The sequence below is a fragment of the Aliiglaciecola sp. 2_MG-2023 genome (assembly GCF_030548145.1).
Classification (GTDB): Bacteria; Pseudomonadota; Gammaproteobacteria; order Enterobacterales; family Alteromonadaceae; genus Aliiglaciecola; species Aliiglaciecola lipolytica_A.
This window is the reverse complement of record NZ_JAUORY010000029.1, coordinates 1-57,671: the sequence shown is the minus strand read 5'-3', so window position 1 is coordinate 57,671 and position 57,671 is coordinate 1. Positions and strand designations below refer to the sequence as shown.

The following is a 57,671-nucleotide window of genomic DNA, read 5'->3' as shown; positions in this document are numbered from 1 at the left end:
ACGTTTTTATTTAGTTTTTTTGAATTTATTTCAAATCGCTAAATCGTCTCCATCCCGCTTCACACTTGCCTTGCGGCTTGCTCTTAATATTCATATAAAGGCTATTAAGAAGAGACATTCTTTAAAGTTTGTCCCGAAGCGAGGCGCGCATTCTACAGACCATAATCCGAAGATCAAGGGCTATTTTAAAATAAATTGAAAAATCCGTTTGTTTGCTTATTTTTGCGTCAATTATTGCTTATTTGCTGATTATTTGAGCTGACTTTTGTAGTGTTTCGCTTAGCGGTTAGAGAAGCTTTTTAAAACTAATGCTTGGTTATTCGTATCTTTAGGCTTTTTAGACGATGCGTTTCTAGTTATTGAAGCGTAAACAGAGAACAGTGGTACAGAGTTGAATAAGCTTCCTATTACTTAGTTTTACAAAGCTTCTAAAATCTTTATAAAGCACAACTCCAAATAATACTGGCTCAAAACAGCTACATCATTGCTAAATAAATAAGTTTAGTTTTATAACACTTATATAAGAAGACTTTAATACTGCCTACTATTAACCGGTAAAGGACGATTTTTAAAAACAATGTTAGTATTGCCCTAATAAACAAAGGTCGCTTCATATAGGTAACAACGACATGCAAAAACCAATTTCATCGTTTAAAGGAATGACTCCAGTGTTTGGAGCTAAGTGTTATATTGATAATTCCAGTGTCATAGTTGGCGATGTAGTTTGTGGGGACGAAGTGAGTATCTGGCCATTAGTCGCCGCCAGAGGTGATGTGAATAGTATACGAATTGGTCATAGAACTAACATTCAGGATGGTACAGTGCTACACGTTACCCGCTCCAGCGTTAATAACCCAGACGGATATCCATTAATTGTTGGTGACGACGTAACCATAGGCCACAAATGTATGCTGCATGGTTGTACATTGGGAAATCGTATATTGGTCGGTATGGGTGCAATTATAATGGACGGCGCGATAGTCGAAGATGATGTGTTTGTTGGTGCAGGTTGTTTAGTGCCACCAAATAAAACTTTAAAAAGTGGTTTCTTATATGTTGGCAGCCCGGCGAAACAAGCTCGAAAACTATCTGAAGCTGAAATAGCATTCTTAAAAGTTTCCGCAGACAATTACTTAGTGACTAAAGATGAATATTTAGCTGAAGTTTAAGCGCGACTTTAGAATTAACTAAGAACTGATACTTAGTTAAGTGGCAGTTCAGATTTAGAAAACGATATATCACCGTTTTGATTAAACTCTTCTTGTTCAATTAGCAAACTTATATGCTCTTCGAAATCAAATTGATGAAGAGCATAAAATGCTTCCGCTTCTTGTTGTGTCACTTCGGTAATATAACAGTTTACTAATGCACCGTTATTTATAGCGATAATTTTGAGTCCTTTATATCGCTCATCATATTCAAAGCCATCCACTATTTGAATAGCCTGATTCATAACATACGTCTTATCTGTTGCATTACCGGTTCAATGTCTGGCATGTAACCGCGCCACAATTTAAAACTATGGGCGGCCTGTCCGACCAACATACCTAAGCCATCACTCGTATGGGTAACTCCTAGTGTTTTGGCTCGTTCTACAAAAACAGTTGGAGTTGAAAGGTAAACCATGTCGTAAACCATAGTTGCTTGCGACAGCACATTGTCAGATAGATCAGGCAATTGACCACTTAAGCTCGCAGAAGTGCAGTTCACTATTAAATCAAAAGATTGTGATAATTTAGTATTTAGTTCAGAAAAATCTGCAGCACAAACCTGTTCATTAGCAAACCAGTTAGCAAGTTCTGCGGCTTTTTCTTTTGTACGATTCACAATCGTAATATTTTTAACGCCTTGCTCTAAGATAGGAAGAATCACTCCCCTCGCCGCACCACCAGCACCAATTAATAAAATCCGCGTGTCAGTAAAGTCAAAGTGCTGATGTTTCAAGTCCAAGACTAAGCCAGGGCCATCAGTGGTTTCACCTCTGAAACGATTTTCATCTAAGCGAATAATCGTATTGATTGCGCCAGCTTTTACCGCTGCAGGAGAAAGCTCTGTAACCCATTCCACTGCGTCTTGCTTAAAAGGACTGGTTATGTTGCAACCTTTAGCATTAGGATCGGCGAAAAATTCATCTAAATTGGCTGAGAAATTTCCCTTTTGACCTAAAATCTTTTGATAATCAATAATTTCATTGCGTTGCTTAGCAAACGTTTGGTGAATAAGTGGCGAACGACTTTGTGCTATTGGATTACCAAACACAGCATATTTGTCTATTTCCAAAATCTATTACTTCCCTTTGTCTTGTTCGTTTAACCAGTCGCGTGGTTTAAGGAATTCTTCAGTGAGTCTAGCTTCTGGTGTATTTGATTGAGGTTGGAAATTATATTCCCAACGAGCTAACGGGGGCATAGACATTAAAATAGACTCTGTTCTTCCACCGGTTTGCAAACCAAATAATGTTCCTCGGTCATATACCAAGTTAAATTCAACGTAACGACCTCGTCGATATAATTGAAATTGTCTTTCTCGTTCCGAATAAGAGGTTTCTTTACGCTTTTCAACAATAGGTATATAAGCATCAAGAAAGCCATTACCGATAGACTTCATAAATTCAAATGATTGTTCGAAACCTAACTCATTGAGATCATCAAAAAACAATCCCCCAACCCCTCTGGTTTCGTTTCGGTGTTTGATATAAAAATATCTGTCGCACCATTCCTTATACTTTTCATACACCCCTTCCCCAAATGGCAAACAAGCCTGTTTCGCCACACCATGCCAATGCTGTACATCCTCCATAAACGGGTAAAAAGGGGTTAAATCGAAACCACCACCAAACCACCAAACGGGTTCATCTCCTTCTTTCTCAGCCATAAAGAATCGAACATTGGCATGAGATGTTGGCACATAAGGATTTTTTGGATGGATAACTAAGGATACACCCATTGCTTGAAAACTGCGGCCAATTAGTTCAGGTCGAGCGGCAGTAGCAGAATCAGGTAACTGGGTTCCAAACACATGAGAAAAGTTAACTCCACCTTGTTCAATTACTTGGCCATTGGTCAGAACTCGAGTGCGGCCACCGCCACCTTCTTCACGCTGCCAATTATCTTGTTTAAACTGTTTTTTTCCATCAACTAATTCTAGGGTATGACAAATATCATCTTGTAGTTTCAGTAAAAAGCGCTTTACTGCATCTATATCGGGAGTACTTTTTGAGTTCATATTTAACTTGCTCTTACTGTTTCACCGGTTATGCCATTACGGATTTGACTTGGATTTTTTTGATTACCTAAAGCCCCATGCACGCACAGTAGGGAGGGACCAAATTGCGCATAGACTTGTTCGCATGTTTTAGCCGGTGGTTCACCGTTTAAATTCGCACTTGTCGATACAATTGCACTGTTAACTTGTTCACACATTTGGTTAACCACAGGATGATCACTCACCCGAACAGCTACCAAATCAGAGCCTCCGGTAATAAAGTCCGGTGTGCCTTGTTGTTTAGGTAGTAACCAGGTGTTTGGCCCAGGCCAAGAGTTTTTAACCTCAGCAAGTATCTCTGGGTTGATGGCGGAAAAGTTCACATATTGGGTTAGTTGCTGTTTACTGCTGGCAATCAATATCAAGCCTTTTTCCAGGCTTCTATTTTTTAACGCCAACAATTTCATTACTGCCGCTTCATTAGTTGGATCGCAGCCCAGACCGAAAACTGCTTCGGTGGGATACGCAAAAACTTCGCCAGCAAAAAACTGCTGCTTAAAATTTTGTGGATTTTGACTTATGTCCATTTGACTAGGGATACTTAAAAATCAGACGTGGAGTGTAATGCAAATGAGATAATGTGGAAAGACGTCAGAACGAAATGAGCTTATTTGCTATCAATAGGAACCTTGATACCGCAATCTTTTTGTGGACACTGATAATAAACCTGACCGTCCGCTTTCTTCTCTATTAAAACTGACCAATGACATTTAGGACAGGCTTTGTCTACCGGCTGCGAATTTAAAACATATTTACACTTTGGGTAGCCATCACAGGCGTAAAAACTTTTACCGAATTTATTTGTGCGTTTAATTAGTTTGCCTGTTTTACATGACGGACAGGCAATGTGGATGTCCTTTTGTTGCTTAACAGCTTCGATATGGTGGCAATCTGGATAACCAGTACAACCAATAAATAAACCAAATCGTCCTTTCTTAATCGCTAAGGTCATACCGCAGTCAGGACATTTAGAGCCGTCAATTTGTTTTAGCTCTACAGTTGCGTTGTCATGCAAGGGCTTAGCAAAATCACATGTTGGATATTGACTGCAGCCTAGGAAAGCACCATTTTTGCCACGTTTAATTTGGAGTTTTGCGCCGCAGTCAGGACACACACCAAAATCTCCATCGAGTGCGTGTTCATGAGCGGCAAAAAGAGTGTGATCGATCTTAGACATAATCGATCATGCCATTTGCTTCAATTTGCAGTGGCTTATTGCCACAGATTTTACTACCTGAGATTTAATGCAAGGGGCCTTCTGGCTCTTCAAATAAAAGATCTTCCATTTGAGCATAGGCGTTTTCTTTACCAGGAACGTTAAAGAGTACCATCAGCACAACCCACTTTAAGTCTTCGAGACAGAATTCTTTAGAGTCTATCTCCATTACTCTATCAACCACCATTTCTCTTGTTACTGAGTCTAAAACATTAATCTGCTCTAAAAACATCAAGAAACCACGGCATTGCACATCCAATCGCATTTCTTCTTCTTGGGTATAAATACGATTGACTAAAGCACCACCGGATTTAACAAAATACGGGTTGATATCCGTTTCTTGTAAAGCGGCTAACTTTTCTAACCACGATAACGCTTTGTAGATTTCATCATGATGGAATCCAGCGCGCACGAGTTCGTCGGTCAATTCATCTTGATCAACACGAATTTCAGTTTCACTGTGAATGAAATTTTCAAACAGATACATGAGGATATCGAACATATTATTTACCCCTCAATTTGATGTAGCCTCCAGATACTGAGGCTACTAAACCACGCAACTCATATTCTAATAATTGCGCCAATACGACTTTAATCGGCATCTCGCTACGTTGTATAACGACGTCTAACGCAGTAACGTCATGATCTACACTATCTAACAATTTGTCGGTTGCCAAGCTTTCAATCGGACTTTTTTCACTGTTTTTAGAATATTCCGTTAGAACACAAGAATTAACGTTCTGAAATTCTTCAATTATGTCCTGCAGACTTGATACGAGTTTGGCGCCTTGTTTGATCAATAAATGCGCACCTTCACTAAGTGGGTTATTTATATTACCCGGAATAGCAAATACTTCGCGATTTTGCTCTATCGCATATTTTGCAGTGATCAATGAGCCACTTTTAATCGCGGCCTCTATCACCAATACACCAAGGGATAATCCGCTAACAATTCTATTTCTGCGAGGAAAGTTGTGAGGTGTGGGTTTAGTACTCGCCCTAAATTCAGACAAAATCACCCCCTCATTCTGAATAATGTCATGGGCTAGCTTAACGTTTCTTTTAGGGTAAAGATTATCTAATCCGCTACCTAATACAGCCAAAGTGTTTCCACCAGCGCTCAAGGCTCCTTGGTGGGCGCAAGCATCAATTCCCATTGCTAAACCACTGGTTATAGTAATTCCATGCGAAGCAAGCCCAGAAGCAATGTCAAATCCGCAGTTTCTACCGTAATGACTTGGATTACGGCTACCAACCATGGCAATTTGATTGGAGGCAAGTAAATTTTTATTGCCCCATCCGAAGAGAATCAGTGGTGGTCTAGCGATTTCAGATAATAAAAAGGGAAAGTCAGGGTGTTCAGGGTAAACAGCAAATCGCGAGCGCTCTGCAGCTAACCAATTAAGCTCCTTATCAACTAATCGTAAGTCAGGGGCAGTTATAGCCTGCACTTGAGCAGAATCAAAGCCCAAATCAGCCAACTGTGACTTCGAATAAGTTAATAGAGAATCAGCAGATAGGTTATAAACATGCTGAAATTTTTTGAGTTTGCCCATACCGAAGTTAGGAATTTGGTCAAGAATCAACCAACTCCGCAATGCTTCCTCGGTGTCCTTAGGGCGCTTTATATCAGCCTGTAGGTTTTGTTCACAGTGACGCACTTCCTGTGCCATGATCTGTCCTTAAATTTATTGCATTATATTTTACGGTTTAGCGACTATAGCTCCTTCGCGGATAGTTTTTGTCGAACGGGTAATCAATCCGTAACTGGCTTTTTTAAACACTTTGAACACTACAACCTCGCCAACTTTAATCGCAGGTTGTTGCAATTCATCACTGCCGACAAAAAGATTATCAATAAAGCTATTTTCACCATCGTACTTTGGATCGTTACTAACTTGGATATTCGGGCCTTGTACGTAAATACCTAAAACAGTACCTGGCTTCACTTTCCGGCTGCCTAAATCAAGTATTACAACATCATACTTACCAAGAAGTTGATGCTGTTCTAAGCTACTAATAATTTTGCCTTTTTGACGGGTTGCAGCTTTTAATCGCATACTCCCCATTTGCATAGCTTCACTTGGAAGCAGTTTGTCGCCTCGCCTTGCTTCAAAATTGGCATCTTCCACTTTTACTAGATGTTGACCTTCGACATCACTTTCCAATGGCGTCGCATCAGCGACATGACGAATTTGAAAACCAAGCAGGTTGTCATATTGGTCACGAAGCTCATTTTGTTTTCTGACCACGTTATATTGCTCAGGCGTATCCGAATCAGCTTTCGTTAAGACTAAGTCACCTGAAGCAAATGCTGTATTTCCATCTTGATTTCCCAATAAGTAGGGAAGCTGCTCGTACTCCTCTTCATCCATAATGGTACTACTTTCAATGTATGGTCGGATAATACTCCAGGGCAACGTATTAATCGGTTGCACTGTTTTCAACTCTTTACGCCCTTCTGGAGAAAGTTTGATTTGCGGCTTAGGGTCATCACGGACAATATCGAGAATAGGTTCGCCTTGTTCGTTATACCTTAAACGTAATTCGTCACCAGGATAAATTAAATGGGGATTGTTGATGTGTACGTTATTGCGCCATAACTCAGGCCATAACCAGGGCTTGCTTAGATACATATTCGATATATCCCACAACGTATCGCCCTTTTTCACCACATAAACTTGCGGTGCAGTCTGCTTAATATTAATTACGTCTGCAATTGTTGCCAATGGTAAAAACAATAGCATTACCAGAAGTTTACTCAATCTTTTGCCCATACCAACCTCATCATGCAGCGAACCTTGTTGTTAAGTATCGACCTAAACACTGATTTGCTTGATCGAACTTTAATTCTATTTAGGCTAGAATAGCGCCTTAAATGATTCAATAGCGTATTTTATTGAACCGTATAGTAATTAATACTGACCCTAGGTACAGTTTTTCTAAAAATGTACCTTATATTCACCAAAGTATAGTGTAGCTGAAGATCAAGATGGCCATTTTAAACGTATTAAAATTTCCCGACGAACGACTTCGAACAGTCGCTAAGCCTGTAGATAAAGTCGACGGAGAAATAACCAAGTTAATTGAAGACATGTTCGAAACCATGCGAGAAGAAAACGGTATCGGACTTGCCGCCACGCAAGTAGACGTGCATAAACGTGTAGTTGTTATGGATATTTCTGAAGACCAAAATACTCCGCGAGTATTTATTAATCCTGAAATCATTGAAATGGATGGAGAAGCCATCAGTGAAGAAGGTTGTCTATCAGTACCTAATAATTATGCAAAAGTAGAACGTGCAGAACACGTAATCGTAAAAGCGTTAGATGCAGAAGGTAAAGAATTCACCTTGGAGGCGGATGGCTTGTTAGCAATATGCATTCAACATGAACTTGATCACCTCAAGGGTAAGTTATTTGTAGATTACCTGTCGCCATTAAAACGCAAGCGTATCCGCAGTAAGTTAGAAAAAGAAGCGCGTCTTGCCGCTCGCGCATCTTGATGTTTGGAGTGCTACATTGAGCAAAAAATTGAACATAGTGTTTGCCGGTACTCCGGACTTTGCAGCACAACATTTACAAGCATTAATTGATTCAGAACATAATATTCTAGCCGTATACAGTCAACCTGATCGTCCGGCGGGGAGAGGTAAAAAACTGCAAACAAGTGCGGTTAAACAATTGGCTCTAGAACACAACATTAATGTTCAACAACCATTGTCTTTAAAAGCGCCCGAAGCGCAAAAAATATTAGCTGAATTAAAACCAGATATTATGATTGTTGTGGCGTACGGATTGATTTTGCCGCAAATCGTTTTAGATACGCCTAGATTAGGCTGCTTAAATGTACACGGTTCTTTATTACCTCGCTGGCGCGGCGCTGCACCTATTCAACGCTCGATTTGGGCGGGTGACGAGCAAACAGGTGTGACTATTATGCAAATGGATAAGGGCTTAGATACCGGTGCGATGTTGCTTAAAAAAGCAATACCAATAGCCCCTTCGGATACCAGCGCTAGCTTATACGATAAATTGGCAAAAATTGGCCCAGATGCATTGCTAGAATGTTTAACTAAAATTGAAAACATTGAGCCAGAAATACAAGATAATGCACTTGCCAATTACGCTGAAAAACTCAGCAAACAAGAAGCATTAATTGATTGGCAAATGACGGCAGAGCAAATAGAACGCAATGTCCGAGCATTTAATCCTTGGCCCGTGGCCTACTTCGAACTAACCCCTGAGGAAAGTGAACAGCCAATTGCCATCAAACTTTGGGAAGCAAGCTTAGTCAATACAGGTAATGTGAATAGTGAACAACCAGGGAAAATTGTTTCGGTCACCAAAAAAGGTATTGAAATAACCACAGGTGAAAACAATTTATTACTAGCTAAATTGCAAATCCCCGGAAAAAAACCGATGACAGTAGCAGACATAATAAATGCTAGGAAAAATTGGTTTGTAACAGGCCAATCCCTCTCGTGAGTACCCCATCCAATGAGAAAAGAGTGACCAAGACAAATAAAACATTGCGAGCTGATGCGGCAAAAGTACTTTATCAAATTTTAGAAAATGGTCAGTCTTCTCGGGAATCCCTGCCCAAAGTCCAAGAGTTATATTCAGATAAAGACAAAGCCTGGTTGCAAGAGATGGTATACGGCGTACTGCGCCAACTACCGGTATTGCAAAGCTGGTTAAGGCTGTTATTAGATAAACCGTTAAAAAATAAATACAAAGTTGCTGAGCATTTGATCATGCTGGGGTTTTATCAACTAGCATTTACCCGAGTATCCACCCATGCTGCGGTTTCTGAAACGGTAGCGGCAGCAAGACAACTAAAAGTTGAACCGCTAAAAGGTTTAGTAAACGCATTGTTGCGAAACTTTATTCGACAGGAGTTAGCGCAGCAAGTTATCCAAGATCCGCAGATACGCTCTGGCCTGCCTAAGTGGTTATTCAAGCGGCTACAAGTAGCTTACCCCGAACAATTGGAAGAGCTTTGCAGTGCAATGCAGCAAAGACCGCCAATCTGGTTACGAGTCAATAACCGTCAAACCGATATCAACACATTCAAGGGTCTATTAGAAGAACAAGAAGTTGGTTACGAGCTAAGTGAAGAGCATACCGATGGATTGATACTTTCAAAGAGCCAAGACATCACTCAATTACCTGGTTATCAACAAGGTCTATTTGCAGTGCAAGATGGTGCAGCTCAATTAGCAGCGAGTTACTTAGATGCTCAAGAAGGCGACCTAGTATTAGATTGCTGTGCAGCCCCAGGAGGGAAAACCTGCCATATATTGGAACGCCAAGCAAACTTGCAGAAATGTGTAGCCTTAGATATTGATGACTCGCGCTTAGATAGAGTACGAGAAAATTTAACACGCCTAAAATTAGATGCAGAATTAGTCGCTGCCGATGCGCTTGATACCAGTAGTTGGTGGGATGGCCAGTTATTTGACCGAATTCTACTCGATGCCCCTTGCTCAGCAACAGGTGTTATAAGACGTCATCCAGATATTAAGTGGCTGCGTAAAAATGCGGATATTGAAGCATTGGTTGGTTTACAACAGCAGATACTCACAGCCATGTGGCAAATATTAAAGCCAGGCGGTACGTTATTGTACGCAACTTGTTCTATTTTACCTGAAGAGAATCACCTACAAATCAGTGAATTCTTAGAAAACAATGCAGATGCTACACTCAGTGAATTGAGCAATCCGTCTAAAACACCTTTCCCAGGAAGACAAATTCTACCCGGAGAAAAACAAATGGATGGTTTCTATTATGCGAGACTGCTAAAGTCTTCTAATGCAAAGTAAATTGTTTCGAAATTAACACATCATGAAAATTATAATTCTAGGTGCTGGTCAAGTAGGCGGTACATTAGCCGAAAACTTGGTAGGTGAAAAAAACGAAATTACCGTCATTGATTCAGATCTAGATACCTTGCGGTCGTTGCAAGACCGACTGGATTTGCGCGTAGTACACGGTGTTGGCTCTCACCCTGATATTTTAGCAAAAGCCGGTGCCGAAGATGCAGACATGTTGATCGCTGTTACCAACAGTGATGAAAGTAACATGATGGCCTGTCAGGTTGCCCACTCTCTTTTCAATACACCCACAAAAATTGCTCGAGTTCGCTCCGAACAATATATTATTCATCAAGACAAATTGTTTCACCATCAAGATATTCCTGTAGACCACCTAATCGCTCCAGAACAATTAGTCACCAAAGCGATTAAGCGCTTGATTGATTATCCAGGTGCGTTACAAGTCGTGGAATTTGCCGATGGTAAAGCAAGCTTAGTCGCCGTTAAGGCGTATTACGGTGGCCTGTTAGTAGGTCACGCGTTATCTACGCTGCGGGAACACATGCCCAATGTTGAAACTCGGGTGGCTGCCATTTATCGTCGTGGAAAACCAATAAGACCGTTGGCATCAACCGTCATTGAGGCCGATGATGAAGTGTTTTTTATCGCTGCAACTAAACACATTAGAGCAGTGATGAGCGAACTGCAGAAATTAGAGTCAAGTTATAAACGAATTATGATAGCTGGCGGAGGTTTAATTGGCGCCGGACTGGCTAAACGATTAGAGCACAATCATAACGTCAAATTGATCGAATACTCCCAAGAGCGAGCCAAATACTTATCAGCACATTTGGATAAAACCATCGTCTTTTGTGGGGATGCTTCCGACCATGAATTATTGACAGAAGAGAATGTGCAACAAGTTGACGCTTTTATAGCGGTAACGAATGACGACGAAGCAAATATTATGTCGGCCATGTTAGCCAAGAGACTGGGTGCACAAAAAGCCATGGTATTGATCCAAAGAAGTGCTTATGTTGACTTGGTTCAAGGCGGCGAAATTGATATTGCATTTTCACCACAACAAGCGACGATATCTGCTCTGCTTACCCATATCCGACGTGGTGACATAGTCAATGTTTACTCATTACGTAGAGGTGCAGCCGAAGCCATTGAAGCAATTGCCCATGGTGATGAAAACACCTCGAAAGTTATCGGCAAAAAAATAAGCGATATTAAGTTACCACCAGGAACAACCATAGGCGCTATCGTTCGCCAAGATGAAGTTATTATCGCCCATAGCACCACATCAATTGAAGCGAACGACCACGTTATCTTGTTTTTAGTCGATAAAAAATTCATCTCAGATGTGGAAAAATTATTCCAGCCCAGCGCATTCTTTTTTGGTTAGTTAAACAATAGTTGTATATCCTTATTAATATAAGTTGTGCTACTTTGCACTATTATTGCAGTTAAACCTGTTGAGACACCCTCAACTTTTATACAGAGACAAAAAAATGAAACATATTGCCATTTTACTTACTGTTGCTACATTAACTTTTTCAGCTCAATCTCATGCCGAAGGCTGGTTTGATTCATTAAAAAGTATGTTTGGAATGAGTGAAGAAGCGGAAGAAACAGTGCCAACTACGAGTGCGATGGTAGGCAGCCTAATTGAAAATTTGAACGTCGATTCATCACAAGCAGAAGGTGGCTTAGGTTCATTGTTTAATTATGTAAAAGGTAATTTGACCGCTGACAAATTTAGTCAGTTATCTGAAACTTTGCCAGGCATTAACGAACTTATCAGCGCCGCTCCTGACGTAAGTGAGTTAAAAAGTACTGATGGGCTAGGTTCATTATTAGACAAAGCTGCAGAGTACAACGACTCAGTTAAAGCCATTAATGAAGTGAAAAAACAATTCGAAGCACTAGGTCTTAAACCTGAAATGATTATGCAGTATGTAGAACAAGCTAAAGCATATCTAGATACAGAAGAAGGCAAGCAAGCTAAAGACTTATTAATGCAAGGTATCGGCAATTTAATGGGCCAAACTGGCAACTAAAATAAATCTATTTCCATTCTATCTTTTAATAATACTGCTTTTAACTGGCGATTATTGAAAGATAGAAGCTTGTTAGGTGAGGGATATTCACCGGCATGACAAAAATCATTTTAACATTAAGTTCATCAAAAACTGGTGTTAAAATGAACAATGTTGAACTATAGTATTGTTAATACGTTGTATTTAATTTTGTATTTTAACTTTTAAGGAGGAAAGTTATGAATATTCAAACTTTCTCAAACAAAGTCACTTTCCCACGTTTTTGTATATTTGTAATGTTATTCACACCTCTATTCAGTTGGTCTGATCCGCAATCAGACGCAGACGAATTAGCCAAGATGCAAGCCCAATTAAATAAAGAAGTAATGGCTAAACCATTTTTGGCAGAAAAGCCGGAAGAAGTTGATGCTTATATAAAAAGCATGCTAGAAAAAAATGTAAAACCAGCGGAATATTCAGGACAAAATTGGCGCCCAGGATATACCTGCCGAGATTTACTTAGATATAATTGGAGAGAATATCGAAACTGTCGTTATTATTACCGATATTATGGACGTTATTACTAATAATAGTTTTTTTATTTAACCTCACCACACAATACTAATAAACATTAAAAAGGTAATTATAAAAATGAAAAGGAATCAACACTTCAATTTTTTGATATTCGCAATGCTCACGCTCATGTTGTCTGGGTGTGCGGCTGTGCATACGTCAATAGCCAAAAAAGATTTAGATGTTCAAACTAAATTAAGTACCTCAATCTTTGTTGATGCTGTGGCACCTGAAAAACGCAAAATATATCTTGAAGTTCGTTCTGCAGTGATGGAATTTGACCGAAATGCGTTTCGTGAAGCATTAGTATCGCAAATTTCAGGCAGTGGAAATGGTTACTCATTTGTAGACAGTCCAGAAGATGCACAATTTTCAATGAGTGTGTTTGTACGGAACCTCGAAAAGGCTTCACCCACAGCAGCAGCGAACTACCTAAGAACTGGTTTTGAAGGTGTAGCCGCAGGGTCTGCGTTAGGTTATGCCGCTGGAGGTGGTTATCGTGATGCAGCAGCAGGTGGTCTTGTTGGTGGGTTAGTGTCTACCGCAGCAAACGCATTTGTTAAAGATGTGACTTTTTTATTAGTCGCTGATATTCAAATAAAGGAACGTGCACGTTCTGGCGTTTTGGTCCGCAGAGATTCAAAAATTAACACCAAAATTTCTGATGATGGTGCTACCACGCAAACCTATTCAGAAGCAACGAATCAAAAAGAATATCGCACCAGAGTAGTCACTACAGCGAATAAAGCCAATTTAGAGTTAGAAGAAGCACAACCTACTATGTTTGATAAAACAGCATATGCAATGGCGTCATTTTTCTAAATTTTACTGCTAGGCATACGCTTCTAGTGTATGCCTAAACCATACTTTTCAAATCAGCGATGTTTTGTATACCCAATAACGTATTCAAACATCGCTTCTTATCTCACTCAGACTCACACTGCATCATCCCAAGTTGACATAGCATCTACCCATAGGTCCGGTTTTACGCTAGAAAGAAGATAACTTGAGACTGCTAGTATCAGTCTCCGCGCAGCTATCAAAGTTTATGTGTCTTTTTAGATTAGCTACGCCAGAATGTTGGAGAAAATAAGACTAATAGAGAAAACACTTCAAGTCGTCCAAATAACATCGCAATAATTAACAACCACTTCCCTGAATCAGAAACATCAGCAAAAGTACCGGCCACTGTACCCAATCCTGGACCTAAATTGTTTAGTGTTGCAGCGGTAGCAGAAAACGCCGTTAAATTATCCATACCTGTGGCTATCAAGCCGATCATAATGACCACAAATATCATCGCATAAGCAGAAAAGAACCCCCACACAGCTTCTACAACTCGCTCAGGCATAAGTCTATCCCCTAACTTTACAGAATATACCGCTTTGGGATGTATCAACCTTTCAACTTCTCGTTTACCTTGCAGGTATAAAAGGAAAACGCGAATGACTTTTAATCCTCCACCCGTTGAGCCAGCACAGCCACCGATGAAACTGGAAAAAATTAATAATATAGGTAGGAATACCGGCCAGCTGGTAAAATCAGTGGTCACAAACCCAGCCGTGGTACTAATAGATACGGCTTGGAATATTGCCTGATTAAAAGCGGTTTCAGCGGTGCCAAATATCTGGTGGTTTACCAAAACCAAAAAACACACCAGAATCAATACGAACTGAATAAAAAAGAAGGCCTTAAATTCTGGATCATAAATATATCCTCGCAACGAACGTCCGCTGGCAGCAGCGTAGTGCAAGGCGAAATTTAATGCGGCTATCCATAAAAAAACCACACAGATAAGATTAATTACAGGACTGTTAAAATGGCCTAAACTTGCGTCGTAAGTAGAGAATCCGCCGATGGCGATAGTCGAAAATGAGTGACAAATGGCGTCAAACCAATCCATACCAGCAACCCAATAGGCGATTGAACAAGCTACGGTAAGAGCAAGGTAGATGTACCACAAGTGTTTTGCAGTATCTGCAATCCGAGGTGTCATTTTAGAATCTTTAACTGGGCCAGGAGTCTCAGCACGATAAAGCTGCATGCCCCCTACCCCTAGAATGGGCAGGATAGCTACGGCAAGTACAATAATTCCCATACCGCCTAACCATTGTAGTTGTTGACGATAAAACTGAACAGATTTTGGTAGGTATTCGATCCCTTCAATTACGGTAGCGCCCGTTGTCGTTAAAGCCGAAAAAGACTCGAAAAACGCATCTGTAACCGTCATTCTGGGTTGATCGAGCAACAGAAATGGAAAGGCACCAAAACTGGCCAACACCACCCAAAACAAAACGACAATTAAAAACCCTTCTTTTGCACGTAAGTCATTTCGGTGACGTCTATTGGGATACCAAATTGCTAAGCCAGTGAATAAGATTAAAAAGAATGCAAGTATGAATGGCAGCCCACTGCCATCTTCAAAAATCAATGAGATTGTTGCAGGAAACAACATTGTTGAGCTGAACAATGCGACCAATAACCCCAGAATACGAATGATAGTGCGGTATTGCATCATTGCGTATTCGGCCTATTTTGAGGCCACTGGTCGCACCGGTAATTTGGATTCATATTTGTTGTATCTCTAACAAGACCGAGCCTTGTATATTTAATGTTTGGTTATTTATGCAATTATCATCTGCAAGCTTACAAATCTAAAGTACTAATTGTAATTAATCTAGGTTTAAAATGTTGTTTTTGTTGAGCTTGCGACCTTGGGCTGAGGTAAAACTGCCCTTTTGAGAGCATTTTAACTAATAGTTAAAATCTGACGACCAACATTTTTGATAGATCTCCGCCCCTACCAAGCATGCAAAATGTAGATTCATTGACAGGTAAGCAGCGCTAAAACCGAAAGTTTGTAAGCGCTAACATACGAGTTATGTTTTTTAATTATTTTTACTGTACAAGGAACTTGAAATTGATAAATCGCTAGACGCTAGCCCTTTGTTTTTGTGGCTTATGCAAATGTGTATTTTAACCCTCAAGTTTTGATTCAAAAATAGTTTAAGCCAGAACCTTCCCTATTGTTTTTTATGTGGTACATTACCGCCCTGCTCGATTTTCAGCTAATCAGAATCTGTCGATTTGCCGCGATAAATGGAACTTATTAGAGCAGTCCAGTTTTACAATCTTAATTGTTTTTAAGCTGTAAGAACTGCTAGATCAAGTTGGGACGACAAACCAGCCCATGCTAGAAACAACAATCTAGAATAAGCTATTTACAATAAAGCTCTCTAGAATAAAAAAGTTATCCACAAGATAATAAAAAAAATATGTTAAAGGATATTCTTTCTCCTTAATAACGAAAAGTACAGCCGATAAGGCTTTGAACACATTGAAAAGATTTATTTTTGATGCATTTAACCGTGCTTGATACTTTTTATCTACAAAGTTATCCACAACTTTGGTGGTAGATGCTAAAGCCTTTATGTGGCATTCTGACGCCTTTTCCAGCTTAATCAATATGGATCTCTTCTATGGCATCGGTTCCAAACAATCCTTTTATCCTTGTAGATGGCTCATCTTATCTTTTTAGAGCGTTCCACGGCATGCCGCCGTTAACCAATTCGAAGGGTCAAGATACGGGTGCAATCTACGGCGTAGTTAATATGTTACGCAGCCTTATACAGCAATATTCACCTACGCATATGGCTGTCATTTTTGATGCTAAAGGGAAAACCTTTAGAGATGATATTTATCCTGAATATAAAGCCAACCGCCCGCCCATGCCTGATGAATTGAGAAGTCAGATTGCACCTTTACATGCCATCATTAAAGCAATGGGGTTACCTTTGATTGTTGAAGATGGGGTTGAAGCCGACGATGTAATTGGCACCTTAGCGCAACAAGCCACTGAACAAGGCATCCCTACCCTGATCAGCACCGGCGATAAAGATATGGCTCAACTGGTTAATGAACACGTTATGTTAATTAACACCATGAACAACCACATCATGGATAAAGACGGTGTAATCGAAAAATTTGGCATACCTGCCAATTTAATAATCGACTTTTTGGCGCTCAAAGGCGACAAAGTGGATAATATTCCAGGTGTTCCAGGGGTTGGCGATAAAAGCGCTTTAGGCTTGCTACAAGGTATTGGCAGCATTGATGAAATCTATAAAAATTTAGATAAGATTGCAGAGCTTGAGTTTAGAGGCGCTAAGAAAATGGCCGACAAGATGCGTGAATTTGAAACTCAAGCACGACTTTCTTATGAACTTGCCACCATTAAACTTGATGTGAAGCTCGAATTTGGACCGACTGAACTCAGCCCCACACCACCGGCACATGAAGAGTTAGTGGAGCTGTTTAAGGAATACGAGTTTAAACGTTGGTTAGCCGAAGCAACTGACGGCCGCAGTATACTGAATTCAGCGAATAAATCTGCCAGTGCCACGGCGAAAGTAGATGAAACAGACGTTAATACTCCTCCAAAAGTTGAAGAAACAGCTTACACCACAATATTAACCGAAGCCGAATTAGAGGATTGGCTAAGCCGTTTAGAACAAGCTGAATTGTATGCCTTTGATACCGAAACAACGAGCCTAAATTATATGGAGGCAGAATTAGTTGGTATGTCATTTTCGGTAAAGGCAGGCGAAGCTGCATACCTGCCTTTAGCCCATGACTATTTGGATGCACCTGAACAACTAGACCGCGCAATGGTATTAGAAAAATTCAAACCTTTGCTGGAAAGTGAATCCCATAAAAAAGTCGGACAACACCTGAAGTACGACAAAAATGTATTAGCGAATTACAATATTGTACTTCGCGGAATTGAATTCGATACCATGCTTGAATCCTACGTCCTCAATAGCGTGGCCACACGCCACGACATGGATAGCCTATCGAAGTATTACTTACAACATAACGCAATTAGTTTCGAAGAAATTGCAGGTAAAGGCGCTAAACAATTAACCTTTAATCAAATACCGCTAGAAAAAGCTTCCCCTTATGCCGCTGAAGACGCAGATGTTACTTTACGCTTGCACCAAGAGTTGTGGCCAAAGCTGTGTGAACACGAATCACTAAAACACGTATTACTCGACATTGAAGTCCCGCTGGCATCGGTGTTAGCTAAAATGGAACAAAGAGGCGTGTTAATTGATAGTCAAACCTTATTGCAACAGAGTCAAAACTTAGCTTCTCGTATTATGCAATTGGAAAAAGAAGTTCATGAAATGGCTGGCGAAGAGTTTAATCTTGGTTCAACCAAACAATTGCAGGAAATTTTATTTAATAAGCTAGATTTGCCGGTCTTGAAAAAGACCCCAAAAGGCGCACCATCTACTGCTGAGGAAGTACTTCAAGAACTCGCTTTAAACTATCCTTTGCCGAAACTTTTGATGGAATTTAGAGGGCTAACCAAACTAAAGAATACCTATACAGATAAACTACCTAAGATGATAAACCCTAGAACAGGTAGAGTGCACACTAGTTATCATCAGGCGATTGCAGCCACAGGACGTTTATCATCCACCGAGCCAAATCTACAAAATATCCCAATCAGAACCGAAGAAGGCAGAAAAGTTAGGCAGGCCTTTGTCGCGCGAAAAGGTTATAAAATTGTCGCAGCCGATTATTCTCAAATTGAATTAAGAATAATGGCGCATCTGTCAGAAGATAAAGGGCTTTTGGACGCTTTTTCTTCCGGTAAAGATGTGCATAAGGCCACGGCTGCTGAGGTATTTGGAGTCGCTCTAGAAAATGTTACTACAGAGCAAAGACGCAGTGCTAAGGCGATTAACTTTGGGTTAATTTATGGGATGTCTGCGTTCGGTTTAGCCAGACAATTAAATATTCCAAGGCAAGATGCACAAAAGTACATGAATTTGTACTTTGAGCGATACCCTGGCGTATTAAAATATATGGAACAGACCCGAGTAGCTGCAAAAGAAGACGGTTTCGTTTCTACAGTGTTCGGTCGACGTTTATACCTTCCAGATATCAACGCAAGTAATGGCATGAGACGACAAGGCGCTGAACGAGCTGCGATTAATGCACCTATGCAAGGAACCGCGGCCGATATTATTAAAATGGCCATGTTGAAGGTAGATGATTGGATCGAGAGCCTGAAAAATGACGATGTGCAAATGATCATGCAGGTACACGATGAACTTGTTTTTGAAATAAAAGAACAAAACATAAAAGAAAACACACAATCCATAATAACCTTGATGGAGAACGCCTGTGACCTATCAGTACCTTTAATAGTAGAGGCTGGAGAGGGTGAGAATTGGGATGAAGCGCATTAATAAAGTGCTTAAATCTAATCTAAACCCGATTATTTCTGTAATAATATTACAAAAATATTTGATTTTTTCAATTCCATAGCTAGAATGAGCTTTGTAGGGTACAGAGGTTAACTTATTAAGTTAGATATACCTTTGCTTTCGACCCCAGCAATTTGCTGGGGTTTTTTTATGCCTTTTAGAACCTTCCCAGCCTAACACTATCAGCTATAACTAAGACCTTTTTAATTCGCTATTAAACGCCTGCACATCAAATGCTGAATAGATTCGCAGCCATCAAATAATCAAGATGAGAGTAGTTTGAATTTATTAGTTTTCGAAAACTCGAATTTGAAATTATCAATAAAACAGGAATTTTTTTACAAAGCGGTGAACTTTATTGAAATGAGCTACTCTGAATATACGGTTTTTATGTGTTTTCTCTCTATCCTGTGCCCCTTCTTTTGAAGGGGCTTTTTTTTATCTAAAAAGTAAATTAACCCTCGATAGGTTTTTCTTTATCAGCAAAACCCAGCCATTCATCTAACACTCTTTCAACGTTGTCCAGTCCTAGACCATTTAATGAAGAGAAAACATGAACTGTAACGTCACCACAAAACGCCATAGACGCTTCTCTTGCCATTAATAGTTGTGCTTTACGTTTTCCCGCCTTTAGCTTGTCAGCCTTTGTTAACAACGCTAATACAGGCAAGTTGCGCTCCACTGCCCAGTAAATCAATTGTTGATCTAAATCTTTGAAAGGATGACGGATGTCCATTAACACCACTAAGCCAGCAAGACTTTTGCGTACTTGTAAATATTCACCTAGGGCTTTTTGCCATTTAAGTTTCATATCCAAAGGTACTTTGGCATAACCATAACCAGGCAAATCTACTAATCTTCGCCCTTCTTCAATCTCAAATACATTGATTAACTGTGTTCGGCCTGGTGTTTTACTCGTTCTTGCTAAACTTTTTTGACGGGTAAGACGATTTAGGGCACTGGATTTTCCCGCGTTTGAACGACCGGCAAAAGCGACTTCGTTGCCCTCGTCTTGTTCAAGATGATTGATATCTGGGGCACTGGTAACAAACTTGGCGTGACTGTAATGACTCACTCGAACTCTCTTTAAAAACGGTAATTAGGGGTAAATTTCTGGCATAGTATACCATTTAACTGCATTTATTAGCGTAAAACACTGAAATATCCACACAATTGTTCGGGAAATGATTTTATCGCGCCATTAAATGTGTAAAATACTGATATTCTATTAACCAATGCATAAGATGTTTTGAGAGTCACTATGAAAAAATTGGGTTTGTTGGTGTGTTTGACCGTAGGTTTTTCTGCTTCAGTATTTGCCAAAGGCGACGCACAAGCGGGTGAAGGGTTAGTTACAAGCAAAGGCTGTGTTGCCTGTCATGGTGCAGATGGAAATAGCCCTCTGGATATTTATCCGTCCATAGCCGGCCAACACGCTGAATACATTGCAAAGCAGCTAAAAGAATTAAAGCTAGGTGGTGAAACAGCAGGTGCAGAGGGACGTTACGATCCGGTCATGAGTTCACAAGCAGCATTGTTGAACGAGCAAGAAATGCTAGATTTAGCAGCATACTTCGCTACCCAGGAAGCAAAACCTGGTACTACTCCAGAAGACGTAGTGGAAAAAGGCGGTGAATTGTATCGCGGTGGCGACCTAGAGCGAGGCATCACAGCTTGTATTGCCTGTCATGGACCTAGAGGTAATGGCTTAGGCTTAGCTGGATTCCCAGATATTAGCGGCCAAAAAGCAGCTTATTTGAAGTCTCAGTTAGAGAAGTTTAAAGCAGGCTCTCGTGCTAATGACTTAAATGGAATGATGCGAGATATTGCAGCCAAGCTAACTGATGAAGACATTGAAACTCTTTCTCAGTATTTAGGCGGACTACACTAAGTTTTTTACTTAGCAACAAATAATTTCGACAAAAAAGTGAACCTTTTTAGACTAAAAGGTTCACTTTTTTTGTTAATAGATGTAAATAAGTTGTAAATTTTATTTTTTGCTGTATTCTTTGCGCAAATAAAAAGAAGGATTAACAAACCTTATAAGGTTTGTCAGGGAAGTTAGAACAGCTAATAATAATAACAATCCGCTGTTCATTGAGGTTCCATTTTGGAAATTATGGATTAACTATAAAGCGTCAGGAAGACCCAAAACAATATAACAACTTCGTTAGCAATAATAAAAAGTGAAGTGCAAGACAAGGAAAGCAATACAGGTTTAGGATGAACACGTAACGGGAGAAGTGTCATAAGACACTCTATATTTAAAAGGTAACAGGTTCCTGTTACCTTTTTTCTTATCTGCGTCTTTATAACGTCAAATTAAGTCAATCGATTCAACCAATTCAGCAAGCATATTAAATCTGTATATGTAGGTTTAAAATGCGCTAAAATGAAGAATCGACTTAATATGGCAATCAATTATGGCTAGAGTAAAAAAATCACGTAAAGTTGGACGCATTGGTGTCCCTAAAGAAAGTTGGGCGCCAAGAAAGCCCAAAGATCCAACCAACACTAAACCTAAAAAGCATAAAGGCAATCCCTCGGGAAGTCGTCATAGCGCCGTGGAACTTAACCAGCAGGCGCCGAATCAATCGAAGCAAAACGATCCTCGCATCGGCAGTAAAAAGCCTATTCAACTAATTGTAGAGCCGAAGGAATTCAAATCTAAACCTAAACCAAGTAAACCGAAATATTTCTCCCCCGCTCAAGAGCTAGCAGAACTGGAAGATAATGAACGTTTGAATAATTTGCTAGACAACATGGATAGTGGAATAGCATTGAATGCTGACGATAAACGTTATGTCGAACGAAAACTCGCCAGACATAGAGAATTATGTGAACTGCTAGGTATAGATGTAGAACCTGAAGCAAAAGATAAGCAAGTTGAAGGTAAAGAAGACGATCCTTTTGCACGCTTTGAGTCTATTAACATAGATGAATTTAAATAGGAGATAAGGTTTTGTCGGTTTTAGAGTATACGCTGGTTGCGTTAGCACTTTTGATCATTGGGTCTCTCGCGTTTTATGCAGGCAAATTACTGTTTCAATTAAAACGACAGAAACAAGCCCAACAAAAAGCTAGACAAGATCGTGTCGTTAGAATTATGGAAAGTGTTCACACCATTGCCTTAGCAGTAGAACAGCAGCAATGTAACTTATCTGAAGGTGCGATTAGATTGGTCAACTTGTTAGACAGTGTACCTGTGGCGTCACCACCAAATTGCCAACGGGACTATCCCAATCTGTATAATTTGTTTTTGGCAGTTAGGGAGTTGCCTACGCACCAACAGCGCAAAGCTTTGGCACCTGAAGTAAGAGCGCAGCAAGACCAAAATAGAGAAGAACAAGAGGCCAAATTGGAGTCTGCTATTTTAAAAGAAATGGTGATGATAAGGTCACTTAGTTTTAATTAGTTTAGGCCTGTTTATAGCAGTGGCAATCTGTAGTGTGGTCATTGACTAGACCTACCGCCTGCATAAACGCATAACAAATCGTCGTACCAACAAAGCTAAAGCCCTTTTTCTTAAGGGCTTTAGACATTTCCTCAGATTCTGGTGTAGAGGTTGGCACTTCACTGGCGCTAACCCAATGATTTGTTATCACCTTATTGCCGACAAAACTCCAAATAAACTGATCGAATTCAATCCCCTCCTCTTGCATTTTTAAATATGCTTTTGCGTTGTTAATGATAGATTTAATTTTTAAACGATTTCTGACTATGCCTTTGTCTAACATTAAACGTTCGATATCTTGGTCATCAAATAGTACGATTTTTGTTGGTTCAAAATTGTGGAATGCAGCTTCATAGTTTTGTTGTTTTTTTAGAATCGTAATCCAGCTTAGTCCCGCTTGTTGACCATCTAGACACAATTTAGCAAACAAATCGATAGGGTCCCTGACCGGCCTACCCCAGACCTTGTCATGATATTCTTGATAAATTGGATCTTTGCCCACCCAACTACAGCGATTAGTATCCACATTCTTTCCTTATTTCACGCAAAATTCCCAACAACTTGGGCTTAACTTGCATGTTTATTACAAAATTCGATGAATTAGCCTACATTCAAAGCAAGACAAAAGGTATACTTGCGGGCATTTTTTTAGTAACCGATAATGTAGTGATTGTACATGCAAAAGTTTGATATTAAGACGTTTCAGGGCCTTATCCTCGCATTGCAGGATTTTTGGGCTCGTCAAGGCTGCGTAATTATCCAGCCATTAGATATGGAAGTGGGTGCAGGTACCTTCCATCCAATGACATTTTTAAGATCCTTAGGGCCCGAGCCGATAAGCAGCGCTTATGTGCAACCTTGTCGTCGTCCTACAGATGGACGCTACGGTGAAAACCCAAATCGTCTACAACATTATTACCAGTTCCAGGTAATGCTTAAACCTTCACCTGATAATATTCAAGAGCTTTACCTAGATTCACTTAGAGAGTTAGGTTTTGATCCATTAGTGCACGACATACGCTTTGTTGAAGACAACTGGGAGTCCCCCACTTTGGGCGCTTGGGGTCTTGGTTGGGAAATTTGGTTAAACGGAATGGAAGTCACTCAGTTTACTTACTTCCAGCAAGTAGGCGGATTGGAATGCGCCCCTGTCACTGGCGAGATTACCTACGGCTTAGAGCGTTTAGCAATGTACATCCAAGGTGTCGACAGTATCTATGATTTGACCTGGACTGACGGCCCAATGGGTAAAGTAACTTATGGCGACGTTTTTCATCAAAATGAAGTTGAACAGTCTGCTTATAATTTTGAACATGCAGATGTTAAAGCCTTGTTTGGAACCTTTGATCAATGCGAAAAAGATAGCCAACGACTAATTGAAGCAGGACTTCCACTTCCAGCTTACGAGCAAGTAATGAAAGCATCTCACGCATTTAATATGTTAGACGCACGTCACGCAATATCGGTAACAGAACGCCAACGTTACATACTAAGAGTGCGCACTCTGGCAAAAGCAGTAGCAGAAGCCTACTACCAAAGTCGTGAAAAACTCGGGTTTCCCATGTGTAAAGATGACGCAAAACAGGGAGGCAAAGGTGATGCGTAAAGAAAATTTGTTAGTTGAATTAGGAACAGAAGAACTTCCACCAAAAGCACTGAAGAACTTAGCGCAAGCGTTTGCAGATAATATTAAATTAGGTTTTGAAGCAACAGATTTAGAATTTGATGCTATCGAAAGCTTTGCCACGCCGCGACGCCTAGCGGTCAGAGTCATAGCATTGGCCGAGAAGCAACTTGACAAGCAAGTCGAAAAACGTGGTCCTGCAGTCACAGCCGCATTCGATGCACAAGGCAATCCTACAAAGGCAGCAGAAGGCTGGGCTCGTTCAAATGGTATTAGTGTTGACCAAGCACAGCGACTCAAGACCGATAAGGGTGAATGGCTCTTACATGTTGCCAATGTAGCCGGACAGACGTTAACGACCTTATTGGAAGAAATCGTTGAAAGCGCATTAAAGAAATTACCTATCCCTAAAGCAATGCGTTGGGGTAATAAAGGAATTCAATTTATACGCCCTGTACACACGCTCTGTATGCTTTACGGAGAAAGTATAGTTGCGGGCTCAGTATTAGGTTTAACGTCAACCAGAACGGTTAACGGCCACAGATTCCATGGTGAAACCAGCTTCGAGCTAGCCCATGCTGACGATTACCAAAGCCAGCTTAAAAATCATTATGTAATTGCTGACTATCAAGCCCGCCAAGATATCATCAAACAACAGCTTCAAGACGCTGCAGCTCAAGAAAACGGTGTAGTTGAACTTGAACAAGAGTTGTTGGATGAAGTAACGGCATTGGTTGAATGGCCCGTAGTATTAGTTGCTAATTTTGAGGACGAATTTTTACAAGTACCAAAAGAAGCCCTAATTTATACAATGAAAGGCGACCAAAAGTACTTCCCGATGTTAGATACTAATGGCGAGCTTAAATCTCGATTTTTATTCGTAACCAATATCGAAAGTAAAGATCCCGCTCAGGTTATTCACGGCAATGAAAAAGTAATTCGTCCCCGTTTAGCGGATGCCCGATTCTTCTTTGAAACTGATAAAAAGCGCACATTGGAAAGTCGTCTAGATAGTTTAGAAACAGTTTTGTTCCAAAAACAATTAGGTACCTTAGCGGATAAGTCTCGCAGAATTTCTAAATTAGCCGCAAAAATATCCAAACATATCGGTGCCGATGAAGCCCAGGCAGCTAGAGCTGGATTATTATCAAAAACTGATTTAATGACAGAAATGGTAATGGAATTTCCAGATGTTCAAGGCATCATGGGAATGCATTATGCGAATCACGATGGCGAAGATGCAGTTGTTGCAAATGCATTAAACGAACAATACATGCCTCGTTTCTCTGGTGATGCCCTACCCCAATCTAACGTGAGCTGTGCCGTTGCACTTGCCGATAAGCTAGATACTTTAGTAGGTATATTCGGTATTGGACAATTACCTAAAGGTGACAAAGACCCCTTTGCACTTAGACGCGCAGCAATAGGTATATTGAGAATAGCTGTTGAACTGAAACTACCAGTAGATTTGACCGTGTTAGTGAGCGATGCATACCAACTATTGCAAGACAAAATAAATAACAACGACACTGAAGAACAAGTTGTTGACTTTATTTTAGGTAGATTTAGAACCTGGTATCAGGAACAAGGCATTGAAGTTGATGTCATACAAGCAGTACTTTCTCGACGACCTACAGCACCTGCGGATTTCGATGCGCGTATCCATGGTGTTAAACAGTTTAAGTTACTACCCTCAGCTCAAGCCTTAGCTGCAGCAAACAAACGTGTAGCTAACATATTAGATAAGAATAATGTATCTGATGAATATAAGCTGGATGCTAGCCTATTGGTAGAGTCTGAAGAGAAACATTTAGCCGATGAGATATATCGCATTCAAGAAGAAGTAGCGCCATTGTTAGCAAAAGCCGATTATGAAGCTGTGTTGCAAGTTCTTTCGCAACTGGCAAGCAGTATCGATGCATTCTTTGATAATGTAATGGTAATGGCCGATGATCAGTCTGTTAAGAATAATCGCCTCGCACTTCTACTGCAATTACGTCAGTTGTTCCTTAAGTGTGCCGACATATCATTATTAAGATACGAATAAAACGAAGTTGAGGTTTAAATACAAGAATATGAAAAATAGAATCGCTTTGATTTTTCTAGTCAGCACCTTTGTTTCCGGCTGCTCAACGACCTTTGTTGAGCAGATAATGGAAAAAGACTACCAAAGCTTCTATCTACGAGGAGTCTTTACTTGGTGGGAAGCTGATGAGAATTATCGAATTAAGAAAGTAAACGGTAATCTGTATAAGGCAACCGTGAAGCTCATCGCAGATGGTCAGCCCTATGATTTTAAATTTGCAGACGAAAATTATACCCCTGGATATGACTGTGGCAGCCCTTCCGGCTCTGCTGGAAAAGTACTAACTGTGGGTAAAGCAGCAAAGTCGTCCTGTGAAAATCCTGGCGGTAATTTTCAATTTACTCCAGATGAAACAGGCGCATATGACTTTTTTATCGATTTTACCAGTGAACAATCACCGGTTGTTTATATTGAAAAATCCTAAATATTAGTTAACTCTTGCATACTCACCTCTTAGGGGAAACCTAGGAGGTGAGACGCTACAACCTCCATAGAAAGTCTTAATATCCCCTCTATCATCCCGTTAAATCAGAACAAAATAGATGTTCCATATCTATTCAGTAGTCGCTCTTTTACTCCATACATTAAAATCAACGCTAACGTCTGCTCTTTTTGATCTATTATTGCGCGGTTAAAATTGATATTTTTAAATTAAATCAATAATTTAGAGCCAAAAAAAACGCTGAAAACAGAAGTTCTCAGCGTTATTAATTTAACAAGTTGTCAGGTCCTACAAGTTAAAGCTTGCAGACTATTGGACTAAACGTCTAGGTTAGCCACTCTCAAGGCGTTTTCTTCGATGAAGTTACGTCTAGGTTCAACTTGGTCACCCATCAAGGTAGTGAACAATAGGTCAGCACCAATAGCGTCTTCTATGGTTACTTGAAGCATTCTACGATTAGCAGGGTCCATTGTAGTTTCCCACAACTGACTAGGGTTCATTTCGCCTAATCCTTTATATCGTTGGATATACTGACCACGTTTAGATTCGGCCATTAACCATTCCAATGCACTTACAAAATCGGTGACAGGTTTGGTTTTTTCGCCGCGTTTAACATAAGCGCCTTCTTCCATAATGCCATTGATTGCTGCATTTAGTTCTTTGATTTTGGTGTATTCAGTTGAATCAACAAAATCATGGTCAAATTTATATTCAGTATCAATACCGTGCTGACGCAAAATAATTGATATGTAATGACTGCTGCGCTCTACATCATCTTTAACTTCAAAACTGTAAGTTGCACCATCAGATTCATCATCAGTTAGTGAAGCAATATAAGTTTTACCAAAAGCTTCTAGCTTAGCTGGATCAGATAAATCAGAAACATTCAAAATATCACTGTAAATTAATTGGTTAACAAGAACCTTCGGATATAACCTACTAATTCGATTAATCATTTTCACAGCAAGGTGATACTGCTTAACCAAGTTTTCTAAGGCAACACCTGAAATGCCAGGTGCTTCAGAATTAACATGGATAGAAGCGTCATCTAATGCAATTGAAGTTAAGTAATTAGTTAATGCATCGTCATCTTTAAGGTATTGTTCTTGTTTACCCTTTTTAGCTTTGTAAAGCGGCGGTTGTGCAATATAGATATAACCACGCTCAAGAATTTCAGGCATTTGACGGTAGAAAAAGGTAAGAAGCAAAGTACGAATATGGCTTCCGTCGACGTCAGCATCTGTCATGATAATGATTTTATGATAACGCAACTTTTCAGGGTCGTACTCATCTCTACCAATACCACAGCCTAATGCAGTAATTAGCGTCGCTACCTCTTGAGAAGAAAGCATTTTATCAAAACGTGCCTTCTCAACATTAAGAATTTTACCTTTCAATGGAAGTATTGCTTGGTTCTTACGGTTACGCCCTTGCTTTGCAGAGCCTCCCGCAGAGTCCCCTTCCACTATATATAGTTCAGAGTTAGCAGGATCTTTTTCCTGACAATCCGCAAGCTTTCCAGGTAAACCTGCTAAGTCCAACGCACCTTTACGGCGAGTCATTTCTCTCGCTTTTCGAGCGGCTTCTCGAGCACGAGCTGCATCAATAATTTTACCAATGATGATTTTACTTTCAGTCGGATTCTCTAAAAGGAAATCAGTTAAGGCTTCACCCATTGCAGTTTCAACAGCAGGTTTTACTTCAGAAGAAACCAATTTATCTTTGGTCTGTGAAGAAAACTTAGGATCAGGTACTTTTACTGAAATAACAGCAGTTAGCCCTTCTCTTGCATCATCACCACTTGCGTTCGTTTTAGCCTTTTTATTCAGGCCTTCTTTTTCCATGTAGTTATTTAATGTACGCGTTAGCGCTGCACGGAATCCAGCGAGGTGACTACCACCATCACGTTGGGGAATATTATTGGTAAAGCAAAATACATTTTCGTTAAAGCTATCATTCCATTGCATCGCAACTTCTACTGATATGCCATCATCCCTTTCAGTTGTGAAATTGAAAATCTTTGAATGGACGGCTGTTTTAGCTCTATTAAGGTATTCAACAAATGCCAAAATACCACCTTCATATTTAAAGTGGTCTTTTTTACCATCTCTATCATCAGATAAAACAATGGAAACACCAGAGTTAAGGAAACTTAATTCTCTTAATCTTTTCGCCAAAATATCGTAGTGATATTCAACATTAGTAAAGGTATCTTCGCTAGGCCAGAAACGTATTGTGGTTCCAGTAGTGTCAGATTCACCAACCGCTTTTAGCGGTTCTTGAGGAACACCATGAACGTATTCTTGTTCGAATACTTTACCCATGCGACGGATTTTCATGGTCAGTCTTTTTGATAATGCATTTACAACAGAAATACCAACACCGTGCAATCCACCGGATACCTTATAGGAATTGTCATCGAACTTACCACCGGCGTGAAGTACTGTCATAATAACTTCAGCTGCAGAGACACCCTCTTCCTCATGTATCTCTGTAGGAATACCACGACCATCATCTGATACAGAAATAGAACCATCAGTGTGAATTTTTACGTTAATTTCCGAACAGTGACCAGCCAAAGCTTCATCGATGGAGTTATCAACCACCTCAAAAACCATGTGGTGAAGTCCGGTACCATCGTCTGTATCACCAATATACATACCCGGTCTTTTTCTTACTGCATCTAGTCCTTTAAGTACTTTAATACTCGAGGAATCGTAGTTATTCTCTTCTGCCATTTGATTAGTTCTCCTCTCTCATATGGCCATGTTCCACGTGAAACATTTTCTTGTTTTTGTATTTCTCTATAAACAGCAATTGAGATTTTTCGATTGCTGTAATAAAAAGCTGTGTTTCGTTTTCTAACAGTTTATCAATAAAAGATTCTCGTTTAGTCTCGTCCAGTTCAGCACCAACATCATCTAATAGAAATACACAGGACTTTTTCGTTTTACCGCTTAAGTGCTGTATTTGAGCAAGTTGTAATGCTGCCACCAACATTCGCAATTGACCACGAGATAAGGTCTCTGAAACTTCAACACCATTGCATTTAAGTTTCAGATCAGCCTTGTGTGGACCAACGCTTAAATAACCATTACGACAATCTTTTTCAAATTTTCTTTTAATAGACTCTTCAAGTGAAGCGTCTTTTTCCCAACCCCTATGATACGAGATTTCTACCGAAAACTCAGGTAGAAATTGCATTAAATTGCTATTTATATGCTCCAAAATGCTATCTAGGTAGCCTTTTCTCAATTCTGTAAGGTGGTTTCCTACCTTTATGATTTGTTTGTCCCAGAATTGCATCTGAGTGCTATTTTCGTTGTTACTATTTAAGCCGATTTTACGTAGTAGCGCGTTCTTCTGTTTTACTAGTTTTTGGTAGTCTTGAGAGGTCTGAATGAATGAAGGTTCCACGTGGAACAATCCCCAATCTAAAAACCGACGTCTTAGTGACGGACTACCTATTATTAAATCTGAACTTTGTGGTGTGAATATCTGAATAGGAACATGACTAACAAGCTCAGACATTTTATTCGACTTGTTACCATTTACACTGACCAACAGGGAGTCATCATTTTTACGAGACATACCGAGTTTTAGAGAATGATTAGAATCAGATACAACACAAAAAACACTGAATTCAGTCGAATCATATTGAATCACGTTTTTGTGTTTAAGGGTTCTGAATGACCGTCCAAAACCCAAGTAGTGGAGAGCCTCTAAAAAAGAAGACTTTCCACTACCGTTTTGACCAAATATAAAATTCAACGAAGAAGAAGGTGAAATGTCAACATTTTGCAGATTTCTAAAATGTTGGATCTGGACTTTGTCCAGCTTCATATGCCGATGTTTCCTAAACTACAATTACAGTCTCATCGGCATAATAACGTAAAGAGCTGAATCATCAGCAGCATCTTCAATCAGTGCACTACTATTAGAATCGGCTAGCGTTATCTTAACGTTTTCAGAACCCAACGAATTAAACACATCAATTAAATAAGCAACATTAAAACCTATTTCTAACTCCCCTTCACCTTCGTAAGAAACATCTACAATTTCTTCGGCTTCTTCTTGCTCTGGGTTGTTAGCTGTAATTTTAAGTTCGTTTTTAGAAAGGTTTAAGCGTACACCTCTGAACTTTTCATTAGATAGAATAGAAGCTCGAGAGAAAGCATTTTTAAGAATATCTTTGCTGGCCTCGATGATCTTATCACCATCTTTGGGAAGCACTCTGCGATAGTCTGGGAAACGACCATCTACCAACTTACTGGTAAAGATAAAGTCAGTAGAAAAAATTCGAATGTGATTTGAACCCAACTGTACTTTCACAAGGTTATCATCAGCTTCAATAAGTCGACTTATTTCCAATACACCTTTACGAGGAATAATAACTTGTCTACTTGGCAAAGGAGCTGCTGTATATTTCAATCGACATAACGCTAGTCTGTGACCGTCAGTTGCAACAGTTCGAATAATATCTTCTTCGGTTTCAAGGCTCATCCCGTTAAGGTAATAACGAACATCTTGCTGTGCCATTGAGAACTGAGTACTTTCAATCAAATGTTTAAGATTAGCTTGAGAAATTTCAAATTCAGTTTCCCCTTCCCAATCTTCTAGATTTGGATAGTCACTGGCCGACAAAGTAGATAACGAATATCGACTTCTACCTGAGCGTATCAGTGCTTTATTACCATCAACTTCGAATTTGATTTCGCTTTCATCGCCTAAACCTCGACATATGTCGAAAAGCTTTTTGGCAGGAACGGTAATTTCGCCCTCTTCAAATTCACCGGTTAAGGTTACGTTAGAGATCAATTCAACCTCTAGATCCGTCCCCGTTAGCCAAAGTGAACTATCACTGACTTTTATTAGTACATTAGATAATATCGGTAAAGTATGTCGTCTCTCTACAGCACCAGAGACTAATTGAAGAGGTTGGAGAAAGTTTTCCCGGCTGATGGTGAATTTCATTTATAAACTCATTTTTTATTTTAAGAAGATAGTGTTCGAATAAGATTCTGATAGTCTTCTTTTATATCATGACTTTCATCTCTTAGCTGTACTATTTTTCTGCATGCATGCAAAACCGTAGTATGGTCCCTTCCGCCAAATGCGTCACCAATTTCTGGAAGGCTATGATTGGTTAATTCCTTTGCCAAAGCCATCGCCACTTGGCGTGGTCTTGCTACACTGCGGCTACGTCTTTTTGACAAAATATCAGCAATTTTGATTTTGTAATATTCAGCCACAGTTTTTTGGATATTATCAATGGTAACTAACTTTTCTTGAAGCGCTAACAAATCACGAAGCGCTTCTCTAACAAAATCAATGGTAATTGCACGGCCAGTGAAATTTGCGTTGGCAATTACCCGATTAAGTGCCCCTTCCAATTCCCGTACGTTTGAGCGCAAACGTTTAGCAATGAAAAAAGCCACTTCATCAGGCAGATTAATTTTATTCTCAAGGGCTTTACGATTCAAAATCGCTACTCTTGTTTCAAGTTCTGGCGGTTCTATGGCAATAGTTAAACCCCAACCAAAACGAGATTTTAATCTATCTTCCACCCCATCGATTTCTTTTGGATATCGGTCAGAGGTCAGAATGATTTGTTGATTGCCTTCTAACAACGCATTAAAGGTATGAAAAAATTCTTCTTGTGAGCGTTCTTTATTAGCAAAAAACTGAATGTCATCTATTAACAAAGCATCCACAGATCGGTAGTAACGTTTGAACGATTCAATCGCATTATTCTGCAGCGCTTTTACCATATCCTGAACAAAACGTTCTGAATGCATATAAACCACAGTGGCATTTTTTTTCTTTGCAATAATTCCATTACCTACAGCGTGCAGTAAGTGAGTTTTACCCAACCCGGTCCCGCCATAAATAAATAGCGGGTTATATGCCCCGCCTGGATTATTAGCCACCTGAGTTGCCGCAGCTCTTGCTAACTGATTTGACTTACCTTCAACAAAATTATCGAATTTGTAGGTTACATTAATATTACTTTTATGAGCTTGACTGGAAACACTGGCTTTTTGATTAAAATCTTTATTATCCGGTTTTTGCGTTTCTGAATTTTGGACGTCTACTGGAGGTTGTTGCGCGCTATTGGGTTTCGCCGTATTACTCGCACCATTATTGTTAGGCGCAAAATTACCATTTGAATTGTTATTGTTAGAAGCAAAGTTTGACGTCTGTCTAGCTGTCACTTCCAATAATAGACTTGGCGCTTCTGGACCACAAAATTCTTCCAATAACTGGGTTATACGACTGTGGTACTTATCCCGAACCCAATCAAGCACGAATCGGTTAGGAGCAGACAAAGTTACATAAAGATTATCTTCTGAAACTTTTAGCGGTCTTATCCACATACTAAATTCTTGCGTAGAAAGATCGTGTTGAAGACGATCGAGGCATCTATTCCATAAAGACATTAAAAAAAGTCCGTCACGAGGCGGTTTAAGCCCGTTAAAAGTTAAAATAACTCGATAATTAAAAACACTCGCTGAAGTGAAAATTGTCCAATTATTGTTCTTGTTCATCCCCTTTAGCGTAGGGGGTTGTGAATTATCTCGCATTCCCACTACTAAGTGCAATACTGATTTAGATATAATTTACTAAACCTTAGTCTAATACCATATATCTGTTTGTTTTAGTTGATTATTTTATTATATTATGAAAAATTAAAAAGCTATAACCTTGTATTATTTTGAATTCGTGGTGGATAAAAATAATCTATAAAAATCACCATTTAGAAAAAATCAACTAGCTTTTTGTGGATAACCTCATTTAATTTTATACAGTTATCAACAGTTAATTAATTTATTATAAAAATAAAAGCAAATAATTTAACGATCTCTGCGATCAATGATTGACAACAGGTACAAATATCTCTAGTATTCCGCATCCTTTTTGAGCGCAATGGTTAAACGTCTATTGAAGTTCATTTTGTATTAACCTTTATGTATCGGGACTAGGTCATGAAAAGAACATTTCAACCAAGTAACTTAAAGCGTAAGCGTTCACACGGTTTTCGTGCCCGTATGGCGACAAAGAATGGACGTAAAGTCCTTGCTAATCGTCGTGCTAAAGGCCGTGCTCGTTTATCAGCCTAATTTCTCAAAGTGAGTGAAAATTCGTTTTCTCGGGAGCTAAGACTTTTAACTCCCACTCACTTTGAAAAAGTCTTTCAAAAAGCTATCCCCTCAGTTTCACCTCAACTCACTGTGTTAGGCCGTTTCAATCAGCTAGACCATCCTAGGCTGGGTATTACTATATCCAAAAAACGCGTCAAAAAAGCCCACGATAGAAATCGCATTAAACGTCTTATCAGAGAAAGTTTTCGCGTGCATCAACACCAACTTCCAAACACTGATATAGTTGTAGTTGGAAAAAGTGGCTTAGACACAATGACGAATCAACAAATAACATTGTTGTTAGGAAAATTATGGAAAAAGCTCTCAAACCGTTGCGCGCAATCCCAGTCTGGTTGATACGACAATATCAACTTTGGATTTCTCCTATGCTAGGGCAAAATTGTCGTTTTCACCCGACTTGTTCTCAGTACGGTATAGAAGCTATTTCCAAACATGGGTTTTGGGTAGGAAGTTGGTTGACGATTCGAAGAATTAGTAAATGTCACCCCTTACATCAGGGTGGTATTGACCATGTACCAGAAAATAAGGCGAAAAAACACGAATGAACTTATCATTTGCCTCATTTGCCTATACTATTTCGCCCTGTGAAAAATTAGAAGTAATAAATACGTTCACAAATAGACTACTCTATTTGTGAAAAGCTAAATGCGGTCTTAAAAAATCGCAAAATTGAACACGTAGTTAAAGAGTATTATATGGAATCCCAACGCAGTTTTTTGATAATTGGCCTAGCTTTGGTCAGTTTTCTATTATGGCAAGAATGGCAAAAAGACTATGGTCCTCAGCCCGTTCAACCTACTCAAATAGTTGAACAAGCACCTTTGTCCACACCTAGTTCTGATTTACCGCCCTCTACTATCTCAGACAATAGCGGTGATGTCCCTGAATCAACGATAGTTGAAGATGTAAATCCGGTAGTTACACAATCTAATTCTGTTGTTCATGTTATATCTGACACATTAGATGTATTGATAGATACCCGTGGTGGTGATGTGATTTCCGCTAATCTTCGTAAGTTTCCGGTTACTCAAGGATCTGACGACTCATACAGCTTATTACGCCCTGATGCAGTCACTTTATACATTGCACAAAGCGGATTAGTTGGCAGAGATGCGATTGACACCAAAAAAGGGCGTCCCGCTTATGTAGTTAGCCAACAAGAATTCGTCATGCAAGACAAAGAATTGGTGGTTCCTTTAAAGTGGACCTCTGCTGATGGTGTAGCAATTACAAAACGATTCATATTTACCCCTGGTCATCACGATGTAAAAGTGGAATACGAAGTTGTAAACGGAAGTTCTCAAGTTAAGCAGTACCAACAATACGGCCAATTAAAACAGGCTATTGAGGGCACAGAAAGTAGTATGTTTATGCCGACCTACCGTGGTGGTGCATTCTCTACTCAAGACGACCGTTATTCAAAATTCTCTTTTGATGACATGGAAGATGAAAAACTAAACAAAACAACCGTTGGTGGTTGGGCTGGCATGCTAGAACATTACTTTGTATCGGCTTGGGTTCCACCTCAAGAAGACACAAATCAGTTGTACAGTACTGTGGTTCAGTCTAGATATGCTGCAATTGGCTTTAAAGGCGCACCTGTAGATGTTGCACCAGGTGATTCAACCACCATTACAAGTACACTGTACATGGGTCCTAAAGACCAAGATTCACTTGCCCAAATAGCGCGCGGTTTAGACCTTACTGTTGATTACGGTGTGCTTTGGTGGATTTCACAGCCTTTGTTTGCATTACTGCAATTTATTCAAAGTATTGTTATTAACTGGGGACTAGCCATTGTCATCATTACGATTATTGTTAAAGGGGCTATGTATCCCCTGACTAAGAAACAATATGAGTCTATGGCCAAAATGCGTAACTTAGCGCCTAAGATGGCACAACTAAAAGAACGTTTTGGTGATGACAGACAAAAAATGTCTCAAGCCATGATGGAAATGTATAAGAAAGAGAAAGTGAACCCCATGGGTGGCTGTTTCCCTCTTCTTCTGCAAATGCCTATATTCTTAGCACTATATTGGGTTCTACTAGAGAGTGTTGAATTAAGACACGCTGATTTTATATTTTGGATCACTGACTTATCAGTCAAAGACCCGTATTTTGTATTACCAGTATTAACTGGCTTGAGTATGTACTTATTGCAGAAACTGCAACCTATGACGATTCAAGATCCAATGCAGCAGAAAATCATGCAATGGATGCCAGTAGCTATGAGTTTATTCTTCTTCATATTCCCAGCTGGTCTAGTTTTATATTGGTTAATAAGTAACGTTATTACCTTGGTTCAAGCTAAAATTATTTACTCGTCCATGGAAAAACGTGGATTAAAAGCTAAATAAAAAGTGATTGGCACCAAATAAAAGTGAAAGCCCGCCATTGCGGGCTTTTTTGTCTAAGTTTACAGGTTTACAATATACTCAAAATTAAAACAGGAGTAATAAATGCCCTCTTTTGACATTGTTTCAGAAATTGAAATGAACGAAGTTCGTAACGCAGTTGACAACGCTAATCGTGAACTCAGTACACGCTTTGATTTTCGAGGTGTTGAAGCCTCCATTGAATTCAAAGATGAATCAGTCGTGCTGACTGCTGAAGGCGACTTTCAAATTCAACAACTCACAGATATGCTGCGTAATGCGTGTTCTAAGCGTAACTTAGACACTAATGCCATGGATCCTCAAGATACGGTAAGAAGTGGTAAAACCCACCGTAGCACCATCAAATTCAAACAAGGCATTGAGCAACCCATTGCTAAAAAAATCGTGAAGTTAATTAAAGATAAAAAAATGAAAGTACAAGCCAGCATTCAAGGCGATCAACTTCGTGTAACCGGCAAAAAACGTGATGACTTGCAAGCGGTGATGGCGTTACTTAGGGGCGAAGATATGGGTCAACCGTTGCAATTTAACAACTTTCGCGATTAATCAGGCAATACTATTTTGGAATTACCAACTGACACTATTGTTGCTCAAGCCACAGCCCCAGGTCGTGGCGGCGTAGGCATAGTTAGAGTTTCTGGACCACTAGCGAAAACTGTTGCCTTAGCATTACTAGGTAAAACGTTAACGCCAAGGAAAGCAGAATACTTGGCGTTCTTAGACGAAGACAACCAGACTTTGGACCAAGGTATTGCGTTGTTCTTCGAAAACCCACATTCGTTTACTGGTGAAGACGTACTAGAGCTGCAAGGTCATGGTGGTCAAATCATTTTGGATTTGCTGATTAAGCGAATACTCAAAATACCCAAAATACGTATGGCTCGACCTGGCGAGTTTAGCGAACGCGCATTTTTGAATGATAAGCTCGACCTAGCCCAAGCTGAGGCCATAGCCGATCTAATTGATGCTAGTTCAGTCCAAGCGGCTAAAAGCGCTATGCGTTCGTTACAAGGCGAATTTTCAGCACATATCCACCAGCTGGTGGAAAAAGTGATACATCTAAGAATGTACGTAGAAGCAGCCATCGATTTTCCAGAAGAAGAAATCGATTTTTTAAGTGACGGAAAAGTAGCTAAAGATCTGAACGACATCATTACCCAAATGCAAAACGTCAAACAACAAGCCAAGCAAGGTAGCTTGTTACGTGAAGGTATGCAGGTGGTTATTGCCGGTAAACCTAATGCTGGGAAATCAAGTCTACTCAATGCTCTAGCTGGACGCGATGCCGCCATTGTAACCGATATCGCAGGCACCACTCGAGATGTACTCAAAGAACATATCCATTTAGATGGCATGCCACTGCATATCATTGATACTGCGGGGCTTAGAGAGAGCTCAGACAAAGTAGAGCAAATCGGCATCCAACGAGCTTGGCAGGAAATACAAAAAGCAGACAGAGTTTTATTCATGCTAGATAGCTGTGAAAGCACGGAAAATGATCCGTATAAAATCTGGCCTGAATTTATGCAAAAATTGCCCGCTAATATTGGCCTGACCTTGGTTCGAAATAAGGTCGATTTATCCGGTGAGTCAGTGGGATTTGAACAACACGGTGACACACCAGTCTACCGTCTATCAGCAAGTCTAAATCAAGGTGTTGAAGCCTTAGCTGAACACCTTAAAGAATGTATGGGTTTTGACCAAAGTTCTGAGGGCCAATTCATTGCCAGACGAAGACACTTAGATGCCATAGATCGAGCAGCAGAACACTTAGATATTGGACAACAACAACTGCATGAACATATTGCCGGAGAGATTTTGGCAGAAGAATTGCGTTTAACCCAGCAAGCATTAAATGAGATCACCGGTGAATTCAGTTCAGACGATTTACTCGGACGCATATTTTCTTCATTTTGTATCGGTAAATAAAGGTCAACGACATGGCAAATTATGAAATCATTGTAGGCACTATGTTAGGGGCAAGCGAATATGTTGCCGATGCCTTACAAGAAACATTGGAAGCCAATGGACACAGTGCAAACATTCACTTAGAACCTAATATTGAAGAGATACCCAACGAAGGCAAATGGTTGATTTGTACCAGTACCCATGGGGCTGGTGAATTACCCGATAATATCCAAGCATTCGCCAAGCAAATTAAAAATCACTCATTAGATAATGTACAATTTTTAGTCGTTGGTTTAGGTGATAGCAGTTACGACACCTATTGTTATGGTGCGAAAACAATGCAGGAGTTATTACACAATTCCGGGGCGACACTACTATCCCCCGCTTTTCATATTGATGTACTAAACCACCCAATTCCTGAAGAAGCCGCCGTTGAATGGCTAACGTCTTACTTACAACAAAACTAACTTACTGATTATGAATTCATCGGAACAAGCCGCTCTCACACAAGAACTTAGCAATGATGCTAGAGTGCTGTATTTGCTTGGTCTACGACCTATTGCTGATGAACAAACAGGACTAACCGCACCGTTAAATTACAAGCAGTTAATTGCGCTGTTAAATAGTAAAACCAAAGAATTTACCTTGGGAAGACAAATCAATGGGCTGATTAAAGAGCTCGTTAAACAACAACTGGTAGAAATAGAATCTGACGCCTCTTTAGACAAAAGCTTCAACCAACAACGGGTCCGTTTACCACTACTGAATATTAAACAAGACGACTACCCTAGCCTTCATTTACAATGGAGTGGGATGACGGCAACATGGAAACCACATCAAACTGCCTTTGAAGATTTAGCTTCTTTGGTAGGGATTATTGACAAAGACTACAGCCAACATGAACTGGGTGAATTTATTGCCTATTGGATGGGTCGACCTGAACTACAATTTAGTCAATACCAATGGACCCAGAAATTTGTCTTTCAAATTAAGCAAAGACGGTTAGCAAGTGGCGTTAAAAATGTTCAGAAAGTGGGAAATCAGTGGGTTACTCCTAAAGCAGGTGTTGAAGCTGATGATAACGCTAAACAACTTGTCGCTAAGTATAGTAAGAAATAGCACAGTAAAAAAACAACCATAAAAGAGCAAAAATACGTGGACAGTATCAAACAAAAATTAGATCAATTAGCTAAAGCTTTGGGTAAAACCAATGTTCCTGATACCTATACTGACTACAAAGAGGTGCGAGCGCAATACGAGCGTTTAGCCAACGAAGACGTCAAAAAAATGCAGCAAGAAGCCAAACTAAGACGTATTCAAGAAATCCACGGGCGCTCAGATCTCAATCCAAAATGGAACTTCCAAACACTGATAGAAGATAGCGATGACGTAATTGAAGCGGTGAGTATTGCTCAGTCATTTATTGCTGCCCACGATGATCCAATATGGCGTTCAAGCGGCTCACATATGATGATCTTTTATGGTGATTATGGCCGCGGAAAGTCGCATATTGCCGGTGCGATTGCCCACCAGCTAATCGACCAATATGAAATATCAGTATTGTATAGACAACTTTCAAGTCTGCTTGAGATGCGCTTCTTTTCATATGATTACAATGCTACAGATAACGTTGCCGAACAATTTAGAGAAATACAAAAAGAATTGTTGGATGTGGATTTATTAATCCTGGATGAAGTATGCGTTAACGAAACCATGCTTAAAAAGAATACTCAAAGCTGGCTAGGTAACTTGCTGCGACAACGATTGGTGAATAACAAAAATTGTATATTGATTACCAATCACAATTTAGCTGAATTAGAAAATGCGTTGGGTAAATACTGCTTTGAGTCAATTAAGGAATACGATACTTACAAAGTAAAATTTTCCGGTCCTAGCCGCCGCAAAGAAATTATTCCTCAAGCCCCAGAAGCGATGAACGTTAGCAGCGGTTATCAGCCTAATCAGGTAAAATAAACCGCTGTTGCATAGGCTCGGTCATCAACCTCCCCTTTACCAATACTGCGCTGAGGTTCAAATTTAGTCGAGGCTCAGCACTTTTTCAGCGGTGTACTCGTTGGTGATCAATCCGTTTATCATCTTAGACCTAAGCGCGCCCAAAATAGCATCTACCTTTTCTTGACCTGCCGCTATACCAATCACAGGTTTATCAGAACTTACAGCCAAAGGCGTACTGGCAACACGATCATTTACAGCACAGTCTAATAGTTTGCCATTACGGTCAAAGACCCAACTAATGATCTCTCCAACTGCACCGTTTTTTTGCAAATCTTTCAGCTCTTCTTTAGTAATAAATCCATCTAACATCAACGGGGAATGCAAACCAAGATTTCCAATTCCTACGAAGGTAACATCCGCATTAGCGGCTAACGCTAAATTACTGGCAATATTATATTGCGAATGCAATTGTTCTTTTTCTTCTTTGCTGCGAGGTAATACAGGCAAAGGCATTGGGTAATGCTTGGCTTTAATATGTTCTGCCATACGCACTACTACATCGTAAGGAGATGCGGAACCATCTAATGTCATGTTCCCCAACAAAGCGACTATTTTGTGTTGCTCACAGTCCAATGAGGAAAGCTCATCAACACAATCGCGTAAAACCCGACCTGTCCCCATGGCAAGCACTTTGGGTTCAGCCGATTTAAGGTGCTTTTCAATTTCATCTGCACCAGCTTGAGCGAGTCCCAAAGTTGATTCAGAATCATCGCTAGGCACCACTTCACAGGTGGTTAAACCAAAGCGATCTTTGAGTTTAACGCTCAAGTCCATGCACTTAGCAATGGGATGATCTAACCTAACCTTGATTAAGCCCTTACTGACCGACAAAGCAACCATACGTTGAGCTGATTGACGGGATACATTGAGTTTTTTAGCAATTTCGTCTTGGGTTTTACCGGCCACATAATACAACCAACCAGCTCTAGCTGCTTCATCTAGCTTACGCATTTCGGCATTCGTTAACTTAACCACTTTTACCTCGCTATTGGCTTGCTTGAATTGAGAGAGGGAACCAGTTCAAATAACTGCTGCCAATCAAATATTGTTGCCACATTGTTTGCTATATCCGTTTCTAATATGCCTTTATGCTTCAGATGACTTGCGCCAGCGTACTTAATGACTTGCATATTGGCTGCTAGGGCCCCTTGAATACCAGCTTGTGAATCTTCAATCACTAAACAATTTTCTGGCTCTACACCGACTCTAGAGGCAGCGTGCAGAAATATATCAGGGGCAGGTTTGCCATTTTTCACCTCTGAGGAGGTAAAAACCCTATCGCTAAAAAAATCGCTTAAACCGATAGTTTGCAGAGCAAATTTAACTCTTTGCGGGCTGCTACTAGTAGCAACACAACTGTTTGTTTGCAATGCTGCAAGCATATCCTTTAAACCATCGGTAGAAACCAATTCTTGTGCAAACACCTGCAACAATGCAGCTAAATAATTTTCTCGAAACTGCTCAGTTAACGTCACAGAGTAGTCTGTTAACACCCTAGCAGTAACAGATTTAAAGCTTTGTCCGAGAAAATAAGTGTCGAAGTAACTATCAGAGATACTGACACCCAGATCTTCAAGCATTGAAAGCAACACCCGCTTACTCAGAATTTCACTATCGATTAATACCCCATCACAATCGAAAATAACCAAATCAATTGAACAGGGTGAAAGCGAAGTTTGGGTTTGCGTCATGATAGTGTCACCAGTTAAGAAAATTACTACAAGTAGTGTTTTAAGGTATTAGAAGTACCGACATCCCAGAGCATGTTCAACCAATTTGAAAAATCTCGAATAAAGGTATCTTGGCTCCCAAGTGTCCCAAATATATCATGCATTTGCAAAAATATAGATGGATTATCCTTAGCTAATATTGCTTGGTTTATCAGTCTATTAGCTTGTTGATCCTGAATCGTTATAGGGCTATCTGGATCTCCTCCTTGTGCACATAAACGACACCATAATGCAATCACTAATGCTAACCCCTTACAGTCATTTCCTTGACTTAAGTTGGCTTGAATAATGGGTAAAATAAATTTTGGTAATCGATTGGAAGCGTCCTGACACAATCTAGGAACCGTATCCTTTACCTCTGGATTCGAAAAGCGCGATTCGATGAGTGAAAAATACTGATTAAAATCGACTCCAGGTACTGGGTTTAGCGTAGGAATGATTTCTTCACTCACTAATTTTTTAAGGTATTGTCCAATCAACGGGTTTGCCATCACTTGATGCACAAAATTAATACCTAAAAGAGCTGCAGGGTAAGCAATGGCGGCGTGACCACCATTGAGGATTCGCAATTTCATTAATTCGAAAGGTTCGACATTCTCAACAAACTCGACCCCTACCTTTTCCAATGGCGGACGACCATTCACAAAGTCATCTTCCATTACCCACTGACGGAAAGGTTCGCAAAATACCGGCGCATTATCAGTGATTCCAAACAAATCTGTCAGTCTTTCCCGTTCCAAATTAGACGTAGCCGGAGTAATGCAATCTACCATTGAGTTGGGAAATGAAACCTTATCAGCAATCCAATCTGCCAATCCTTGATCGATTTCACAGGCCATTTGCGAAATTACACGTTTAGTAACCAAACCATTGTGAGGAATGTTGTCACATGACATAACAGTAAATGGTGCAATATGATTATCACGGCGATGTTGTAGCGCCTTAATGATTATGCCAAACACCGTTTTGGGTTCACTGAAGTTGGTTATATCCTGCTGAATTTCAGGGTCACTGAGATTAAATCCACCAGTTTTGTCATCCATGAAATAACCGCCTTCAGTAATCGTTAACGACACTATGCGTATTTCACTGTGACTCAAGGCTTGGATTACGCTGTCGGCATCATTTTCAATAAAATCTATCATTGATGCACAAACTTGCGCAGTTAATCCTTTACTATCTAATTCAACAACGGTCGTTAACCAATCTTGCTGTTGAAGTTTATCGCGCATCACCGCATCGAAAGACTTAGTACCAGCACCTCGAATAGCCCAATCTAAGGCTTCGCCAGAATTGAACAGCTGGTGTAAATACATAGCTTGATGTGCACGATGAAAATTACCCACTCCGATATGTACAATCCCTGCTGACAACGAATCCCTGGAATAGTTGGGTTTACCTATATTATTTGGTAATGCTTCAAGTGATTGATAGCACAGTTGAATTGCCATAAAAATTTACTCATTAAAATGCGAGCTTAGGAGCGGACTTTGGCGCCTAAGCTCACTAAAGATTATTTAGCGATTACTGCATTATCGCCCCAAGACAAGGACGCTAAGGTCACACCGTCTTTATCAAAATGCATGATTTTATTTTGTGACGCGGTGAGATTGACAAGATCACCATATTTTAATGGACAATCTCCATCATCTTTAATGGTCAATGTACCAACGCCGTCAACGTGAACATGCAGGAAAGTCTCTGAACCGAGGTGTTCAATAACCCCTACTTTTCCGCTCCATAAACCTTGTTCTTGAGTTACTTTCAAATGCTCTGGACGAACACCTATGCTTCTAGTTGGATCACCCTCAACAGGTTTTACATCAATGAAGTTCATTTTTGGTGAGCCGATGAAGCCCGCAACAAAACGGTTCACTGGATTTTGATATAACTCCATAGGCGTACCCACTTGCTCAATTACACCGCCATTAAATACCGCGATACGGTCAGCCATTGTCATCGCCTCAACCTGATCATGGGTTACATAGATCATTGTTGTTGCTAAGCTCTTGTGTAATTCAGAAATCTCAAGACGCATGTTAACTCTTAAAGATGCATCTAAGTTTGATAAAGGTTCATCGAACAAGAACGCCGAAGGCTGACGCACAATAGCGCGACCAATGGCCACACGTTGGCGTTGACCACCTGACAGTTGCCCTGGCTTACGGTCTAGGTAATCCCCTAAATTAAGAATCTTTGCTGCTGACGCGATTTTTTCTTCGATTTCAGCAGGATCTACTTTTGCTCGTTTTAATGGAAAGGCAATGTTGTTACGAACCGACATATGCGGATACAACGCATATGATTGAAACACCATCGCTAAACCGCGTTTCGCTGGTGGTGTTTTGGTCGCGTCTTTTCCATCTATTTCAATATTACCACTGGTGGTATCTTCTAAGCCTGCAATCATCCGTAATAACGTTGATTTACCACAACCAGATGGACCAACGAACACAATGAATTCACCGTCTTTAATTTCTAAGTCTAACGGCTTGATTACATTTACATCGCCGAAGCTTTTTGTTACTTGTTTTAAGGTAATGCTGCCCATTTCTAAATCTCCTATTTAACCGCGCCGAAACTCAATCCGCGCACTAATTGTTTCTGACTAAACCAACCCAATATGAGAATGGGTACAATGGCCATCGCTGATGCAGCTGATAACTTGGCGTAAAATAATCCTTCTGGACTAGAATAACTGGCTATAAAAGCAGTCAAAGGTGCAGCATTGGCGGCTGTTAATATGAGCGTCCAAAACGCCTCATTCCAGGCTAAAATAACGTTGAGTAATAATGTTGATGCAATACCAGGTAACGCGATAGGCAAGAGCACATGAAATATTTCTTCAAAAATTCCAGCACCATCCATACGCGAAGCTTCAAGGATCTCGTTTGGAATTTCTCTAAAATAGGTGTAGAGCATCCATACCATGATAGGCAAATTGATTAATGTCATCACAATCACCAAACCCAGTTTAGTATCGAGCAATGCAAAATCCCGGAACAACAAATAAATAGGAATTAAGACACCCACTGGCGGTAACATCTTGGTTGATAACATCCACATTAATAGGTTTTTAGTTCGCTTATTTTGCACAAACGCCATTGACCAAGCTGCAGGGATAGCGATTAACAATCCCAACAAACTAGACCCCACAGAAATCACCACAGAATTCCAGAAATGGTCAAAGTAAGGCGAACGTTCTAATACGTCAGAATAGTTCTCGAGCGTCCAATCAAACATAAACAAACTTGGACTGGCTGAAATCGCTTCTGCTTCAGTTTTAAAGCTGGTGATTAATGTCCATAAAATCGGAAAAAATATCATTCCACTTATGGTCCAGGCTAAAACGGTATAAATTACTTTTGATTTATTACTACTATTAATAGCCATTGTTTAGTCCTCCAAGTTTTTGCCGATTAGGCGCATTAGAAAAATAGCGACTATATTGGCGATAATAACGGCAACAATACCTCCCGCAGAGCCTCCTCCAACGTCAAATTGAAGCAATGATTGGGTATAAATCAAATAGGTAATATTGGTTGAGGCATATCCTGGTCCACCGCTGGTGGTCACCAATATTTCAGCGAATATTGACAGTAAAAATATGGTTTCTATCAAAATAACGGCTGTTATTGCCCGTGATAAATGCGGTAAAACAATGTAATAAAATTTACTGAAAGGACCCGCACCGTCTAAATCAGCCGCTTCCAACTGCTCACGATCTAAAGACTGAATAGCCGTCAACAAAATGAGGGCTGCGAAGGGTAACCACTGCCAAGAAACGATGAGAATAATTGACAGCAAAGGAATTTGCGCAAAAAAATCAACAGGCGCTACGCCTATCCAATTTGCAAAGTGAGCGAATAATCCGTTCACCGGATTCATAAACATATTTTTCCAGACTAATGCGGAAACGGTAGGCATTACGAAAAACGGTGCTAAAACCATTATACGTACATAGTTGCGACCCCAAATTGCTTGGTCCAACAATATGGCTAAGCCAATTCCGCCACAGATGGTAATCAACAACACACCGCCGACTAACCAAAGAGTATTAAAAAACGATTCTATAAATGCTGGATCTGTTAGAAAAAATTCGTAATTAAGGAAACCAATAAATTCATTGTTTCCTGGAATAAGAAGATTGTAATCCAAAAACGAGAAATACAATGTCATGCACAGCGGCACTATCATCCACGCCAACAACAATATGACTGATGGAAATAACATTATTCTAGCCAAAGTACGAGATTGTGTTGTTGCCATAACCTAGACCTCTTACAAGTGAAAGTATGGGTAAGTGTAGTTCACTTACCCGCAAAACTAAGTAAAACTACTTAGGGTAACGCGCCTTGCGCATTGCACGTTCAACCAAACGTTGTGAACTTGCTAACGCTTGCTTTACCGTCATTTGGCCAGTCAGTGCTGCCGCAAATTGTTGTCCTACAGCAGTGCCAATACCTTGAAATTCAGGAATAGCAACAAATTGCACGCCTACGTAAGGAACAGGATCAACCGTCGGATTTACAGGATCTGCAGATTGAATTGAATCTAACGTAATTTGTGCAAAAGGAGCTTCACTCATGTATTGAGGATTGTTGTACAAAGAAGCACGAGTACCAGGAGGAACTTTCGCCCAACCTTTTTTCTCAGCAACTAACGCCGAATATTGTTTAGACGTTGCCCAACTAATAAACTTCATTGCTGCATCAGATTTTTTACTGCTTGAAGGGATTGCTAAAGTCCAAGCCCATAACCAATTTCCACGTTTGCCTAAGCCCATATCAGGAGCAAGAGCAAAACCAACTTTATCGGCTACTTCAGAATCAGTTTTGTTGGTAACAAAAGCGCCAGCAACAGTGGCATCGATCCAAATTCCACATTTCCCAGTTTGAAATAAAGCTAAGTTTTCGTTAAATCCATTAGCTGATGATCCTGGAGGACCAGACTCATTCATCACATCCACATAATATTGCAAGGTGTCGTGCCAAGCCTGAGTATTAAACTGTGGTTTCCAATTTTCATCGAACCAACGAGCGCCGAATGAGTTGGACATAGCTGTAATCAAAGCAATGTTCTCACCCCAACCTGCTTTACCGCGTAAACAAAGACCATATACGCCCGCTTCTTTATCCGTCATCGCCTTTGCAGCTTTGCGAATAAATTCCCAAGTGGGCTTTTTAGGCATCTCAAGACCGGCCTTTTTGATTAGATCAGTTCGGTACATCACCATTGAACTTTCGCCATAAAAAGGCGCAGCAAATAATTTATCGTCTACCGATAAACCACTTCTGATAGCGGGTAAAAGATCTTCAATATCGTAATCATCACCAAGGTTATCTAACTCTTTAAGCCAACCTTGATTTCCCCAAATTGGTACTTCATAAGTACCAATAGTCATCACGTCATATTGACCACCACTTGTGGCTACATCTGTTGTCACGCGTTGGCGAAGAATATTCTCTTCTAAGGTGACCCACTTTAGGTTGATACCTGGATTTTTACTTTCGAAATCGCTACTAAGCTCTTTCATCGTAATCATGTCACCGTTATTAACAGTAGCAATGGTGATAGTTTCAGCACTTACCACTGTGCTCAGTGTCATACAGACGGAAGCTAATATAGATAATTTTTTTAACATCGGGTGTACCCCTTATTTTCAAACATTTTTGCCCCATTTAACTAGGCTAAATGGGACGTTTTTATTTTCGCTAGATAACTTAGAACTTAACTGAAATCTCAGATGTGAAACCGTCGAAACCAGTACCAATTTGACCGCCTGAGTTTGCACCTTCGTCTTGGTCAACATATTCAACTTTTAATAGGGTTCTATCGTTGAACCAGTATCCAGCTGCTACTTGAATACGCTCAACGGTATTGTCAGTTTGTTCAATAAGATCTGAAGTATTTTCAGCTTCGGCATAACGAGCAGCCAAGTAGAATTTATTAGGTATTAGGTAATGCTGTGCTTCAAACGTGTAATATTTAACAGATGACTCACCTTTAATTACGCTATTTGAATCGAATGTTGTTCCGGTGGGATCAGCAATACCATCTACACCGAAATAAGTAATGCCGGCGACTGCATTTCCTGCCGCATCAGCAAAAGTATAGTCGTCTTTAGCTTTACCGATCATGAAAATCAAGCTAGTTTCTGGTGTAGGTTGATACGCCAAATTTAATTGCATAATAGACTGGTCAAGACCTGGCATTACACCAACATGGGTATCACGTTCGCTAGAAGGAGAAGCTGAGAAGTTGTAGTTCTCACCATCACCAAAGCGGTAGTTAGTAGTGGTTAAACCATCAAGGCTAGCAATTCCATTTTCAAAACGGAGTTGATCTCCCTGATTAGCTTGTAGAAAATTCAATCCAACTTTAAAACCACCAGCAAACTCTAAGGTACCTTGCAGTCGGTAATTGAACCCTCTATCTTCTTGGAAAGCTTCGCCAAAACTTGACGTTGTAATATGACCGGTAACGTTATACGCCTTGATAATGCCATTATCTAAAGTCTCGCTATAGCTCAATTGCGCACCGTTTTCTGCAGTAGCGTAATCAGTTATACCGTTTCCAATTAGCGCATTTCCTTGGTTGTCAGCACCATCTTGGAAACCTTTAAATTGGAAGGGAGAACCACCGATATTACCTAAACGAAGGGTTAAATTGGCATTTTCGCGAGCCATGCCTGAAAGACCAAGAAGTTCAAACTCAATACCCGCATAATCTTGGTGAAAAGAAAAATCTCTGTCGCCATTATTACCGAAATCATTAGGCTCTTCAGCAATATCAACATCAGCAGTAATGTATTCGTTGATATGGAATTTAAACATCAAGTTAACTCTAATTCGACCGAATCCAGAAGATTGCACTTCATCTACTGGGCGAAATGCACCTTCTTTGGCTTGAATAGCTTGATAATTTTGCATGGCTAAGAAATTTACCTCAGCTAAGCCATCAAGGAATTCAGCTGCATTTACATGAGCAGGGATAGAAGCGGTCATTATAGCTGCTGCAAGCAGGCTCATCTTGCCAAATGCTAGTGGTCGAGAATTAGATTCGAGAAAGCCGTCAGTTCCGTTGATTTTTGAATCGGACAAATTAATTTCCTTTGTGCTGGCCGACAAAACTGATGTTTTATGAATTTTTTTAAACATTGTGAACTCTCTAATTTAGTTACTGATTGGTTTTTAATAATTAAATTTTTGAATGTTTTTGTTCCCAAAATAGCATTCAATCCTCGCCAAAACTGATGGGCAATAAAAAACATAAATGAGCCAATGAAGATATATGGTCATATGCTCACCGTTTGAGCATATTCTTTAAAAAGGGTAATTTAGTCAACCTTTAATTAACAATTATTTTTCATTGGTTAATTTCACAAACCATTTTATTGTCTTTTAAAATAATTTAACTACTTGTTTTATATAACAATACTTTTAAATTAGTGGTTGCGATGAAGTTAAATAATTAATTGAACAATTGTTAAAGAAATTTACTGGATTGATAACAAAATGAAGAGTTTTTGAGAATAAACGAAAGTTTAAAATAGATAAAATAAGTATAAGGTTAATAAATTAACCCAAATTTTGAGGCGTTTTTTCAACGGTAAAAAACGAAATAATCCAAACCTGTAGCAGGGACTTTAGTCCCTGAAAACTTAGATAAAATATTCCATGGGATAAATCCCATGCTACAAATCCAAAATAACCTCAACCTGTAGCAGGGGCTTTAGTCTCTGTGAACATAGATGGAAGAATCAAGAAGATAAATTCCCAATTACAATTTTTTGATGGATATACTGCCGCCACTGGAATGCAACTCCAACGTTGGACCTCCGCCATTAATTTCACCGCGAATAGAATGCTTTTTAACTCGACCATCCACATCAAATTCAGAACGGACTTTGCCACCGCTGGTGGAAGCATCTATATCAATCGCGATAGTATCGAGTAAATAAGCAGTAACAGATCCACCTGAGGTTGAAAGCTCCGCATCTTCACTCGGTTGCTTAGTCATAGTCACACGAATGCTGCCACCCGAGGTGTGGGCGTCAATTGCACCGTGTATCTCTTTGCTCTTAATAGCGCCACCGGATGTTTTTAAAACAACATCACCTGTAATATTTCCAACATTAATATGGCCACCTGAAGTGTGAGCATCAATATCTCCCACTAGATCATCAATATCAATTGAGCCACCAGAGGTATGTAATTCCAAATCAAAGTTTTTAGGCACAGTAATTCTAAATTCAGCTCGAATATCTCTGTTCCACCCCCACTTTTTAAGCTTATTCATTTTACCAATAATATTTACGGTATTGCCTTTCGCTTCGTGGGTAACCTTTAAATCATTGGCATCGTCACCGTCAATATCCACTTCCAAAAGCACGGTATCTTGATTATGGGTATCGATAATTAAACGGCCCACGTCAGTACGTATAAATAAGGTTCCACCACTTTGGGCATCAATACTTTGATTAATAGTTCTTGCAGACAGATTAAAACTCACCAGTAAAACGGCGAGTGATAACAAAGACAATATTTTAGATTGATTCGATTTAAACATAAGGTTCTCTTGTTTGGCTGTGGTATGTAACTAAGTCGCAACAACCAATCAAAAGGTTTAAATGCATTTAATAAAAGATTCCATGGGATAAATCCCATGCTACAAATCCAAAATTACCTCAACCTGTAGCAGGGGCTTTAGCCCCTGTGTTCATGGATAGAAGAATCCATGACTATTCAGATATTATGGGCGATTACGACCATATTGATCATGACTAGACACCCATTCGTCGGCCACGACAGCGGCGCCAAGGGATAACTCGCCACACAACACAGTTGCAGCGACTATTTCGGCAAATTTGTTAACTCCACCTTTACCATAACAATCCAACATTTCTAAACATTCACGTTGTGAGGCTAAGCCGGTCCCGCCACCATAAGTAGCCACAACTAACGAAGGTATAGTGACTGAAAAATAATAATCTCCCTCAGGGGTAATTTCGCTAAAAGTATAACCCGCTGATGATTCGGCAACATTTGCAACATCTTGTCCACACGCAATAAATAGCGCAGTTACCCCATTGGCAAAATGCGCTCCGTTACTCACACTGCCGGCCATAAACGCGCCCATATTTGAAAATTGTCGCTGTTTATATAACTCTTCAGGAGTGCAATGCATCAATGACTTCATTAATCCTGCTGGAATAACCGCCTCAGCCACTACCCGCTTACCTCGTGTGTGTAATGAATTAACAAAAGAATGCTTTTTGTCCGTATCTAAATTCGCCGACAACGCAAAATGTTCAATACCATCAATGTTTTGTTCCAAAATCCACTGACATGCATGGCGTGTAGCTTTACTCACCATGTTCTGGCCAGCCGCGTCGCCACAAGTATAATTGAATCGCAACCAGCGCATTTTCGAAACCGCGTATTGCTCAATATCAGTTAATTTGCCTACTGAGGTGGTTTCTTCTGCTTTAGCTTTAATTAAAGGGAAATTGTCACTGACCCATTTGCCAAACGCGAGGGCTGCTCTTGCATCGCGAAATGAAAACAACGGTGCTCGTTGCATCGCATCATCTATTACCGTGGTTTTAATGCCACCAGCTTCATTGGTCAATCTCATCCCACGATTGTAACTGGCCACTAAGGTACCTTCGGTGGTCGCCATAGGTACGTAAAATTCACCTTTTGCGTCAATGCCATCCACCAACAGTGGACCCGCCAAGCCAATCGGAACTTGTGCAACACCTAAAAAATGTTCAATATTTCCTGGCAATGTTTCTGGTTCAATAGAAAAGTGACCGACATTTTCAAGGGATTTTCCGGTATGCTGTTTTACAAATTCTCTTCGGGTCTTAGCCATAGCATGGCTATAGTCAGCTAATTTATCGCGAGGTATTTTAAGCATAATTACTGGTTTTGTTATTCAAATGTTAAAATCAGTATCGGCTATTAGTTATCGAATAGACAAATTGTCACTATGTATGCACATAAATAATATTTTCGAATAGTTGTACCACTTTCAAACTTGTAGCAGCGGCTTTAGTCCCTGAAAACATAGATAAAAGATTCCATGGGATAAATCCCATGCTACAAATCCAAAATAACCGCAACCTGTAACAGGGGCTTTAGTCCCAATAAAAAGATGAAGATTCTATGGAAAATAAGCCATATTCCACACCCTAAATTGGCCAAAAGTTTACTCGCTGAATCGGATCTATGGATTTGTTTACAACAAATGTTAGATAAAAACATGAAATAAATGAGATCAAACTAAATATATTTTAAATATTCCGATCTGATCTAGATTAAAAAAGATCTTTTTTTTAGCTTAAATCAGCCTTTTTACCCTGTGCATAACTTTATGTATAAACCTTGTATATCCTGAGGTTATCAACTGGATAGAAAAATAGAAGATCTTGCTTGTGGATAAGATCGCTGTTTATCCACATCTTATACGCATTTGATCAACTCTTGATCACAACTTCCGATCGTAAATAAATAACTGATTTAATTAATAAAAAAAGGCTTACTAACAGATCATTGCTTGCTTAATAATAATAAAAGTAAACTAAATAGATAAATAGATCATAAAGATTACAGACTAAGAGATCGGCTTAGATCCGACAAATAATTAAATCCACAAACCACAATATTTCTATCCTTGGAGGGATTTTAGGCATTTCCATTTAGATCAAAAAAGTATAAAATACGCGCCCTTTTTTAAACGATGATCGATCAATAGATCTTCACCGTTTAAAGTTCATACGCGAGTACGCGAAATTCGAGGCGTTTATGTTTTATCAACAAGAATTTGATGTGATTGTAGTCGGTGGAGGCCACGCAGGCACTGAAGCTGCGCTTGCTGCTGCGCGTATGGGCGTAAGAACACTCTTGCTAACCCACAATATCGAAACCCTAGGTCAAATGTCATGTAATCCAGCCATTGGTGGGATCGGCAAAGGTCACTTAGTCAAAGAGATCGATGCCCTTGGTGGTGCTATGGCACTAGCAACAGACAAAGCTGGAATACAATTTCGTACGCTAAATTCCAGCAAAGGACCTGCGGTTAGAGCAACTCGTGCTCAAGCAGATCGATCGTTATATCGACTTGCAATACGATCGATCATTGAGCATCAAGAAAATCTGACTATTTTCCAACAATCTTGTGATGATCTGATCGTTGAAAATGATCGTGTTAGCGGTGTGATCACGCAAATGGGGTTAAAATTTAAAGCCAAAACAGTTGTCCTAACGGTAGGTACATTTTTAGGTGGAACCATCCATATTGGCATGGAAAATTATAAGGGTGGACGAGCTGGGGATCCCCCTTCGATCGCTTTGGCTGATCGACTAAGGGCGTTACCGTTTAGGGTCGATCGCCTTAAAACCGGCACTCCTGCTCGTTTAGACTCTCGTACATTGAACTATGATGCAATGCAAGAACAGCCAGGGGATACACCTCTTCCCGTGGTTTCTTTTATGGGAAAAGTGGAAGATCATCCACGCCAAATTTCTTGTTATATCACCCATACAAATGAAAAAACCCACGATATTATTCGTGGTGGTTTAGACAGATCTCCCATGTACACCGGGGTGATCGAAGGAATTGGACCAAGATATTGTCCATCAATTGAAGATAAAATTAATCGCTTTGCGGATAAAAATTCCCATCAAATTTTTGTTGAACCAGAAGGTTTAAACAGCATTGAGATCTATCCCAATGGGATCTCCACCAGCTTGCCATTTGATGTGCAATTTGATCTGGTGCGATCAATTAAAGGATTTGAAAACGCACATATTATCCGACCAGGTTATGCCATTGAGTACGACTTTTTTGACCCCCGAGATCTAAAGCAATCCTTAGAAACGAAATTTATCCAAGGTTTATTCTTTGCCGGCCAAATAAACGGTACCACTGGCTATGAAGAAGCTGGCGCACAAGGATTACTCGCTGGAGCTAATGCAGCACTGCAAGTACAAGAAAAAGACTCACTTATTTTGCGCCGAGATGAAGCCTATGCAGGTGTGCTAATTGACGATCTTGCGACTATGGGAACCAAAGAACCCTACAGAATGTTCACTAGTCGTGCCGAATATCGATTATTGTTAAGAGAAGACAATGCCGACGTTCGCTTAACCGCTAAAGGTCGTGAAGTAGGATTGGTTGATGATGTTCGTTGGGCGGCATTTAATCAAAAAATGGAAGCCATAGAACAAGAAAAACAACGTCTTAAAAGTACCTGGATCCATCCAAATCACCCAGCTGTAGACACGTTAAATCCATTGTTGAAAAATCCAGTGAGCCGTGAGCATTCCTTAGAAGATCTGATCCGTCGTCCTGAAATGACTTATCAAAAATTAATGAAAATTGAAGGTTTAGGTCCGGCTTTGGAAAATCCACAAGCTGCTGAACAGGTTGAGATACAAATTAAGTATGCCGGTTATATCGAACGTCAAAAAGATGAAATCGCAAAGAGTTTGCGTCATGAAAACACCCTGTTACCAATGGATTTCGATTACAGTACTATTTCTGGTTTATCCAACGAAGTTGTAGCTAAGTTAACCGAGACTCGACCGGAAACTATTGGTAAAGCTACGCGTATATCGGGTATTACTCCAGCGGCAATTTCACTGTTATTGGTCCATCTGAAAAAACAGGGTTTGTTGCGTAAAGATAATAACAGCAACTTACAAAGTGCCTAATGAACGAACTTAAAAGCAGTTTATTGTTAGCGTTTGACCGTGCAGTTCAGCCTTTGCCTATAGAAGTGAGTGAACAGCAGCGGGCAAGCTTAGTCGATTTTGTGCTACTGATGAACAAGTGGAATAAAGCCTATAATTTAACCTCTGTGCGGGAACCACAGCAGATGTTAATCAAACACATTATCGATTCTATTGTGGTAGCCCCCCATCTTGACCGAAGTCACTATATTGATGTGGGTACAGGGCCTGGCTTGCCTGGAATCCCATTGTCAATTATGCATCCTGATAAACATTTTGTTTTATTAGATAGTTTAGGTAAACGTGTTCGCTTTATGAAACAAGCGGCATTTGAATTAGGTTTGAAAAATATTGAGCCGGTTCAATCTCGTGTAGAGCAGTATTCTAGTGACACACAAATAGATGGCGTATTGAGTCGCGCATTTGCGTCGATAAAAGATATGTTGCACTGGTGCCAACATCTGGTAGATTCACAAGGTGAATTTCTTGCGTTAAAAGGTCAATATCCTGAACAAGAAATAGCGCTTCTACCTGAGGGTTTTGAAGTGTTAGAATCTATTAAATTAGATATTCCAGTACTCGAAGGCGAACGTCATCTGATTAAAATCAGAAAAGTTAGTTAGTGCCTACTACTTTATTCAATACCTAAATTTAAAGAAAAACGGACGGGAAAGTTGGCTAAGGTCATAGCAATAGCAAATCAGAAAGGTGGTGTTGGAAAAACGACTACAGCAGTTAATGTTGCAGCGTCAATGGCGGCTACTAAACGAAAAGTGCTATTGATCGATTTAGATCCACAAGGCAATGCGACCATGGGAAGTGGTGTCGACAAATATGAAGTTGACTCTACTTGTTATGAGCTGTTGATTGAAGATAAGCCTGCAACTGAAGTGATCATCACAGAAACATCAGGTAAATACGATTTAATTGCCGGTAACAGTGACGTGACAGCGGCAGAAATAAAACTGATGGAAGTCTTTGCCAGAGAACTTCGCCTACGCAATGCGTTAGCTCCTGTGCGTGACTACTACGATTATATTTTTATTGATTGCCCACCCTCTTTGAGTCAATTAACCGTAAATGCCATGGCGGCCGCCGATTCTGTGCTGGTACCTATGCAATGTGAATATTACGCATTGGAAGGGTTAACCGCGCTAATGGATACGATTAAAAAGTTAGCATCTGTGGTAAATCCAGATTTAAAAATTGAGGGTGTGCTTCGAACTATGTATGATCCTCGAAATCGTCTGGCCAATGATGTGTCAGAACAACTTAAACGACATTTTGGCGAGCAAGTTTACCGCACCGTTATTCCCCGCAATGTAAGATTGGCTGAAGCACCCAGTTTTGGAGCGCCAGCAATGTATTACGATAAATCTTCTACGGGAGCAAAAGCCTATTTGGCTTTGGCCGGTGAAATATTGCGTCGTCGTAATAAGATTCTAAAAGAAGCTAGTTAAGAAAAAAGGTTAATAGTTGACATGTCGACGAAAAAAAGAGGATTAGGCAGAGGATTGGACGCACTATTGGCCACCAGTAGTGCTAAACAAGAATCCGATATTTCTGAACGCAGCAGCGAGTTGCAAAAACTTCCTATTGAGTTCTTACAAGCTGGAAAATATCAACCTCGTAAAGATATGTCTCCTGAAGCATTAGATGATTTGGCTTCGTCAATTCGTTCTCAAGGTATTATTCAACCCATTGTTGTTCGCAAAATTGGCGACGATAAATTTGAAATTATTGCCGGTGAACGTCGTTGGCGAGCATCCCAACTAGCTAAGCTTGATGTTGTTCCTTGTATTATTAAAAACGTGCCTGATGAAGCGGCGGTTGCTATAGCGTTGATAGAAAATATACAACGCGAAGACTTAAATGCGATGGAAGAAGCTCAAGCATTAGACCGACTAATGACTGAATTCGAATTGACCCATCAAGAAGTGGCTGAAGCTGTTGGAAAATCTAGAACTACAGTAACCAACCTATTACGTCTGAATAATTTGAATGAAGATGTGAAATTATTATTAGAGCATGGTGATATTGAAATGGGCCATGCCCGTGCTTTACTTGCTTTACAAGGTGAGATGCAGACCGAAGCGGCACAAACCGTGTCGGGCAAAGGGTTAACCGTTCGTGATACCGAAACCTTAGTACGTAAATTTCTTGAGCCACCAAAAGAAAAGGTTGAGCAAAAAGTCGATCCCGATGTTCAGCGCCTACAAAATCAATTATCAGAAAATTTAGGTGCGCCCGTCAGCATTGCACATAATGCGCGAGGCAAAGGAAAAGTCACAATTAATTTCTCAAGCTTGGATGAATTGGACGGAATTTTAAGTCACATCAAGTAAACCTTTGGTTTGATGGCATGTGCGGGGCTAACGCACCCGCCTACAGATTGAACAGCGAAAGATTTTAGGATGGGATTCATCCCATTTTGAATATGATGATTTTTGCGGGGCTAAAGCACCCGTCTACAGATTGAATAGCGAAAGATTGTAGGATGGGATTTATCCCATTTGAATATATAATTTTTACGAGGCTAAAGCACCCGCCTACAGATTGAACAGTGAAGGATTTGTAGGATGGGGTTTATCCCATTTTGAATATAGTGATTTTTACGGGGCTAACGCACCCGCCTACAGATTGAACAGTGAAGGATTTGTAGGATGGGATTCATCCCATTTTGAATATAGTGATTTTTACGGGGCTAACGCACCCACCTACAGATTGAACAGCGAAAGATTTTAGGATGGGATTCATCCCATTTTGAATATGATTATTTTTGCGGGGCTAAAGCACCCGCCTACAGATTGAATAGCGAAAGATTGTAGGATGGGATTTATCCCATTTGAATATGATTATTTTTGCGGGGCTAAAGCACCCGCCTACAGATTGAATAGCGAAAGATTGTAGGATGGGATTTA

The 57,671-nt window shown here is 40.0% G+C and carries 53 protein-coding genes; 28 read left to right on the top strand and 25 right to left on the bottom strand.

All coding sequences use genetic code 11. The features are described 5' to 3' along the window. Positions 1-629 precede the first annotated feature (629 nt). A complete protein-coding gene (locus tag Q4567_RS20215; RefSeq protein WP_216046766.1) occupies positions 630-1,169 on the top strand; it encodes a gamma carbonic anhydrase family protein in 540 nt (179 codons plus the stop codon). Between the two features lie 32 nt (positions 1,170-1,201). Here the strand turns inward: Q4567_RS20215 and Q4567_RS20210 are convergent, their stop codons facing one another. The 8 genes from Q4567_RS20210 to Q4567_RS20175 form a co-directional block, all read right to left on the bottom strand. Continuing rightward, a complete protein-coding gene (locus Q4567_RS20210; protein WP_216046767.1) occupies positions 1,202-1,453 on the bottom strand; it encodes a DUF1488 family protein in 252 nt (83 codons plus the stop codon). Next, positions 1,450-2,280, bottom strand: coding sequence for a shikimate dehydrogenase (gene aroE, locus Q4567_RS20205; protein WP_216046768.1), 831 nt, complete (start codon positions 2,278-2,280; stop codon positions 1,450-1,452). Before aroE ends, Q4567_RS20210 begins: the two co-directional genes overlap by 4 nt. A gap of 6 nt (positions 2,281-2,286) precedes the next feature. Next, complete coding sequence (hemF, locus tag Q4567_RS20200; RefSeq protein WP_303501999.1) at positions 2,287-3,225, bottom strand: oxygen-dependent coproporphyrinogen oxidase; 939 nt, start codon at positions 3,223-3,225, stop codon at positions 2,287-2,289. Positions 3,226-3,227: 2 nt separating this feature from the next. Continuing rightward, positions 3,228-3,791 (bottom strand): Sua5/YciO/YrdC/YwlC family protein, encoded by a 564-nt coding sequence (locus Q4567_RS20195; RefSeq protein ID WP_216046770.1) that lies wholly within the window; start codon positions 3,789-3,791, stop codon positions 3,228-3,230. A gap of 80 nt (positions 3,792-3,871) precedes the next feature. Further along, positions 3,872-4,441, bottom strand: a complete 570-nt coding sequence (locus Q4567_RS20190; protein WP_216046771.1) for a type I DNA topoisomerase — start codon at positions 4,439-4,441, stop codon at positions 3,872-3,874. A gap of 64 nt (positions 4,442-4,505) precedes the next feature. Then, a complete protein-coding gene (locus Q4567_RS20185; protein ID WP_303477080.1) occupies positions 4,506-4,982 on the bottom strand; it encodes a DUF494 family protein in 477 nt (158 codons plus the stop codon). 1 nt (position 4,983) lies between these two features. Next, a complete protein-coding gene (gene dprA / locus Q4567_RS20180) occupies positions 4,984-6,153 on the bottom strand; it encodes a DNA-processing protein DprA (protein ID WP_216046773.1) in 1,170 nt (389 codons plus the stop codon). Between the two features lie 30 nt (positions 6,154-6,183). Continuing rightward, positions 6,184-7,245 (bottom strand): LysM peptidoglycan-binding domain-containing protein, encoded by a 1,062-nt coding sequence (locus Q4567_RS20175; protein WP_252728749.1) that lies wholly within the window; start codon positions 7,243-7,245, stop codon positions 6,184-6,186. A gap of 227 nt (positions 7,246-7,472) precedes the next feature. Here Q4567_RS20175 and def point away from each other — a divergent pair, with 227 nt between their 5' ends. From def to Q4567_RS20140, 7 genes are all read left to right on the top strand, one after another. After that, positions 7,473-7,985: a peptide deformylase gene (gene def, locus Q4567_RS20170; RefSeq protein ID WP_216046775.1), complete on the top strand. Its 513-nt coding sequence runs from the start codon at positions 7,473-7,475 to the stop codon at positions 7,983-7,985. A gap of 16 nt (positions 7,986-8,001) precedes the next feature. Further along, a complete protein-coding gene (gene fmt, locus Q4567_RS20165) occupies positions 8,002-8,967 on the top strand; it encodes a methionyl-tRNA formyltransferase (protein WP_216046776.1) in 966 nt (321 codons plus the stop codon). 23 nt (positions 8,968-8,990) lie between these two features. Then, on the top strand, positions 8,991-10,304 hold the full coding sequence (gene rsmB, locus Q4567_RS20160; RefSeq protein ID WP_216046777.1) for a 16S rRNA (cytosine(967)-C(5))-methyltransferase RsmB: 1,314 nt from the start codon (positions 8,991-8,993) through the stop codon (positions 10,302-10,304). A gap of 22 nt (positions 10,305-10,326) precedes the next feature. After that, entirely contained in the window at positions 10,327-11,706 is a 1,380-nt protein-coding gene (gene trkA, locus Q4567_RS20155) for a Trk system potassium transporter TrkA (protein WP_216046778.1), read from the top strand. 106 nt (positions 11,707-11,812) lie between these two features. After that, positions 11,813-12,361: a DUF2780 domain-containing protein gene (locus Q4567_RS20150; protein WP_303501993.1), complete on the top strand. Its 549-nt coding sequence runs from the start codon at positions 11,813-11,815 to the stop codon at positions 12,359-12,361. A 275-nt stretch (positions 12,362-12,636) separates the two neighbouring features. Then, positions 12,637-12,927, top strand: coding sequence for a hypothetical protein (locus Q4567_RS20145; protein WP_252728753.1), 291 nt, complete (start codon positions 12,637-12,639; stop codon positions 12,925-12,927). Between the two features lie 64 nt (positions 12,928-12,991). Next, positions 12,992-13,735, top strand: a complete 744-nt coding sequence (locus tag Q4567_RS20140) for a complement resistance protein TraT (RefSeq protein WP_216046780.1) — start codon at positions 12,992-12,994, stop codon at positions 13,733-13,735. Positions 13,736-13,976: 241 nt separating this feature from the next. Here Q4567_RS20140 and Q4567_RS20135 read toward each other — a convergent pair whose 3' ends face one another. Further along, complete coding sequence (locus tag Q4567_RS20135; RefSeq protein WP_216046813.1) at positions 13,977-15,428, bottom strand: TrkH family potassium uptake protein; 1,452 nt, start codon at positions 15,426-15,428, stop codon at positions 13,977-13,979. Between the two features lie 964 nt (positions 15,429-16,392). Between Q4567_RS20135 and polA the strand changes: the two genes are divergently transcribed. Continuing rightward, entirely contained in the window at positions 16,393-19,173 is a 2,781-nt protein-coding gene (polA, locus tag Q4567_RS20130) for a DNA polymerase I (RefSeq protein WP_303501990.1), read from the top strand. Positions 19,174-19,645: 472 nt separating this feature from the next. Here polA and yihA read toward each other — a convergent pair whose 3' ends face one another. Beyond that, entirely contained in the window at positions 19,646-20,266 is a 621-nt protein-coding gene (yihA, locus tag Q4567_RS20125) for a ribosome biogenesis GTP-binding protein YihA/YsxC (protein ID WP_303501988.1), read from the bottom strand. A gap of 186 nt (positions 20,267-20,452) precedes the next feature. Here yihA and Q4567_RS20120 point away from each other — a divergent pair, with 186 nt between their 5' ends. From Q4567_RS20120 to Q4567_RS20110, 3 genes are all read left to right on the top strand, one after another. Next, entirely contained in the window at positions 20,453-21,082 is a 630-nt protein-coding gene (locus tag Q4567_RS20120; RefSeq protein WP_216046783.1) for a cytochrome c, read from the top strand. A gap of 532 nt (positions 21,083-21,614) precedes the next feature. Beyond that, a complete protein-coding gene (gene yihI / locus Q4567_RS20115; protein WP_216046784.1) occupies positions 21,615-22,142 on the top strand; it encodes a Der GTPase-activating protein YihI in 528 nt (175 codons plus the stop codon). An 11-nt stretch (positions 22,143-22,153) separates the two neighbouring features. Next, positions 22,154-22,606 (top strand): DUF2489 domain-containing protein, encoded by a 453-nt coding sequence (locus Q4567_RS20110; protein ID WP_216046785.1) that lies wholly within the window; start codon positions 22,154-22,156, stop codon positions 22,604-22,606. 1 nt (position 22,607) lies between these two features. Here the strand turns inward: Q4567_RS20110 and Q4567_RS20105 are convergent, their stop codons facing one another. Further along, complete coding sequence (locus tag Q4567_RS20105; RefSeq protein ID WP_216046786.1) at positions 22,608-23,171, bottom strand: DNA-3-methyladenine glycosylase I; 564 nt, start codon at positions 23,169-23,171, stop codon at positions 22,608-22,610. Between the two features lie 150 nt (positions 23,172-23,321). On the opposite strand from Q4567_RS20105, the gene glyQ reads away from it, so the two are divergent. The 3 genes from glyQ to Q4567_RS20090 are packed head-to-tail and all read left to right on the top strand — an operon-like array spanning position 23,322 to position 26,779. Then, entirely contained in the window at positions 23,322-24,251 is a 930-nt protein-coding gene (glyQ, locus tag Q4567_RS20100; RefSeq protein WP_216046787.1) for a glycine--tRNA ligase subunit alpha, read from the top strand. Then, a complete protein-coding gene (gene glyS, locus Q4567_RS20095; protein ID WP_216046788.1) occupies positions 24,244-26,316 on the top strand; it encodes a glycine--tRNA ligase subunit beta in 2,073 nt (690 codons plus the stop codon). The genes glyQ and glyS overlap by 8 nt, the downstream gene beginning before the upstream one ends. Before the next feature lie 28 nt (positions 26,317-26,344). Then, positions 26,345-26,779, top strand: a complete 435-nt coding sequence (locus Q4567_RS20090; protein WP_216046789.1) for a hypothetical protein — start codon at positions 26,345-26,347, stop codon at positions 26,777-26,779. Positions 26,780-27,114: 335 nt separating this feature from the next. On the opposite strand, the gene gyrB is transcribed toward Q4567_RS20090, so the two are convergent. Genes gyrB through dnaA form a run of 4 tightly spaced genes read right to left on the bottom strand, consistent with a single transcriptional unit; the run spans position 27,115 to position 33,237 of the window. Next, on the bottom strand, positions 27,115-29,535 hold the full coding sequence (gene gyrB / locus Q4567_RS20085; RefSeq protein ID WP_216046792.1) for a DNA topoisomerase (ATP-hydrolyzing) subunit B: 2,421 nt from the start codon (positions 29,533-29,535) through the stop codon (positions 27,115-27,117). 4 nt (positions 29,536-29,539) lie between these two features. Beyond that, positions 29,540-30,640 carry a DNA replication/repair protein RecF gene (gene recF / locus Q4567_RS20080; protein WP_216046793.1) on the bottom strand — a complete coding sequence of 367 codons (1,101 nt, stop codon included), beginning with the start codon at positions 30,638-30,640 and terminating at the stop codon, positions 29,540-29,542. Positions 30,641-30,664: 24 nt separating this feature from the next. Continuing rightward, the gene (gene dnaN / locus Q4567_RS20075) at positions 30,665-31,771 is read right to left on the bottom strand and encodes a DNA polymerase III subunit beta (protein ID WP_216046794.1); all 1,107 of its coding nucleotides are present in this window, start codon (positions 31,769-31,771) and stop codon (positions 30,665-30,667) included. A 20-nt stretch (positions 31,772-31,791) separates the two neighbouring features. Further along, the gene (dnaA, locus tag Q4567_RS20070) at positions 31,792-33,237 is read right to left on the bottom strand and encodes a chromosomal replication initiator protein DnaA (RefSeq protein WP_216046795.1); all 1,446 of its coding nucleotides are present in this window, start codon (positions 33,235-33,237) and stop codon (positions 31,792-31,794) included. A gap of 546 nt (positions 33,238-33,783) precedes the next feature. Here dnaA and rpmH point away from each other — a divergent pair. The 9 genes from rpmH to Q4567_RS20025 all read left to right on the top strand — a co-directional run bounded on the left by rpmH (position 33,784) and on the right by Q4567_RS20025 (position 40,238). Further along, the gene (gene rpmH / locus Q4567_RS20065) at positions 33,784-33,918 is read left to right on the top strand and encodes a 50S ribosomal protein L34 (RefSeq protein ID WP_008842504.1); all 135 of its coding nucleotides are present in this window, start codon (positions 33,784-33,786) and stop codon (positions 33,916-33,918) included. Between the two features lie 9 nt (positions 33,919-33,927). After that, complete coding sequence (gene rnpA / locus Q4567_RS20060) at positions 33,928-34,296, top strand: ribonuclease P protein component (RefSeq protein ID WP_216046796.1); 369 nt, start codon at positions 33,928-33,930, stop codon at positions 34,294-34,296. Then, positions 34,251-34,505: a membrane protein insertion efficiency factor YidD gene (gene yidD, locus Q4567_RS20055; protein WP_216046797.1), complete on the top strand. Its 255-nt coding sequence runs from the start codon at positions 34,251-34,253 to the stop codon at positions 34,503-34,505. Before rnpA ends, yidD begins: the two co-directional genes overlap by 46 nt. 150 nt (positions 34,506-34,655) lie before the next feature. Beyond that, entirely contained in the window at positions 34,656-36,317 is a 1,662-nt protein-coding gene (yidC, locus tag Q4567_RS20050) for a membrane protein insertase YidC (protein WP_303501977.1), read from the top strand. A gap of 102 nt (positions 36,318-36,419) precedes the next feature. Beyond that, positions 36,420-36,902, top strand: coding sequence for a YajQ family cyclic di-GMP-binding protein (locus Q4567_RS20045; protein WP_216046799.1), 483 nt, complete (start codon positions 36,420-36,422; stop codon positions 36,900-36,902). A 15-nt stretch (positions 36,903-36,917) separates the two neighbouring features. Continuing rightward, the gene (mnmE, locus tag Q4567_RS20040) at positions 36,918-38,285 is read left to right on the top strand and encodes a tRNA uridine-5-carboxymethylaminomethyl(34) synthesis GTPase MnmE (RefSeq protein ID WP_216046800.1); all 1,368 of its coding nucleotides are present in this window, start codon (positions 36,918-36,920) and stop codon (positions 38,283-38,285) included. 11 nt (positions 38,286-38,296) lie between these two features. After that, the gene (gene mioC / locus Q4567_RS20035; protein WP_216046801.1) at positions 38,297-38,731 is read left to right on the top strand and encodes an FMN-binding protein MioC; all 435 of its coding nucleotides are present in this window, start codon (positions 38,297-38,299) and stop codon (positions 38,729-38,731) included. Positions 38,732-38,741: 10 nt separating this feature from the next. Next, complete coding sequence (locus Q4567_RS20030) at positions 38,742-39,383, top strand: DnaT-like ssDNA-binding domain-containing protein (RefSeq protein WP_216046802.1); 642 nt, start codon at positions 38,742-38,744, stop codon at positions 39,381-39,383. A gap of 36 nt (positions 39,384-39,419) precedes the next feature. Next, positions 39,420-40,238, top strand: coding sequence for an ATP-binding protein (locus Q4567_RS20025; RefSeq protein ID WP_303501970.1), 819 nt, complete (start codon positions 39,420-39,422; stop codon positions 40,236-40,238). A gap of 63 nt (positions 40,239-40,301) precedes the next feature. On the opposite strand, the gene Q4567_RS20020 is transcribed toward Q4567_RS20025, so the two are convergent. From Q4567_RS20020 to Q4567_RS19975, 10 genes are all read right to left on the bottom strand, one after another. Further along, a complete protein-coding gene (locus tag Q4567_RS20020) occupies positions 40,302-41,255 on the bottom strand; it encodes a sugar-binding transcriptional regulator (RefSeq protein WP_216046804.1) in 954 nt (317 codons plus the stop codon). 2 nt (positions 41,256-41,257) lie between these two features. Further along, on the bottom strand, positions 41,258-41,971 hold the full coding sequence (locus tag Q4567_RS20015; RefSeq protein ID WP_216046805.1) for an HAD family phosphatase: 714 nt from the start codon (positions 41,969-41,971) through the stop codon (positions 41,258-41,260). A gap of 26 nt (positions 41,972-41,997) precedes the next feature. Continuing rightward, a complete protein-coding gene (locus tag Q4567_RS20010) occupies positions 41,998-43,461 on the bottom strand; it encodes a mannitol dehydrogenase family protein (protein ID WP_303501966.1) in 1,464 nt (487 codons plus the stop codon). Positions 43,462-43,523: 62 nt separating this feature from the next. Beyond that, entirely contained in the window at positions 43,524-44,561 is a 1,038-nt protein-coding gene (locus Q4567_RS20005) for an ABC transporter ATP-binding protein (RefSeq protein ID WP_216046807.1), read from the bottom strand. An 11-nt stretch (positions 44,562-44,572) separates the two neighbouring features. Continuing rightward, entirely contained in the window at positions 44,573-45,403 is an 831-nt protein-coding gene (locus Q4567_RS20000) for a carbohydrate ABC transporter permease (protein WP_216046808.1), read from the bottom strand. 3 nt (positions 45,404-45,406) lie between these two features. Next, positions 45,407-46,279, bottom strand: a complete 873-nt coding sequence (locus Q4567_RS19995) for a carbohydrate ABC transporter permease (RefSeq protein ID WP_216046809.1) — start codon at positions 46,277-46,279, stop codon at positions 45,407-45,409. Positions 46,280-46,346: 67 nt separating this feature from the next. Continuing rightward, a complete protein-coding gene (locus tag Q4567_RS19990; RefSeq protein WP_216046810.1) occupies positions 46,347-47,654 on the bottom strand; it encodes a sugar ABC transporter substrate-binding protein in 1,308 nt (435 codons plus the stop codon). A 79-nt stretch (positions 47,655-47,733) separates the two neighbouring features. Next, positions 47,734-49,041, bottom strand: coding sequence for a hypothetical protein (locus Q4567_RS19985; RefSeq protein WP_216046814.1), 1,308 nt, complete (start codon positions 49,039-49,041; stop codon positions 47,734-47,736). 751 nt (positions 49,042-49,792) lie between these two features. Beyond that, complete coding sequence (locus tag Q4567_RS19980; RefSeq protein ID WP_303501959.1) at positions 49,793-50,581, bottom strand: hypothetical protein; 789 nt, start codon at positions 50,579-50,581, stop codon at positions 49,793-49,795. 183 nt (positions 50,582-50,764) lie between these two features. After that, positions 50,765-51,934, bottom strand: coding sequence for a hydroxymethylglutaryl-CoA reductase (locus tag Q4567_RS19975; RefSeq protein ID WP_303501956.1), 1,170 nt, complete (start codon positions 51,932-51,934; stop codon positions 50,765-50,767). An 887-nt stretch (positions 51,935-52,821) separates the two neighbouring features. On the opposite strand from Q4567_RS19975, the gene mnmG reads away from it, so the two are divergent. The 4 genes from mnmG to Q4567_RS19955 are packed head-to-tail and all read left to right on the top strand — an operon-like array spanning position 52,822 to position 57,095. Further along, complete coding sequence (mnmG, locus tag Q4567_RS19970) at positions 52,822-54,732, top strand: tRNA uridine-5-carboxymethylaminomethyl(34) synthesis enzyme MnmG (protein WP_303501954.1); 1,911 nt, start codon at positions 52,822-52,824, stop codon at positions 54,730-54,732. Further along, positions 54,732-55,373 carry a 16S rRNA (guanine(527)-N(7))-methyltransferase RsmG gene (gene rsmG, locus Q4567_RS19965; protein ID WP_303501951.1) on the top strand — a complete coding sequence of 214 codons (642 nt, stop codon included), beginning with the start codon at positions 54,732-54,734 and terminating at the stop codon, positions 55,371-55,373. The genes mnmG and rsmG overlap by 1 nt, the downstream gene beginning before the upstream one ends. Positions 55,374-55,424: 51 nt before the next feature. Then, a complete protein-coding gene (locus tag Q4567_RS19960; RefSeq protein ID WP_216047061.1) occupies positions 55,425-56,210 on the top strand; it encodes a ParA family protein in 786 nt (261 codons plus the stop codon). Positions 56,211-56,231: 21 nt separating this feature from the next. After that, the gene (locus Q4567_RS19955; RefSeq protein ID WP_216047060.1) at positions 56,232-57,095 is read left to right on the top strand and encodes a ParB/RepB/Spo0J family partition protein; all 864 of its coding nucleotides are present in this window, start codon (positions 56,232-56,234) and stop codon (positions 57,093-57,095) included. Positions 57,096-57,671 lie beyond the last annotated feature (576 nt).

What these genes read in the sequence shown, in the direction of transcription:
- Q4567_RS19955 (WP_216047060.1), top strand. Translation starts at nt 56,232, where the DNA reads ATGTCGACGAAAAAAAGAGGATTAGGCAGAGGATTGGACGCACTATTG.
- Q4567_RS20150 (WP_303501993.1), top strand. Translation starts at nt 11,813, where the DNA reads ATGAAACATATTGCCATTTTACTTACTGTTGCTACATTAACTTTTTCA.
- Q4567_RS20120 (WP_216046783.1), top strand. Translation starts at nt 20,453, where the DNA reads ATGAAAAAATTGGGTTTGTTGGTGTGTTTGACCGTAGGTTTTTCTGCT.
- Q4567_RS19975 (WP_303501956.1), bottom strand. Translation starts at nt 51,934, where the DNA reads ATGCTTAAAATACCTCGCGATAAATTAGCTGACTATAGCCATGCTATG.
- dnaA (WP_216046795.1), bottom strand. Translation starts at nt 33,237, where the DNA reads ATGTCTTTATGGAATAGATGCCTCGATCGTCTTCAACACGATCTTTCT.
- Q4567_RS20000 (WP_216046808.1), bottom strand. Translation starts at nt 45,403, where the DNA reads ATGGCTATTAATAGTAGTAATAAATCAAAAGTAATTTATACCGTTTTA.
- Q4567_RS20005 (WP_216046807.1), bottom strand. Translation starts at nt 44,561, where the DNA reads ATGGGCAGCATTACCTTAAAACAAGTAACAAAAAGCTTCGGCGATGTA.
- Q4567_RS19985 (WP_216046814.1), bottom strand. Translation starts at nt 49,041, where the DNA reads ATGAGCCTGCTTGCAGCAGCTATAATGACCGCTTCTATCCCTGCTCAT.
- glyQ (WP_216046787.1), top strand. Translation starts at nt 23,322, where the DNA reads ATGCAAAAGTTTGATATTAAGACGTTTCAGGGCCTTATCCTCGCATTG.
- Q4567_RS20090 (WP_216046789.1), top strand. Translation starts at nt 26,345, where the DNA reads ATGAAAAATAGAATCGCTTTGATTTTTCTAGTCAGCACCTTTGTTTCC.
- gyrB (WP_216046792.1), bottom strand. Translation starts at nt 29,535, where the DNA reads ATGGCAGAAGAGAATAACTACGATTCCTCGAGTATTAAAGTACTTAAA.
- Q4567_RS20140 (WP_216046780.1), top strand. Translation starts at nt 12,992, where the DNA reads ATGAAAAGGAATCAACACTTCAATTTTTTGATATTCGCAATGCTCACG.
- Q4567_RS20030 (WP_216046802.1), top strand. Translation starts at nt 38,742, where the DNA reads ATGAATTCATCGGAACAAGCCGCTCTCACACAAGAACTTAGCAATGAT.
- yihI (WP_216046784.1), top strand. Translation starts at nt 21,615, where the DNA reads ATGGCTAGAGTAAAAAAATCACGTAAAGTTGGACGCATTGGTGTCCCT.
- Q4567_RS20015 (WP_216046805.1), bottom strand. Translation starts at nt 41,971, where the DNA reads ATGACGCAAACCCAAACTTCGCTTTCACCCTGTTCAATTGATTTGGTT.
- mnmG (WP_303501954.1), top strand. Translation starts at nt 52,822, where the DNA reads ATGTTTTATCAACAAGAATTTGATGTGATTGTAGTCGGTGGAGGCCAC.
- Q4567_RS20045 (WP_216046799.1), top strand. Translation starts at nt 36,420, where the DNA reads ATGCCCTCTTTTGACATTGTTTCAGAAATTGAAATGAACGAAGTTCGT.
- Q4567_RS20215 (WP_216046766.1), top strand. Translation starts at nt 630, where the DNA reads ATGCAAAAACCAATTTCATCGTTTAAAGGAATGACTCCAGTGTTTGGA.
- rpmH (WP_008842504.1), top strand. Translation starts at nt 33,784, where the DNA reads ATGAAAAGAACATTTCAACCAAGTAACTTAAAGCGTAAGCGTTCACAC.
- yidC (WP_303501977.1), top strand. Translation starts at nt 34,656, where the DNA reads ATGGAATCCCAACGCAGTTTTTTGATAATTGGCCTAGCTTTGGTCAGT.
- Q4567_RS19980 (WP_303501959.1), bottom strand. Translation starts at nt 50,581, where the DNA reads ATGTTTAAATCGAATCAATCTAAAATATTGTCTTTGTTATCACTCGCC.
- Q4567_RS20145 (WP_252728753.1), top strand. Translation starts at nt 12,637, where the DNA reads ATGTTATTCACACCTCTATTCAGTTGGTCTGATCCGCAATCAGACGCA.
- rsmG (WP_303501951.1), top strand. Translation starts at nt 54,732, where the DNA reads ATGAACGAACTTAAAAGCAGTTTATTGTTAGCGTTTGACCGTGCAGTT.
- Q4567_RS20195 (WP_216046770.1), bottom strand. Translation starts at nt 3,791, where the DNA reads ATGGACATAAGTCAAAATCCACAAAATTTTAAGCAGCAGTTTTTTGCT.
- trkA (WP_216046778.1), top strand. Translation starts at nt 10,327, where the DNA reads ATGAAAATTATAATTCTAGGTGCTGGTCAAGTAGGCGGTACATTAGCC.
- dprA (WP_216046773.1), bottom strand. Translation starts at nt 6,153, where the DNA reads ATGGCACAGGAAGTGCGTCACTGTGAACAAAACCTACAGGCTGATATA.
- glyS (WP_216046788.1), top strand. Translation starts at nt 24,244, where the DNA reads ATGCGTAAAGAAAATTTGTTAGTTGAATTAGGAACAGAAGAACTTCCA.
- Q4567_RS19990 (WP_216046810.1), bottom strand. Translation starts at nt 47,654, where the DNA reads ATGTTAAAAAAATTATCTATATTAGCTTCCGTCTGTATGACACTGAGC.
- Q4567_RS20135 (WP_216046813.1), bottom strand. Translation starts at nt 15,428, where the DNA reads ATGCAATACCGCACTATCATTCGTATTCTGGGGTTATTGGTCGCATTG.
- Q4567_RS19995 (WP_216046809.1), bottom strand. Translation starts at nt 46,279, where the DNA reads ATGGCAACAACACAATCTCGTACTTTGGCTAGAATAATGTTATTTCCA.
- dnaN (WP_216046794.1), bottom strand. Translation starts at nt 31,771, where the DNA reads ATGAAATTCACCATCAGCCGGGAAAACTTTCTCCAACCTCTTCAATTA.
- Q4567_RS20190 (WP_216046771.1), bottom strand. Translation starts at nt 4,441, where the DNA reads ATGTCTAAGATCGATCACACTCTTTTTGCCGCTCATGAACACGCACTC.
- recF (WP_216046793.1), bottom strand. Translation starts at nt 30,640, where the DNA reads ATGAAGCTGGACAAAGTCCAGATCCAACATTTTAGAAATCTGCAAAAT.
- polA (WP_303501990.1), top strand. Translation starts at nt 16,393, where the DNA reads ATGGCATCGGTTCCAAACAATCCTTTTATCCTTGTAGATGGCTCATCT.
- yidD (WP_216046797.1), top strand. Translation starts at nt 34,251, where the DNA reads ATGGAAAAAGCTCTCAAACCGTTGCGCGCAATCCCAGTCTGGTTGATA.
- Q4567_RS20185 (WP_303477080.1), bottom strand. Translation starts at nt 4,982, where the DNA reads ATGTTCGATATCCTCATGTATCTGTTTGAAAATTTCATTCACAGTGAA.
- mioC (WP_216046801.1), top strand. Translation starts at nt 38,297, where the DNA reads ATGGCAAATTATGAAATCATTGTAGGCACTATGTTAGGGGCAAGCGAA.
- hemF (WP_303501999.1), bottom strand. Translation starts at nt 3,225, where the DNA reads ATGAACTCAAAAAGTACTCCCGATATAGATGCAGTAAAGCGCTTTTTA.
- def (WP_216046775.1), top strand. Translation starts at nt 7,473, where the DNA reads ATGGCCATTTTAAACGTATTAAAATTTCCCGACGAACGACTTCGAACA.
- Q4567_RS20210 (WP_216046767.1), bottom strand. Translation starts at nt 1,453, where the DNA reads ATGAATCAGGCTATTCAAATAGTGGATGGCTTTGAATATGATGAGCGA.
- Q4567_RS20010 (WP_303501966.1), bottom strand. Translation starts at nt 43,461, where the DNA reads ATGGCAATTCAACTGTGCTATCAATCACTTGAAGCATTACCAAATAAT.